This window comes from Micrococcus endophyticus (genome assembly GCF_014205115.1).
Classification (GTDB): Bacteria; Actinomycetota; Actinomycetes; order Actinomycetales; family Micrococcaceae; genus Micrococcus; species Micrococcus endophyticus.
Window position 1 is genome coordinate 2,657,629 of record NZ_JACHMW010000001.1, and the last position, 53,358, is coordinate 2,710,986.

A 53,358-nucleotide genomic window follows, 5' to 3' on the forward strand; every position below is an offset into this window, starting at 1 on the left:
CCGGCGATTGAGGCTCGCCTGCCCTTCGTGGCGGGCGGGCCCCGACCGGAGCATCCTGGTCCCCATGAACGAGTCCACCGCCCCCTCCGAGCCCACCGTCCGTGACGACGTCGCCGCCTCCTCCGGCCACGCCGGCCCCGAGCCGCACGCCGGCGGCGGGCTGCACGAGCGCCTGAACTGGCTGCGCGCCGGCGTGCTCGGCGCGAACGACGGCATCGTCTCCGTCGCCGCCACCGTGGTGGGCGTGGCGGGAGCGACGACGGCGGTCGCCCCGGTCGCGATCGCCGGCGTGGCCGCCGTCGTGGGCGGCGCCGTGTCCATGGCGCTGGGGGAGTACGTGTCCGTGTCCTCGTCCTCGGACTCGCAGAAGGCGCTGATCGCCAAGGAGCGCCGCGAGCTGGCCGAGGACCCGGAGGGCGAGCTCGAGGAGCTCGTCGGCCTGTACGAGGCTGAGGGCCTGAGCCGCGCCACCGCGGAGACCGTGGCCCGCGAGCTCACCGAGAAGGACGCGCTCAAGGCCCACCTGCGGGCCGAGCTGGGGATGGACGAGACCGGCGTCGTCAGCCCGTGGTCGGCGGCCGGCGCCTCGTTCGTGGCGTTCCTCCTCGGCGCGCTGCTGCCGTTCCTGACGATCATCCTCGCGCCCGTGGACATCCGGGTGGCGCTGACCTTCGTCACCACGCTGCTCGCGCTCGCGGTGACCGGCGGCATGGGCGCGTGGCTCGGCGGCGCCCGGGTCCTGCCGGCCATGGTGCGCGTGGTGATCGGCGGCGCGCTCGCCCTGGCCCTCACGTTCGCGGTGGGCGCCTGGCTCGGGACGACGGTGGCCTGAGCGGGCAGGATGGCCGCATGAGCGAGCCGGAGCGTACGAGACCCGAGACCACGCCCGACGGCCACCACATCGTCGTGGACGGCCGGAAGTGGCGCGCCCAGGACCCGCACATCCCGGCGGCGCTCGCGGGCGAGCTCGTGAAGGGGCTCATGGCCGCGCGTCGACTCGTCCGCACGGACCCGACGACGGCGCGCCCCCGCGTCCAGGACGCGAAGGTCGCGCTGGGGGAGCGCGGCGACCCGTGGTGGGAGCCCACCCCGGAGGGCACACGCGAGCGGCTGGCCGCCGCGATGCGGACGCTGCTGCGCCAGCGGGATGAGGGGAAGACCATCTGCCCCTCCGACGCCGCGCGCGTGGCCGGGGGAGAGGCGTGGCGCGACCTCATGGACGAGGCCCGCGCCGTGGCCGCGGAGCTGCACGCGGCCGGCGCCGTGGAGGTGCGGCAGAGGGGCGAGCGCGTGAACCCGGCCGCGGCGCGGGGCCCGATCCGGCTGGCGGAGGGGCCGCAGCTGGGCTGACGGCTGGAGTGGCGGTGCCTTCCCGCCCACCGCGAGGAGGGCGCAGGGTGGAGGCATGGCCACGCAGAAGAAGTCCGAGTCCGACACCCCGCAGATCAAGGACCCCGAGATGTACGAGGCGCTCCGCCGAGACGGCGCCTCGAAGGAGAAGGCCGCGCGCATCTCCAATGCGGCCGCCCGCGACGGGCGCGAGGAGGTCGCGGAGCGCGGCGGCGAGTCCGAGTCCTACGAGGAGTGGACCGTGGACGAGCTCGAGGACCGCGCCAAGGAGTTGGACCTCACCGGGTACTCGGACAAGCGCAAGGACGAACTCATCGCGATGCTGCGGGAGCACTGAGCGCTGAGCACCGAGCCTCCTGCCGCCGTCTGGAACCCGCCGCCTCCAGGGGCCTGACGACGTCCCCCGGACGGGAGAAGGATGGAGGCGCGTCCGCATCCCCGAGGGGCCCGGCCGATCCGGGCCGTGACGCGTCAGGAGGAGCATCCATGACCACCATGAAGGCCGTCCGTTTCACCGCCTACAAGACGTTCCCGGAGCTCAAGGAGATCGAGCGTCCCGCCCCCGGCCCCGGCGAGGTGCTGCTCAAGGTGGCCGGCGCCGGCGCCTGCCACTCGGACGTCGCCGTCTACGACGAGTTCGAGCCCGGCATGAACCCGCTCGTGGACCCGGAGTACACGCTGGGCCACGAGACGTCCGGCTGGGTGGAGGAGCTCGGCGAGGGCGTCACCGGCTTCGAGGTCGGCTCCGCGCAGCTCGTCTACGGCCCAGTGGGCTGCGGCCACTGCCCGGCCTGCTCGCGCGGCCAGGACACCTACTGCCAGAACGTGGCCGAGATGGACTACGCCGGCATCGGCCTGGGCCGCGACGGCGGCATGGCCGAGTACGTGACCGTGCCGGCCCGCAACCTCGTCCCCCTGGGCGACGCCGACCCCGTCCCCGCCTCGGCCCTCGCCGACGCCGGCCTCACCCCGTACCACGCGATCAAGCTGGCCCTGCCGCGCCTGAACCGCGCCGGCGCCTACGCGCTCGTGGTGGGCCTGGGCGGCCTGGGCCTGATGGCCGTGCAGATCCTCAAGGCCCTGACCGGCGCCACCGTGATCGCCACGGACATGAAGCCCGAGGCCATGGCGGAGGCGGAGAAGTACGGCGCGGTGACCGTGCCCTCCGGTGAGGACCAGGTGGCCCGCATCCGCGAGATCACCGGCGGCCGCGGCGTGGACGCCGCCTTCGACTTCGTGGGCATCGCCGCCACCGCCCGCGCCGCCCTGGACTCGGCCGCCGTGCAGTCCCGCGTGACCATCGTGGGCATCGGCAACGGCTCCACGATCGACTGGTCCTTCCTCTCCACGCCGTACGAGGCGGAGCTGGTGACCACCTACTGGGGCACCGTCGAGGAGCTGCACGAGCTCGCCGGCCTCTACCGGGACGGCAAGGTCGAGCCGCTCTACACCACCTACGCGATGGACGGCGCCCTGCAGGCCTACCGCGACCTGCAGGACGGCAAGATCTCCGGCCGCGCCGTCGTCGTGCCCCACGGCCAGGCCTGACCCGCCCCGGCCACGGCGTCCCGCCCCGCATCCCGGGGCGGGGCGCCGTCCCCGTGCCCGGTGGACGTTCCGGGCCGCGGCGGCCCCGGAGGATGCCCGCGTCGAGCTCACCGTGGACGTGGACGGCCGGGCAGACCGTGGCCGTCCTGGAGGCGATGAAGACGGAGACGCCCGTGACGGCCCCGGCGGCGGGCGTCCTGCGGCGGGAGGCACTGGCGCCCGGGGCGGGCGTGGCCCGCGGACAGCGGCTGGCCCGCATCGAGTCCTGACGCGGACCGGACCGGGGCCCGCAACACGCCGGGGTCCCGGTCCGGTCCCGTTGAGTCGCCGTCCCGGTGCTGACCTGGCACGATCACCCCATGACCTCCGCCGACCACCGACCCGAGCCCGACACCGCGCCGGAGCCCGAGGCCTTCCCCGCGCTGGAGGATCCGTACCGGCGCAGCCTGCTGACGAACGAGCAGCGCAACGCGTGGGCCGCCCTCTCGGCGGCGTGCCTCGGCCTCGTGTCCCAGATGGAGTCCGACCTGCACCGGGACGCGGGCCTGACCCCCTTCGAGTTCCACCTCCTCTACGTGCTGGGCGCGGAGGAGGCCAGCCGCGAAGCCGAGGGCACGATGCCCATGAGCCGCGCGGCGCAGCTCGTGGACTCTTCCCTCTCCCGCCTGTCCCACGTGGTGCGGCGCATCGAGGAGCGCGGCTGGGTGGAGCGGCGCCCCTCGGCCGAGGACGCGCGCGTCACCCTCGTCAGCCTGACCCCCGAGGGCCGGCGTCGCATGGAGGCCGCCGTCCCCGCCTACGACCGGATGGTCTGCCGCGTCTTCGTGGACCACATGGCGGAGGAGGACCTCGCCGAGGTCACGCGGCTGTCGATGCGGCTGCTGGCCGGGCTGCGCGAGGACCACTGGCTGTTCGACGCCATGGACCCGGACGGGTCCCGGCGGGCGGGCGCCGCCGGGGCCGACGCCGGGGCCGTGACCGGGGCCACGGGGGAGTCCGAGGCGGATTCCGAGGGCCGGCCGGCGAGTTGATCCCGCGCCCTCGCATCGCGTAGGGTAGGACGGCGCACGCCGCGTTGTTCTCGCTGTTCCCCGGTCAGGTGACCGGACGGACGGAGGGTCGGAAAAGCAACGCGCTCCCGCAGACCGGATCCCGGAACGCCGTCACAGCGGACCGGGGCTCACCGTCCACACCAGCGATCCCATAAGGCACTTCGGTTGGCTCTCACCCAGCCTGGTCCACCTTTTCGAGAAGTCGCAGTAAGAGTGCGGTGTCCACACCCGGGGCGGGGCTCACAACAGGCCCTGCGCGGACTCGTCCGCGCAGCGCCGCCATGCGGGTTCCGCCCGTCCTTTTACTACTACTTGCCACGAGGAGTGATCATGGCAGCTCACTGCCAGGTAACCGGGGCTGGGCCGGGATTCGGCCACAGCATCTCCCACTCGCACCGTCGCACCAAGCGCCGGTTCGACCCGAACATCCAGAAGAAGACCTACTGGGTCCCCTCCCTGCGCCGCAACGTCACCCTGACGCTGTCCGCCAAGGGCATCAAGACCATCGACGTGCGCGGGATCGACGCCGTCGTGGCGGACCTGATCGCGAAGGGAGTGAAGCTCTGACATGGCCAAGGACAAGGACGTTCGTCCGATCATCAAGCTGAAGTCCACCGCCGGCACCGGGTACACCTACGTGACCCGCAAGAACCGCCGCAACAACCCGGACCGCATCACCCTGAAGAAGTACGACCCGGTGGTCCGCAAGCACGTCGACTTCCGAGAGGAGCGCTGAGATGGCCAAGAAGTCCAAGATCGCCAAGAACGAGCAGCGCAAGGCCATCGTCGCCCGCTACGCCGAGAAGCGTCTCGAGCTGCGCAAGACCCTCGTGGACCCGAACGCCTCGGACGAGGCCCGCGAGGCCGCTCGCCTGGGCCTGCAGAAGCTGCCCCGCGACGCCTCCCCGGTGCGCGTGCGCAACCGCGACGCCATCGACGGCCGTCCGCGCGGCACCTTCCAGCGCTTCGGCATCTCCCGCGTGCGCTTCCGCGACATGGCGCACCGTGGCGAGCTGCCCGGCGTGACCAAGTCCTCCTGGTGACCCCCGCTCCCCGCTGACGCGCGTCGGCGGGGCAGGGTCCCACCCCGACGGCGGCCGCACCCTCCTCACGGAGGGTGCGGCCGCCGTCGTCGTGTCCGGGGCCCGGATCGTGCTCGCCGCCCGCCCGCTCCGGGGGCGCCGCGGGCGCTCCGGCGGGGAGAAAACCGGAGAAAAGGGCGGATTCACGCCGATCAGGGGGCGCTTCCGGGGCCTCGAGGTGGTACGTTCGCAACTGGCAACCCGGTCCGAACGGTCCGGGACCCGTGAAACCGACGTCCCATAGGGAGGACCCATGGCCATGAACCGCAAGGAACTCGTCGCCGCCGTCGCCGAGCGCTCCGGCAACACCCAGGCCGCCGTCAGCGATGTGCTGGACGCCCTCTTCGAGGTGTTCACCGCCCAGGTGAAGAAGGGCGAGAAGGTCTCGATCCCCGGCTGGATGGCCGTGGAGCGCACCGAGCGCAAGGAGCGCACCGGTCGCAACCCGCGCACCGGTGAGGAGATCACCATCCCCGCGGGCTACTCCGTGAAGGTGACCGCCGGCTCCAAGCTCAAGGCCGCCGCCTCCGAGTGATCCCGGCCGCGGAGCGGGCCTTGCGGCCCGTCCCGCGTCGCCGCACCACGGGCGTCCCACCGCAGGGTGGGGCGCCCGTCGTCGTCTCCGGGGCGGTCCCGGACCCGGCGTAGGATGGCAGGGTCCCCAGCCGGTCGTCGCCGACCGGGCCCGTGCGAGAGGAGCCGAGGCATGCGCAGCGCCGTCGACGCCGCCCCGCACGCCTCCGGGCGCCCCCATCCGGCTCCGGGCCGCGTGGTCCGCGGCCCCGCCCGCCTCGCCCGGGGCGTGGCCGGCGCCCTGGCCATGACCGTGCTGGCCGCCCTCTTCCACGCCGCCGCCGTGCCCGGCGTCGGCCTGCCGGACGTCCGCGTCGCCGCGTTCGCCGCCGTGCTCGCCGCCCCGGTGTGCACCGCGCTCGCCGGCCGCGCGCTCTCGCTGTGGCGCACCGCCGCCGCGGTCGGCGTCGCCCAGGGACTGTTCCACGTGCTCTACGGGATCGCCGCCGGTGGCCACGCCGTGACCCCCGCCGCCGGTGTCGACCCGGCCCACCTCCACCACGCGGCCGCCGCGGCGGGACCCCTCGTCTCCGTGAGCGCCGGGCCGGCCGCCGGACACGTCCACGCCGCCGACCCGCTGATGCTCGCCGCCCACGCGGCCGCGGCGGTGCTCACCGTGCTGGTGCTGCGCCGCGGCGAGGCCCTCGTGCTCGCCGTCGCCGAGCGCGTGCTCCAGGCCGTGCTCCCGCGCGCCGCCTCCGCCGGTCCGCTCCCGCTTCCGTCCCCCGCGCGCGTCCCGGCGCTGCCGGCGCCGCGGCCGACGGAGTCCCTCGTCCTGCTGGGCACCCCCGGGCGGCGCGGACCGCCCTTCGCCCTCGCGGCCTGACGACGCCGGCCCCCGGCGTCCTCGAGGCCCGACCGCGCCCGACGACCCTTCGGCACGGTCCGCCCGCGGCGTCCGCCGCGGACCCGAGCGGACCGGTGAGGACACCATGCATCACCCCCACGAGACCGCACGCCCGCGCCGGGGAGCCGGCCGCGCCGCCCGCACGGCGGCCGGCCTGGCCCTGATCCCGGCGCTCGCCCTGGCCGGGGCCGCCCCCGCCGCCGCCCACGACGAGCTCGTCCGCACATCCCCGGGCGTCGACGAGACCGTCGGCACCGCGCCCGAGCGGGTCGCCCTGACCTTCAGCGGCGACCTGATCGACGGCGAAGGCATCCAGAACCTGCTCCAGGTGAGGGACGCGGCCGGCAACCAGTGGCAGGCCGAGCCCGGGACCGTGGACGGTCCCGGCTTCTCCGCGCCGCTGTGCGAGGGGCTGCCCAACGGCGACTACCGCGTCGCCTACCGGGTGGTCTATTCGGACGGGCACTCCGAGGAGCGCGCTTTCGGGTTCGCCGTGGACGACCCCGCCGCCCCCGCCGAGGGCACCGCCCCGGACGGCTGCGGCGTGGCCGCGGCCCCCGCCGCCTCCGACGTCTCGACCCCGGCCCCCGCCGGGTCCGGCGCCGGGACCGGGGAGGCGTCCGAGGCCCCCGCCGAGCAGGGCTCCGCCGAGGCGGGCGAGTCCGCCGAGGCGGGCGCGCTGCCCGCGTGGGTGTGGGCCGTCGGCGTCGCCGGGCTGCTCGTGCTCGTGGCGGCGCTGATCCTCATGGGCCGTCGGGCCCGCGCGCTCGGCCACCTCGACGACGGTCGCTGACCAGACCCCTCCGGCCGGCCCCACGAGGCCAGGCCCTCCCTCGCGCGCCCGCAGGCTCCGCCCCGGAGCCCGGCCACGCCCCGCACTCCTGAAGGAAGCGAACAGCCATGACCACCCCCCGTTCCGCCCGCCGCCTGTCCGCCGCCGCCGTGGTGGCCGCCGCCGCCCTCGGCCTGACCGCCTGCGCCGGCGGCGCGGACGACGCCGCGTCGTCGTCCTCGAGCGCCCCGGCCGCCGCGACGACCACCCCGGCCGCCGCGTCATCGTCCGCCCCCGCCGAGGGGAAGGGCGCGCCCCTGACCGTCTCCGACCCGTGGACCAAGGCCACCGAGGACGGCATGACCGGCTCCTTCGGCCTCCTGGAGAACTCCTCCGACGAGGACCTGCACGTGGTCGGCGTGAGCGCCGAGGTGGGCGCGAAGGCCGAGCTGCACGTGATGGTCGCCGACGAGGACGGCCAGATGGTGATGCAGCAGTCCCCGGACGGCTTCACGGTGCCCGCCGGCGCGTCCTTCGAGCTGGCCCCCGGCGGCGCCCACGTGATGCTGATGGGCCTGACCGAGCCGATCGAGCCCGGCGAGGAGGTCGCCTACGAGCTCGAGCTGGAGGACGGCTCCACCATGGAGGTCGTCTCCGTGGCCCGCCCGTTCGCCGGCGCCAACGAGTCCTACCACGGCGGCGGGGCGGAGGAGTCGGACGAGCATGCCGACCACTGACCCCGCCGAGCACCCGGACGACCCCCGCGGGGAGGACGCCCGCCCGGCGTCCCCCCGCGCGGAGGACGCCCGCCCGGCCGGGCCCTCCCGCCGCGGCCTGCTCTTCGGGGCGGGCGCGGTGGGCGGCGGCCTGCTGGGCACCGCGCTCGGCTACGGCGCCGGTCACGCCTCGGCCGCCCCGGACGCGCCCGCCGCGTCGGGGGCGGCCGGGGCGGGGGCCTCGCCCTCCGAGGTCATGGGCGACACCGGCATCGAGGGCGAGGTCGGCCGGGCCGGCTGGGCCGAGCCCGGCGGCCAGTCCGCCCGGGTGGCCGTCAGCTCGCCCGTGGGCACGGACACCGTGCCGTTCCACGGGCCCCGCCAGGCCGGCGTCGACACCCCGGCCCAGGCCCACGCGGTGTTCCTCGCCTTCGACCTGCTCCCGGACACGGACCGGCTGGGGATCGAGCGGATGCTGCGCCTGCTCACCGACGACGCCGCACGCCTCACCCAGGGCCGGGCCACGATCGCGGACACCGAGCCCGAGCTCGCGGCGGCCCCCGCCCGGCTCACGGTGACGTTCGGCTTCGGCCCCGAGCTCCTGGCGCGCGTCGCCCCGGACCGGGCCCCGGCCTGGCTGCGGCCCCTGCCCGCCTTCCCGCAGGTCGACCGCCTGGACCCCGCGTTCGGCGACGGGGACCTGCTCCTGCAGATCTGCGGCGACGACCGCATGTCCGTGGCGCACGCGCGGCGCATGCTCATCAAGGCGGCGCGCCCGTTCACCGCGGAGCGCTGGGCGCAGGAGGGCTTCCGGGCCTCCCGAGGCGCCCACCCCACCGGCACCACCATGCGCAACCTCTTCGGGCAGGTGGACGGCACCGCGAACCCGGCCGCGCAGACCCCGCACCTGGACCGCGTGGTGTGGGGCGTCGGGGCCGAGCAGGTGGGGATCACCCCGTGGATCCAGGACGGCACGTCCCTGGTGGTCCGGCGCATCGAGATGCTCCTGGACACGTGGGACGAGCTGGACCGCCCCGGCAAGGAGCGGGTGATCGGCCGGACCCTGGGCACCGGGGCGCCGCTCACCGGCGAGCAGGAGCACGACGAGCCGGACTTCGCGGCGCTCGGCCCCGCCGGGTTCCCCGTGATCCCGGACATCTCCCACCTGCGGCGCGCCCGGATGGACGTGCCGGAGTACGGGATGCTGCGCCGCGGGTACAACTACGACGACCCGCGCGGGGCCATCGAGTCCGGCGCGGGGCTGATCTTCGCCGCCTACCAGGCGGACGTGGACCGGCAGTTCGTCCCGGTGCAGGAGCGGCTCGCCGAGTCCGACCACCTGAACCTGTGGACCGTGCCCGTGGGCTCGGCGGTCTTCGCGATCCCGCCGGGCTGCGCCGAGGGCGGCTTCGTGGGCGACGTCCTGTTCGCCTGAGCCGCCCCCGGCACGCCCCGGCCGCGCACCCGGCCGCAGACCCGGCCGCAGACCCGGACGCACGACGACGGCGGGACCCGCCCCGCCGTCGTCGGGCGTCCGCCCCCTTTGAGAGGATGGACCCCATGCCCTCCGTCACCGCCCCCGCCCGGGGCAGCCGCCCCGCCTCACCCGACGACGCCGCCCGCCCGGGCGCGTCCGGCCGGCCCGGGGTGCCCCGATGGATCTGGGTGCTCGTGGCCGCCGCGGGTGCCGGCGCCCTCGCCGTCGCCGCCTGGCTGACGGGCATCACGGCCGTGCGGGAGCTCTCCGACCCCGGCTGGATCACCCGCTGGGGCGTGCCCGCGGGGGAGCTGGTCTCCAACCTGGCCATGACCATGGCCATCGCGGCGATCATCTTCGCCGCCGGCATCCTGCCCCCGCACGCGGCGGGCACGGAGCGCTGGCATCGCTCCGCCGCGCAGCGCCGCGCGGACGCGCAGGAGGGCCCGCTGCCCGAGCACCCCGCCTTCACCCGGACGCTGCGGGTGGCCGCGGTGAGCGCCGGCGTGTGGACGGTGGCCGCCCTGGCCGTGGGGATCCTGTCCTACTCGGACCTGGCCGGCATCCCCGTCACCGCGGCGGAGGGCTTCACGGCCGGGCTCGTGGCGTACGTGGCCGGGATCTCGGTCGGCCAGGCATGGTTCTGGGTGACCGTGATCGCCGCCGTGGTGACCACGCTCGTGATCGCCGTGCGCTCCCACAACGGGCTGTTCTGGACCGGCATCCTCGCGATGATCGGCCTCGTGCCGCTGGCCCTGATCGGCCACGCCGCGGGCGGCGACGACCACTACGGCGCCGTGAACTCGATCGGGCTGCACCTGCTCGGCGTCGTCGTGTGGGTGGGCGGGCTGCTCGTGCTCGTGGCCATCTCGGACACCCTCGTGGGCCCGGACGGCGCGCAGGGCCGGGCCCGCGCCCCGCGCGAGCAGGGCTCGACGCCCCTGCTGCACACCGCGCTGTCCCGGTACTCGGTCCTGGCCGGGCTCGGCCTCGTGACCGTGGCGCTGTCCGGCGTGGTCAACGCGTCCATCCGCATGGACGACCCCGCCCAGCTCACCAGCCCCTACGGCATCCTCGTGGTGATCAAGTTCCTGGCCACTCTCGGCCTGGGCCTCGTGGGCCTGATGCACCGCCGCTGGGTGATCCCGCGGCTCGACGCCGGCCCGGACCGTCCCAGCCCCGCCCCCGCGCGTCGCCTGCTGTGGCAGCTGATCGCGGTCGAGGCCGTGGTGATGGCCGCCGTCATGGGCCTGTCCGCCGTGCTGTCCCGCACCGCCCCGCCCGTGCCGGAGGAGCTGGCCCCGGACGCCACCCCCGCCCGCATCCTCACCGGCTACGAGCTGCCCCCCGAGCTGACCGGCGCGCGCTGGATCACCGAGTGGCGGCTGGACTGGCTGTGGGTCGCGATCATCGCGTTCCTGGCCCTGTGGTACCTGCGCTCCGTGTGGCGCCTGCACCGCCGCGGGGACCGCTGGCCCGTGCTGCGCACCCTGTCCTGGATGGTCGGCCTGGCCGTGCTGCTGTGGGCCACCTCCGGCTCCCCGGCGGTCTACGGCCGCGTCCTGTTCAGCTCCCACATGATGGGCCACATGACGCTGACCATGATCAGCCCGCTGTTCCTCGTGCTCGGCGCCCCCATCACCCTGGCGCTGCGCGCCCTGCCCTCCCGCACGGACGGCAGCCGGGGCCCGCGCGAGTGGATCCTGTGGATCGTGCACTCCCCGTGGGGGCGGTTCATCACGAACCCGATCGTGGCGGGCGTGAACTTCGCCGGCTCGATCCTGGTGTTCTACTACACCGACTTCTTCCGGTTCTCCCTCGAGACCCACGTGGGTCACGAGTTCATGAACGTGCACTTCCTGCTCACGGGCTTCCTCTTCGCCCTGGTCATGGTCGGCTCCGACCCGCTGCCCAGCCGGCCCGCGTACCCGCTGCGGCTCGTGCTGCTGCTGGCCACCATGGTCTTCCACGCGTTCATCGGCGTCGCCATGACCGGCTCCACCGGCCTGATCCAGGCGTCCTGGTTCGGCAACATGGGCCGGAACTGGGGCCCCAGCGCCCTCGAGGACCAGCACATCGGCGGCGCGGTCATGTGGGGGATCGGCGAGTTCCCCACCGTGGTCATGGCCGTCATGGTGGCCGTGCTCTGGTACCGCACCGACCGCCGCAACGCCGAGCGGCTGGACCGCCGGGCGGACCGCGACGGCGATGCCGAGCTGCGCCGCTGGAACGAGATGTACGCCCGCATGCACGGCACCCCCGCCGCCCCGGCCGAGCCCGCGCCCGCCGCGGCGTCTCCCGCCGATTCCGCCCCCGACCCCGCCGACCAGGAGACCCGAGATGGCCGCTGAGCACCGCGCACCCGCCCGAGGACTCCGCCGGGCCCGAGGACCGCGCCGCGCCCGCACGCTGGCCGCGGCCGCCGTCGTCGGGATGCTGGCGCTGACCGGCTGCGGGGCCGGGGACGAGCCCGCACCCGAGCAGCCCTCCGCCCCTGCGGACGCCCTCCACGGCGACGTCGGCGGCGCGGCCCCGGCCCCCGAGGAGGGCGCCGAGGGCCTCGGCCTGGGCGACCGGCAGGACGAGCGGATGGCCGCCGCCGCGGCCGAGCGCGCCGTGGGCTTCGGCTTCGTGCGCCAGCGCGCCGCCGCCCCCGAGGAGATCGACGCCGCCCGGGAGGACTCCCGCGCCCGCCGCTCCGACGCGGACCGCACCACCGTGCAGCCCGCCGCGTGCAAGGCGCCCCTGACGGCACTGGACTTCTCCCCGATCTCCCTGGACGAGGGAGATACGACCCGCGTGGACGTCGGCGCGGACACCTTCACGGGCACCGGCACCGTGGAGGTCGCCCGCCTCACCGGCTCGGGACGCCAGGAGGTCGAGCGCCACCTGCAGACCGTGAACGCCCTGCTCGCCGACTGCCGCGAGATGACCATGACGGTGCAGGACGGGGACGCGAGCGTGGACTACCGCCTCGCCGTCTCCGAGGCGCCGCTGTCCGAGGGCACCCCGGCCCAGTCCGCCCTGGTGTGGGAGCGCTCCCTGGCCTCCGCGGACGGCCCCCAGCTCACCGCGCAGGTGCTCACCGCCGTCACCGCCGACGCCGTGGTGATGGTCTCCTTCGTGGGCCAGCCCGAGGCCGGGCGCAAGGAGTTCACCCTGATCGCCGAGGAGATGCTGGCGGCCGCGCTCGCGGCCGGGTGAGCCGGACCGGCCGCGCCGCGACCCGGACGGCCCGGGCGGCCCGCGCGGCGCACCGGGCCGGACCGGCCGGCGTCGTCTTTCCCCCTGTGACGACGCCGGCGTCCGCTGAGCGCGGACGCGTCCGGGGCGTGCGCCATGATGGTGGGCATGACCGATCCGCAGACCCCGCCCGCCGTCTCGCCCGACGCCGCCCCGTCCGACGCCGCCCCCGCCGCCGTGCCGCGGGCCGCCTCGCGCGTGCGCGCCTCCGAGCTGGTGGGCCGCGGCTGGCTGAACACCGGCGGCGAGCAGGTCACCCTGGAGGACCTGCGCGGCAAGGTCGTGATCCTGGACTTCTGGACGTTCTGCTGCATCAACTGCCTCCACGTGCTGGACGAGCTGCGCCCCCTCGAGGGGGAGTTCGCGGACGTCCTCGTCACCGTGGGCGTGCACTCGCCCAAGTTCGAGCACGAGGCGGACCCGGACGCGCTCGCGGCCGCCGTCGAGCGCTACACCATCGAGCATCCCGTGCTGGACGACCCGGAGCTGACCACGTGGCAGGCCTACTCGGCGCGCGCCTGGCCGACGCTCGTGGTCGTGGACCCCGAGGGCTACATCGCCGCCCACCTCTCGGGCGAGGGGCACGTGGCCGGCCTGTACTCGCTCGTGCGCGAGCTCGTGGCCGAGCACGAGGCCAAGGGCACCCTGCACCGCGGCTCCGGCCCGTACGTGCCGCCGACGCCCGTGGCCCGGGACCTGAAGTTCCCCGGCAAGGCGATCTCGCTGGCCGGCCGCGGCACGGCGCCGGGCACGTTCCTCGTGGCGGACACCGGCCACCACCGCCTCCTCGAGGTGGCGGAGGACCTCACCACGGTGCTGCGCGCGGTCGGCGGCGGGGACCCGGCCGGGGCCGGCGAGGAGCAGGCCGGGCTCGCGTTCCCCACCCCGGCGGAGAAGGGCCACGCGGACGGCGGCCCGGAGCAGGCACTGTTCAACGAGCCCAACGGCCTGGCCCTGCTGCCCGAGGACGTGGCGGAGCGGGTCGGCTACGACGTGGTGGTCGCGGACACCGTGAATCACCGCCTGCGCGGGCTGCGCCTCGCGGACGGCGGCGTGAGCACCGTGGCCGGCAACGGCGTGCAGAAGCTCATCGACTCCGAGCGCGCCAAGGAGGCCTCCGCCGGGGACGCCGAGGGCGTCTCCGTGGACCTGTCCGACCTCCCGGGGGAGCCCACCGCGATCTCCCTGTCCTCCCCGTGGGACGTGGCGTGGGACCCGGCCGCGGGCCGCGTGGTGATCGCCATGGCGGGCACCCACCAGCTCTTCGACTTCGACCCCGTGGCCGGCGCCCTCGCGGTGCACGCGGGCACGGGCCTGGAGGGCCTCCTCGACGGCGACGCCGGCTCCGCCTGGTTCGCCCAGACCTCCGGCCTCTCCGTGGGCCCGGACGGCACCCTGTGGGCCGCCGACTCCGAGACCTCGGCCGTGCGCTGGCTGCGCACCGGCGAGGACGGGCGCCGCGAGGTGGGCACCGCCGTCGGCACCGGCCTGTTCGACTTCGGCTTCGTGGACGGCGAGGCCGCCCAGGCCCGGTTGCAGCACCCCCTCGGCGTGACCGCCCTGCCGGACGGCTCCGTGCTCATCGCGGACACCTACAACGGCGCCGTGCGCCGCTACGCCCCCGCCGGTGAGGACGCTGCCGGCCGCCCCGTGGCCGCCGCCGTCTCCACCGTGGCCCGCGGGCTGCAGGAGCCCTCGGACGTGCTCGTGGAGTACGACGCCGAGGGGGCGCCGGCGGCGATCGTCGTCGTCGAGACCAACGCCCACCGGCTGGTCCGGCTGGCCGTGCCGGAGGAGTACCTCACCGTGGACGAGGGCGCCCGGCAGACCCAGCGGCCCCGCACGCCCATGGTGGCCGGGGACGTGGACCTGGCCATCGGCTTCGCCGCGCCCTCCGGCCAGAAGCTGGACGACCGCTGGGGCGACCCCACCCAGCTGAAGGTCTCCTGCTCCCCGGAGGAGCTGCTGCTCGAGGGCGCCGGCACCTCGACCGGGCTGAGCCGGACCCTGCGGCTGAACCCCGCGGTGGCCGAGGGCGTCCTGCACATCACCGCGCGCGCCGCCGCCTGTGACGGGGAGAAGGGGCAGCCCATCCCGGACCACGCCGCATGCCACCTGTACCAGCAGGACTGGGGCATCCCGGTCACCGTGCACGCCCCGGAGGGGGCCCCGGAGGGCGCCGAGACCCGCCTGGACCTGGACCTGCGCGGGATACACTGAGTCCCGACGTCCGCCCCCGACCACGAAGGCTGCGCAGAACCATGACCACGCTCATCGTCACCTCGTCCGCCCACGGATCCACGCGTGAGATCGCCGAGCGCGTGGCCGAGGTGCTGCGTACCTCCCAGTCCGTCGAGACCGTCGTGGAGGACGTGGCCGGCGCGGCCGCCTGGCTGGCCACGGCCGACGCCGTGATCGTGGCGGCGCCCGTGTACGAGGGCTCGCTTGCGGCCGACGCGCGGCACTTCCTGGACTCGCGCCGGGCCGAGCTCGCGGACAAGCCCCTGCTGTTCCTGGCCTCCGGCGGCGGCTACGAGCTGGACCCGAAGGTGCGCGAGAAGCTCGAGTCGTACGGCCCGCGCGAGATCGCCTTCTTCCGCGGCGCCCTCGTGGAGGAGCGCCTCGGCTGGCTGGAGAAGCTCAAGCTCAAGGTCTCCCGCAACGAGAACTACGGCGACTACCGCGACTGGGACGCCATCGAGGCCTGGGCCAAGTCGCTCTCGGGCCACGGCGTGCGCTGACCCCCACCCCCGCCGCCGCGCACTTTCGTGCGGGAAACGGGAGCCTTCGCTGGGCCTTTCGTGCGGGAAACGGGAGTCTCGGGCACCGCGCCTCCACCGGACCCCACCACGACGTCGGGCCGCACCTTCGCCTCGAAGGTGCGGCCCGACGTCGTCCCGGCGGCAGGTCTGATCGCGTCGGGTGGGCCGGACGGGTGACTGGCGCCGCCGGTGCCGCCCCGCGCGTGGTCGGCGGCTGAGCCAGCCTCCCGTTTCCCACACGAAAACGGGATGGGGGCCTCCCGTTTCCCACACGAAAACGGGTGGGAGCCTCCCGTTTCCCGCACGAAAACGGGTGGGAGGCTCCCGTTCCCGCACGAAAGCGGGGGCGGGCCGGGCCGTCAGCGGCGGAACAGCCCGCCCAGCAGGCCGCCGCCGCGGCGGCCGCGCGTGCCGAGCACCGAGCGGACGACCTCGCGGCCCAGCTGGGTGCCCGCGGACTTCATGAAGTTGCCCATGGCGCGCTCGAAGTCGCTCGGCTTGTCCGCCTCCTTGCGGGCGCGGGCGGCCGCCTTCTCCTCTTCGCGGCGCAGCGCCTCGATGTCGCCCAGGTCCACCCCGGACACCACGGTGCCGCCGCCGTGCCCGTCCGCCACGCGGGCGTCCCCGGCGCCGGCGGCGCTGCCCCGGGCGCTGCCGCCCGTGCTGGGGGCCGCCGCCGCGGCCTGCGCGGAGAGCACCTCGGACGCGGACTCGCGATCCTGCGCGGTGCCGTAGACCGGCAGCAGGGCGGAGGCGCCGACGATCTGGCGCATCGCCTCCTCGGGGGCGGGCTCCATGGCCGACTGCGGGGACCACATGCGGGTCAGCGCCACGGGGGTGGGCGCGCCCTCCGGGTCCATCACGGTCACCACGGCCTCGCCGACCTTGGCGGAGGTGAGGGTCTCGGCGAGGTCGTACTCGGTGGTGGGGAAGGTCTGCACGGTCTGCTTGAGCGCCTTCGCGTCCTGCGGGGTGAAGGCGCGCAGGGCGTGCTGCACGCGGTTGGCGAGCTGGCCGAGCACCTCGGCGGGCAGGTCCTGCGGGGTCTGGGTGACGAAGAACAGGCCCACGCCCTTGGAGCGGATCAGGCGCACGGTGGTGGTGATGGCGTCCAGGAAGGCCTTCGAGGCGCCGTCGAAGAGCAGGTGCGCCTCGTCCAGGAAGAACACGAGCTTGGGCTGGTCCAGGTCCCCGGCCTCGGGCAGCTCGGCGAAGAGGTCCGCCAGGAGCCACACCATGAACGTGGAGAACAGCTGCGGCTTGGCGGCCAGGGTGGGCAGCTCGAGGCAGGTGATCACGCCGCGCCCGTCCGGGGCGACGCGCAGCAGCTCCGCGGTCTCGAACTCGGGCACGCCGAAGAACGCGGCCATGCCGGCGGCCTCGAGGCCGGTGACCTCGCGCAGGATCACGTTGGCGGTGGACGTGGCGACGCCGCCGAGCCCCTTGAGGTCCGCCTTGCCCTCGTCCGAGGTCAGGTGGGTGACGACGGCCTTGAGGTCCGCGAGGTCGTCCATGGCCAGGCCGCGCTGGTCCGCCCAGTGGAACATCAGCTGCAGCGAGGACTCCTGGGTCTCGTTGAGCTCCATGATCCGGGAGAGCAGCACGGGCCCGAACGCGTCCACGGTGGCGCGCACGGGCACGCCCACGCCGTCGCCGCCCAGGGCGAGGAACTCCACGGGGTAGGCCTGGGACTGCCAGGGCATCCCGGTGGCGGTGGTGCGCTCGGCGAGCTTCTCCGAGGCCTCGCCCGCGACGGCGAGCCCGGAGAGGTCCCCCTTGACGTCCGCGAGGAACACGGGGACCCCGGCGCTGGAGAGCTGCTCGGCCATCATCTGCAGGGTCTTGGTCTTGCCCGTGCCGGTGGCGCCGGCCACGAGCCCGTGGCGGTTCATCATGCGCAGCGGCAGCCGCACGGGGGTGTCCGCGTGCACCTCGTCCCCCACCACGGCGGCGCCGAGCGTGAGGGTGGCGTCCTCGAAGGAGTAGCCCTGACGGATGGACTCGAGCAGGCCCTCGCCTGCGGTGTTCTGTGCCATGGGCCACATCCTAGGGCCACCTCCCGGACGGGCTAGCCTGGCCGCATGTCCCGCCCCGCACCGCGCCCCCGGCCGGCCTCCCACGGAGGCCGCGCGTCCCGGCCCCGCCCGACGACGGCGCCGCCCGCCCTGCCCGACCGGCCCGGCTGGGTGCGCCTCGTCGCCGGCGGCGTGGTGCCCGCCCTGGTCGCGGCGGCCGCGGTGCTCGCGGCGCTGCAGGTCTTCGTGCTGAACCCGCTCGCGGCGGCCCCGGGGGACCGGGCGCTGGGGCAGGTGTACGCGGACCTCGGCATGGCGGGGGAGGGCGCCCTGCCCTTCCTGCTCCCGGTCCTGCTCTGCGCGGCGGGGCTCGGCGTGGCGGCGATCCTGTGGTTCCTCGTGTGGCGCCGCGAGGAGGTGGACCCGCTCGCGGTGCTCGCGCTCGGCCTCGCCTCGCTCGTCGCGGCCACCCCCGCCTACTTCTTCGCCTCCTTCGGCATGGGCATGGCCCTTGCGGACACGTACGGCATCGGCGGGGCCGACCACAGCCCGTGGGCCCGGCCGATCTACGTGCTGAGCGCGCTGGCGCTGGCGGCGCTGTTGGCCGTCGTCGTGCTCCTGCTGCGCGGCCCCGCCGGGGGCCGCGCGACCCCGCGCCCGACCCGCTAGGCCAGCAGCAGCGCGACGGCGATCATCGCCGGGATCGCCACGATCGTGGTGATGAGGATCGTGTCCTTGGAGACCCGCAGCCCCGCGTCGTAGCGCACCGCGGAGACGAACACGTTCTGCGCCGTCGGCAGGGAGGCCAGCACGACGGCGACGAACACCTCCCGCGCGTCCAGGCCGAGCACGAACTGCGCCAGCACCCAGGCGATCAGCGGGTGGACGAGCAGCTTCACGCCCGAGGCCAGCAGCACGTCCGCGCGCCGCCCGCCGGCCCGCTCCAGGGGCCGCGAGCCCACAAGGGACATGCCGAAGGCCAGCAGCATCGCCGGGATGGAGAGGCCGCCGATCAGCTCCACGGACTGCATGAGGGGCCCGGGCAGGGTCCAGTCGTTGAGGGAGAAGAGCAGGCCGGCCGCGGAGCCGAGGATCATGGGGTTCGTGCCCGTCTGGCGCAGCTGCGCCGCGAGGGCCTGGCCGCGGGAGCGGCGCACCGCGGGCCGCCCGCCCGCGGCCCGGGCCCGGGCCTCGCTCGTGGTGGCGGCGTCCATGGCGGCCACGTACAGGGGCGTGTAGATCGCCAGCTGGAAGATCAGCACGGGGGCGGCGAGGGCGGCGTCGCCCAGCACGTACGCGGCGATGGGGATGCCCAGGTTCGCCGAGTTCACCATCGAGGCGCTCAGCGCGGCCATGATGCGCTCGGAGGCCGGGCGCTCCTTGAACAGCGGGATCGAGACCGCCAGGAACAGGGCGGCCGCGGCGAGGGCGGACAGGGTGGCCACCCACAGCTGCGGACCGAGCACGGCGGCCACGTCCGCGCCGGAGAGCGTGACGAACAGCAGGGCCGGGCTGCCGATGTAGAACGCCGTGCGGGAGAGCACCGTGCGGGCGTCCTCGCCGAGCACGCCGGAGCGGCCCACCAGGAAGCCCACGGCGATGATCACCCAGACCACCACGAAGCCGGAGAGCACCTGCGTCACGGGCGCTCCCCGGGGCGGTCGGGCGCGGTCGGGCGCGGCGAGGCGAGGGGCATGCCGCGATCCTACGTCGGGGACGTCCGCTAGCCTGGATCACGACGGCGGCGCCCACCGCCGAGCGCGCCGCGCGGCCCGGTCCCGCGCGGCAGGGCCGCGCCGGCCCGGCGCGAAGGGGAGCGGATCCTCGGGCCCACCCGCCTGCGACGGACGTCGAACCGACCCCCGCGGCGCGTGCGAGGCCGGGCGGCGCGCGCCCGTGAGGATGCCCCGATGACCCGTCAGTCCGACCTGAAGACCCTGATCCGCGCCCGCATGGCCGTCACCGGCGAGCGGTACACGGCCGCGGCGGCCGCGCTCGCCGACGAGTGGGAGGCCGCCGAGCGCTTCCACGCCACCGTGCTGGCCCGCTTCTTCGACGGGGAGCGGCTGCGCTCGATCCCCGCCCGGCGCAAGCCGCGCGTGGCCGTGCTCCTGGAGCTGCTGCGCCGCTTCGCCCCGGATCGCGCCTACACCGAGCCGGAGGTCAACGACCTGCTGCGCCCGGCCCACGAGGACGTGGCCACGCTGCGGCGCGAGCTCGTGGACTACGGCTTCCTGGACCGCGCGGACGGGGTGTACCGGATGGCGGACGCCGGGCCCGACGTCGACCCGCGCTTCGCCGCGGATCTGCCCGTGGACCTGGAGCGGCGCCTGCGTCAGCTGCGCGCGGGGCGCTGAGGCGGGCCGCCGTCATCGTGGAAGCACTCAGGGCCCGGCGGTGGCCGGGCCCTGACGAGGTGATTCCTGGTGGAGCGGGCGACGGGAATCGAACCCGCGTATCTTGCTTGGGAAGCAAGCGCTCTACCATTGAGCTACGCCCGCGCAGCCGCTCGGCTTCTCACCTGCGGCGCGGGCACCACCATACACCAGCCCCGCCCGCCGGCCCGGACAGGCCGCCCCGCCGAGGGCGTCGCACGCCCGCTCCCACGGTGTCCCGTCGGGGCCCGCTGGTAGAGTCCAGACCGCGTCCGGCCGCGGTCGGGCGCGCCCCGCAGCCCCCGTCCCGGAAGGACGCACCATGCGCGAGACCACGGCCGACGCGGCCCCCGGCCAGACCCCCGCCCGCCCCGACGACACGGCGGTCTACCGCTACCTCGCCTTCGGCGAGACGCAGCGCCCCTTCCTGATCGGCGGGCCCGCCCCCGCCGCCGCCCCGACGGCCCCCGCCGCCGACCTCGAGTCCCTGCGCGCGGCCATCCGCGCCCACGGCGGTCCGCTGGCCTCCACGGCCGCCGTCCGCGGCTCCGACGCCGCGGCGCAGCCCGCCCCGACGACGCAGCCCCGGACCGCCCCGGTGCGCGTCCCGCGCTCGCTGCGCGAGGCGCGCGGGACGGTCCGCGACCTCGACGCCGCCCGCCGCGGGCTCGCCGCCCGCGTGGCCGACGCCCGCGAGCGCGCCGCCGTGCCGGTCGAGGCCCTGCTGCACGCGTCCTTCGTGGAGGCGCACGCGGGGGAGCGCCCGGCCGAGCGCGCCGCCGCCCGCGGCCGCGTCGAGGGGCTCGTGGACGCCGTGCTGCCGCCGGCCCGCCCCGCGGACGAGGACGCCGCCGCGGACGTGCTGCTCGCCCTGCGCGAGCCCGCCCGCGAGGTGTTCGCCTCCCCGTCCTTCGCGGCCCGCCCGTACGTGGACGCCCCCACGGTGCGCGCCCTGTTCGAGGACTTCCTGGCCCACCCCCGCCGTCACGACCCCGAGCGCTTCTGGCGCCTGCTCAACCTCGAGCTGTGGCTGCGCGACGCCGTCGACGGCGAGGCCGCCCCCGCCGCCCGGCCGGGCGCCGCCGAGGAGGCCGAGCCGGCCCCCGCCGCCGCGAAGCCGGACCACGAGGCCAACCCCGGCAAGGAGCTGGACCTCGTCTCCGAGGAGGACGGCCGCCGCTACCGCCGGTTCCCGCTGCAGACCCCTCTCGTGGACCGGGACACCGACCTCATGGCGTACCTGCGCCCCGAGATCGAGGACTTCTTCCGCGACCTGCCCGCGGACGCCATGCCCGAGGGAGCCCCGTGGCACTTCTCCGTGTCCGAGAAGATCGTGGCCATCACCCAGGGCCGCTCCTACTTCACGTGGGAGATCCGCCCGGGCGCCGCCGCGCATGTGCTCTCCCGCCTGGTCACCCGCACCCCCGCGGGCATCGGCCTGGGCGACCCCACCACCATGCAGCTGGCCATCCAGGAGGCGGGCCTGCCGCGCATCGTGCTCTCGGCCGCCGCGGGCGCCGTCGGCAAGGTCGCCGGGCGCCGCGGCGTGTTCTACAACGTGGTGGGCGGCAACGTGCGGGCCATCGACGGCCCCACCACCTACTCCGCGTTCCCCGCGAACGTCTCCGCGAAGCTGCCTCCGGCGGACCCGGACGGCGTGGCCCGCGAGGTCTCCGCGATGATCCGCGCCGCGGACATCCCCCAGTGGGCGCGGCGCTCGTTCGCCGGCACCGTGGTGATGGACGCCAACGACATCGGCCGCAACGCCCTCGGCCGGGACACGGAGGCCCCCGCCGCCGTCCTCGAGGCCGCCTTCGCGGACAACCCGCTGGGCCAGGGCCGCGAGCGCACCCCGCTGGCCGTCGTCGTGCGGATGGACTGAGCCCATGCTGCTCTCCGACCAGGACATCCGCGCCGAGCTGGCCTCCGGCCGCGTCGGCCTGGACCCGCTGGACGAGGCCATGGTGCAGCCCGCGTCCGTGGACGTGCGCCTGGACCGCTTCTTCCGGCTGTTCGACAACCACCGGTACGCGCACATCGACCCGCGCCAGGAGCAGGACGAGCTGACCCGCCTGGTGGAGGTGGACCCGGACGAGGCGTTCATCCTGCACCCGGGGGAGTTCGTGCTCGGCTCCACGTACGAGCAGGTCACCCTGCCGGACGACCTCGCCGCGCGCCTGGAGGGCAAGTCCTCGCTGGGCCGGCTGGGCCTGCTGACGCACTCGACCGCCGGGTTCATCGACCCCGGGTTCACCGGGCACGTCACCCTCGAGCTGTCCAACGTGGCCACCCTGCCGATCACGCTGTGGCCGGGCATGAAGATCGGCCAGCTCTGCTTCTTCCGGCTCTCCTCGCCGGCCGCGTCGCCGTACGGCACGGGCGCGAACCAGAACCGGTACCAGGGCCAGCGCGGCCCCACCGCCTCACGCGCGCACCTGGACTTCCACCTCACCCGCATCGACCGCTGAGCGACGCGCGGGGCCGTGTGACGGCGTTCACCCGGCGGCCCCGCGCGCCCCGTAGCATGCCCGGCATGGACCCCGCCGCCTCCGCCGTCCCCGACGCCGCCCTCCCGCGCCTCGCCACCGCCGCCCCGCGCCGCCAGGTGATGGCCTGGGCGCTGTGGGACTGGGGATCGGCCGCGTTCAACGCGGTCATGGTCACCTTCGTGTTCGGCACGTACCTCGCCTCGGACGCGTTCGGCCCGGACGAGCGGGGCACGGCCTGGCTGTCCACGGCGCTGGCGGTGGCCGGCGTCGTGATCGCCCTGACGGCGCCCGTGATGGGCCGGCGCGCGGACGGGGCGGGTCGGCGCCGCCTGTGGCTGGGGGTCATGACGGCGGCCGTGATCGCCTGCACCGCGGCGTGCTTCCTCGTCACCCCGCAGGAGTCCTCCCTGCTGCTGGGCGTCACGATGATCGCCCTCGGCACGGTGTTCTTCGAGTTCGCCGAGGTGCAGGTCAACGCGATCCTCGTGCAGATCTCGACGCCGGCCACGATCGGCCGGATCTCCGGCATCGGCTGGGGCGCCGGCTACCTGGGCGGCATCCTGCTGCTGCTCATCGTGTTCGTGGGCTTCGTCTCCGGGGACGCGCACTGGTTCGGGATCACGGGGGACGAGGCGCTGAACATCCGCGTGGTGGCCCTCGTGGCCGCGGCGTGGTTCCTGGTGTTCGCGATCCCGGTGCTCGTGGCGGTGCCGGATCCGGCGCCCGCGCCCACGCCCGGCGGCGGCCCGCGCCGCGAGTCCCTGGCCGCGTCCTACCGGGCGCTGGGGTCCACGCTGGCGCGGATGTGGCGCGAGGACCGCAACACCCTGTGGTTCCTCGTCTCCTCGGCGGTGTTCCGCGACGGCGTGGGGGCGGTCTTCGTGTACGGCGCCATCCTGGGCACCACGGTCTACGGGCTCGCGGCCTCGGACGTGATCCTGTTCGCGATCGTGGCGAACGTGGTGGCCGCCGCGGGCGCGTTCGCGGGCGGGCGCCTGGACGACGCGATCGGCCCGCGCCGCGTGATCCTGGGCTCGCTGGCCGCCATGGTCCTCGTGGCGGCGGGCCTGGCCTTGGCCTCGGGCACCCTGGCGTTCTGGATCGGCGGGCTGGCGCTGTGCCTGTTCGTCGGCCCGGTGCAGTCCGCCTCGCGCGCCTTCCTGGGCCGCCTCACCACGGAGCGGACGGCGGGGGAGGTGTTCGGCCTCTACGCGACGACGGGCCGCGCGGTCGGGTTCATCACCCCGATGCTCGTGACGCTCGCGCTCGCGGCGGTCCCGGACAACCGCGTGGTCATCCCCGTCATCGCGCTCGTGCTGATCGTCGGCGGCGTGCTGTTCGCGCGGGTGACGGACCCGGTCACGCGCAGCGCTGAACCGGCTCCCTGAGCCGCGGGCGGCGCGGCGCCGTCCTATAGGGTGGGACAAGCCCTCGCACGCGCCCAGACGAAGGGACTCCATGCTCCTCACCCTGTCCGCTCTCTTCGTCGTCGCGCTCGCCGCGCCGGCCGTGTTCCGCTGGACGGGGCGTCAGGGCTTCTACCTCCTCGCCGCGGTCCCCGCCGCCGGCTTCTTGTGGCTCCTGACCCAGCTGCCGCACGTGTTCGCCCTGCAGGAGGCGCTCGACGCGGGCCGGCCGATCCCGGCCTCCGCGGCCCACCTGGACCGCAGCGTGCCGTGGGTGCCGTACCTGGACATCGAGCTCGCCTTCCGCATGGACGTGCTGGCCGCGTTCATGTCCCTGATCGTGCTGGGCGTCGGCGCGCTGGTGCTGGCGTACTGCGCCCGCTACTTCCGCGAGCACGAGCCGCGCAACGCGGTGTTCGGCGGCCAGCTGCTGGCCTTCGCCGGCGCGATGTTCGGCCTGGTGACCACGGACGACCTCATGGTGCTCTACACCTTCTGGGAGATCACCTCGGTCCTGTCCTTCCTGCTGATCGGCTACTCGGGCCACCGCATCTTCGCCCGCCGCTCCGCCATCACCGCCCTGATCGTCACCACGTTCGGCGGCCTGGCCATGCTCGCCGGCCTCATCATGCTGGCCCACGTCTCCGGCTCCTGGCGGATCTCCGGCGTCCTCGAGGCGGCCCCGGCCCTCATGGCGGACCCCGGGATGCGCGGGCTGCTCGAGGTCGCCGTCGCGCTCGTGCTGATCGGCGCCCTGACCAAGTCGGCCCAGGCGCCGTTCCACTTCTGGCTCCCGGCCGCCATGGCCGCGCCCACCCCCGTGTCCGCGTACCTGCACGCGGCGGCCATGGTGAAGGCCGGCGTGTTCCTCGTGGCCCGCCTGGCCCCGGAGTTCCACGACCTCACGTCCTGGCAGGTCCTGGTGCTCGGCGTCGGCCTGTGGACCCTGGTGCTCGGCGGCTGGCGCGCCCTGCGGCAGACGGACGTCAAGCTCGTGCTCGCCTACGGCACGGTCTCCCAGCTCGGCTTCCTCATGGTGGCCAACGGCCTGGGCACCCGGGACGCGGCGATGGCCGGGCTCGCCATGCTCCTGGCCCACGCGGTGTTCAAGGCGCCGCTGTTCATGATCGTCGGCATCATCGACCATGAGGCCGGCACCCGCGACCTGCGCCAGCTCTCCGGCATCGGGCGCCGCCATCCGGTCCTGGCCGCCGTCGCCGTGGCGGCAGGACTGTCCATGGCCGGGCTGCCCCCGCTGTTCGGCTTCGTGGCCAAGGAGTCCGTGCTCGCGTCGCTGGCCGCCCACGGGGCCGCCCACGGCGGCGTGTGGGCCTGGACCCCGCTCGTGGTCATGGCCCTGGGCTCGGTGCTCACCTTCGCCTACACGTGGCGTTTCCTCTGGGGCTGCTTCGCCGTCAAGCGGGACGAGGCGGGCGAGACGGTGCCGGAGACGCAGTTCCACACCCGCGTCACCGCGCTCGAGCTGGCCCCGGCCGCGCTGCTCGCGCTCGCCGGACTCGTGCTCGCCTTCCTGCCCGGCCCGGTGGAGGGGATCATCACCGCCCACACGGGCTCCCTGCCGCCGCTGGACCCGGCGGAGAAGCCGGCCTACCTGGCCCTGTGGCACGGCTGGACGCCCATCCTCGCCCTCTCCGCGGGGATCTGGGTGCTCGGCGCGCTGCTCGCCCTCGCCCGCCGCCCGTTCGAGGCGCTTCAGGAGCGCACCGAGTCCCCCGTGGACGCCGCCCGCGGGTACCGCCGGCTCATCGGCTACGTGGACGAGACGGCCGTGTGGGTCACGGGCCGCACCCAGACCGGCTCGCTGCGCCGCTACCTGGGCATCATCCTGGCGGCGGCGTTCCTGCTGCCGGCCGCGTTCCTGCTCTTCCCGGTGGGCCGGGCCGAGCGCCCGCTGGCCACCTCGTTCCTGGCCGCTGACCTGATCTGGTTCGAGACCCCGGCGCAGCTGCTGATCGTGGCGATCATCGCCGTCGCCACCGTGTTCGCCGTCCGCGCCCGCCGCCGCTTCAAGGCGATCATGCTGGTGTCCGTGACCGGCTACGGCGCCGCCGCCCTGTTCGCCCTGCGCGGCGCCCCGGACCTCGCCATCACCCAGGTGCTCGTGGAGACCATCATCCTGGTCACCCTCATCCTGGGCCTGCGCGTGCTGCCGCCGGACTGGTACGACCGCCGCGCCGGCTCGCGGCGGCTGGGCCGCCTGGCCGTGGCCGTCGGGTTCGCGCTGACCATGATGTGGATCGCCGCCACCGCGCTGGCCGCCCGCACCGCCGAGCGCATCTCGCTGCCCATGCCGGAGCTCGCCTACACGGACGGCTACGGCACCAACGCCGTGAACGTCACCCTCGTGGACATCCGAGCGTGGGACACGTGGGGCGAGATCACCGTGCTGGCCGCCGCCGCCACCGGCGTGGCCTCGCTGATCTTCCTGCAGCACCGCGACGGGCGCACCCGTAGCATCGACGACGTCGCCCCCGGCTCCGTCGGCGCCTTCGGCGCCGACTCCGCGCTGGGCAGCCGCGAGCTGTCCGTGGTGCGCAGCTTCGCCGTGGACGACCGCGACGGCCAGTGGCTCGTGGCCGGCCACACGATGGCCCCCGAGCGGCGCTCGATCATCCTCGAGGTCGTCACCCGCTTCATGTTCCCGATCATGATGCTGCTCTCCGTCTACCTGCTGCTGGCCGGGCACAACACCCCCGGCGGCGGCTTCGCCGGCGGCCTGCTCGCCGGCCTGGCCCTCACGCTGCGCTTCCTCGCCGGCGGCCGGTACGAGCTGCAGGAGGCCTCCGTGATCCCGGCCGGGCCCATGATCGGCCTGGGCCTGGCGATCGCCACGCTCACCGGGATCGCCCCGCTCTTCTTCGGCGGGCAGATCCTGCAGTCCTACGTGGTGGAGTTCACCGACCTGCCGCTGTTCGGCGACGCCCTCAAGCTGGTCTCGGCCACGGCGTTCGACATCGGCGTGTACCTCGTGGTGGTCGGGCTCGTGATCGACGTGCTGCGCTCGCTCGGCGGCGAGGTGGACCGCCGGGGCGAGGAGGCCCGCCGCGCCCGCCTGCGCGCCGCGGCCCGCCGTCGTCATCCGCGCATGCCCACCCCGTCCACCCCCGACGCCCAGGAGGCCGCCCGATGATGACCGTCGACCTGGCCCTGCTCCTGGCGATGGGCGTGATGTTCGCCGGGGGGATCTACCTGGTGCTCGAGCGCACCCTGACCCGCATCCTGCTGGGGATCATGCTGATCAACAACGGCGCCATCATGCTGCTGTTCCTCGCCTCCGGCGGCGTCGGCCTGGCCCCGCTGTTCGTGCGCGGCCGGGACCCGCACGAGTACGCGGACACCCTGCCCCAGGCGCTGATCCTTACCGCGATCGTCATCGGCTTCGCCATCACAGCGTTCCTCACGGCCATGATCTACCGCTCCTGGCTGATCAGCCGCGAGGACGAGGTCGAGGTGGACGCGGAGGACGTCAAGATCGCCCGCCAGGGCGCCTGGGACGCCGAGGACGACTCCGAGCTGGTGGAGGAGCACTCCGAGTTCATGGACGACTCCACCGACCCCAACGCCCACTACGAGCACACGACGGAGGCCCGTCCGCAGGTGCAGCACGCCATCCCCGCCCCGCCGACCGCCGCCGGATCGCGGGAGGCCGCCCGCGGCCGCCGCCCCGAGGGGGGCGAGCGCGCATGAGCATCGGCTCCGTCCCCATGACCGACCTGGCCCCGCTGGCCGTCATGATGCCCGTGCTGGGCGCGGCCGTGACGTTCATGCTGGTGCGCCGCCCGCGCGCGCAGGTCGTGGTCACGGTCACCGCGCTCGTGCTCACCCTGCTGCTCAACTGCCTGCTGCTCGCGGCGGTCTGGGAGGGCGGCGTCGCCTCGGTGCACGTGGGCGGCTGGCCCGCGCCGCTGGGCATCACGCTCGTGGTGGACCGGCTCTCGGCCCTCATGCTGGTGGTCTCCGCGCTGATCACCCTCGCGGTGCTCCTCTACGCGTCCGCGCAGGGCATGGTGAACCGGGACGAGGGCGGGCCGGTCTCGATCTTCCACCCCACGTTCCTGATCCTCGTGGCGGGCGTGTCCAACGCGTTCCTGGCCGGCGACCTCTTCAACCTCTACGTGGGCTTCGAGATCCTGCTGACCGCCTCCTACGTGCTGCTCACCATGGGCGGCACGGCCCAGCGGATCCGCGCGGGCGTCACCTACGTGGTGGTCTCCGTGGTCTCCTCCGTGGTGTTCCTGATCGCCATCGCCATGGTCTACGCCGCCACGGGCACCGTGAACATGGCGGACCTGGCCGTGAAGCTCGGCGAGCTGCCCAGCGACGTGCAGATGGTGCTGCACGTGCTGCTGCTCGTGGGCTTCGGCATCAAGGCGGCGGTCTTCCCGCTCTCCTTCTGGCTGCCGGACTCCTACCCCACGGCCCCCGCGCCCGTCACCGCGGTGTTCGCGGGCCTGCTCACCAAGGTGGGCGTCTACGCCATGATCCGCACGGAGACCCTGCTGTTCCCCGGCGAGCACGTCAACGCCCTGCTCTTGGTGGTGGCGGCGCTGACCATGGTGGTGGGCGTCCTCGGCGCGCTGGCCCAGACGGACATCAAGCGCATCCTCTCCTTCATCCTGGTCTCGCACATCGGCTACATGATCTTCGGCCTGGGGCTGGCCACGCAGATGGGCCTGGCCGCCACCGTGTTCTACGTGGGCCACCACATCACCGTGCAGACGGCGCTCTTCCTGGTCACGGGCCTGATCGAGAACCGGGCGGGCACTGCCAACATCGACCGCCTGGGCTCGCTGGCCAAGGTCTCCCCGTTCGTCAGCGTCCTGTTCCTGATCCCCGCGCTCAACCTCGGCGGCATCCCGCCGTTGTCCGGCTTCCTGGGCAAGGTGGGCCTGCTGCGCGGCGGCGTGGAGCAGGGCACCGGCCTGTCCTACACGCTCGTGGGCGTGTCCCTGCTGGCCTCCCTGCTCACCCTGCTCGTGGTGGTGCGCGTGTGGACCCGTGCGTTCTGGCGCAAGGTGGAGGACGTGGAGCACCCGCCCGCCCAGCTGGTGGCCGCCTACGAGCGGACCATCGACCGCGGCCTGCGCCCGCGCCGCCTCGAGCCGGGCCTCGTGCTGCCCACGGCTGCCCTGGTGGTCATGACGCTGGCCTTCACGGTCCTGGCCGGCCCGCTGTTCGACCTCGCCGACGCGGCCGCCACGGACATGCTGGACCGCACGCCCTACATCGCGAGCGTGCTCGACCAGGCCGCCGCCGAGCGCGCCGCCGAGACCCTCAGCCACGACCCGACGGAGGTGCACGATGCCCGGCACTGACCCCGCCCGCGACGCCACCGGCGCCGAGCGTCCGGCGCGCCCGCACCGCGTCCGGGACATGGTGGGCCAGTGGCCCCTGATCGCGGTGCTCGTGCTGCTGTGGTGCGCCGTGTGGGAGGACTACTCCCTGCACGTGGCGCTCGCCGGCCTGGCCTTCTCGCTGCTCGTCATGGTGCTGTTCCCCATGCCGCGCATCCCCTTCAGCGGCCGCCTGAACCCGTGGTGGTTCCTCGTGTTCACCTCCCAGTTCCTCGGGGACGTGGTGCGCTCCTCGGTCGAGGTGTCCAAGGTGGTGCTGCTGCGCGGGCGGGCGGCGCGCAGCTCGATCGTGGGGGTGCGGCTGCGCAGCCACGACGACCTCGTCATCACCCTGGTCAGCCACGCCCTGGCCCTGGTCCCCGGCTCGATCGTCCTCGACGTCGATCGGGCCCGGTCCATCCTCTACCTCCACGTGCTGGACGCCACCACGGACGAGGACATCGAGGACTTCCGCGCCAAGGCGCTTCGCGTCGAGGCCGGCATCATCAAGGCGGTCGGCACCCGGGAGGACCTCGAGCTGGTCCACCGGTACCCGGACACGGCCCCGCCGGAGGAGGAGTCGGCCGAGCGTCGGCGCCCCGCCGCCCCGCGGCCGGGGGGCACCGCACCCATCGGAGACACCGCCGACCACGCGAAGGAGGGCGCATGACGGACCCGTTCCACCTGGCCGCCTGGATCGCCGGGACGCTGCTGTTCGTCGGCGCCCTCGGCGCGCTCTACCGGATCGTCCGCGGGCCGTCCCTGCTGGACCGTGCGATCGCCACGGACGTGCTGCTCGTGGTGCTCTCCTCCGGGCTCATCCTGGACATGGCCGTGCGCCGCCACACGGACAACGTGGTGCTCGTGGTGCTGGCGGCCACCGTCGGCTTCGTGGGCTCGGTGACCGTGGCCCGCTTCGTCGAGGACCGGCGGCCCGACCACTCCATGGAGGACCAGGCGCGCGTGCCCGGCACCTCCGACGTGCCCGGCGGGGAGGAGGGACGATGACCGAGACCGCGACGTTCCTGGACTGGCTCTCCGCCGCGCTGCTGGTGTCCGGCGCGTTCTTCACGCTCGTGGCCGGCGTGGGCCTGCTCCTGCTGCCGGACCTGCTGGCCCGCATGCACGCCTCGGCCAAGCCCCAGGTCCTGGGTCTGATGCTCATGCTCGCCGGCCTGGCGATCGCCTGGGAGTCCTGGCCGTGGCTGCCCGTGCTGTTCCTGGCATGGGTGACCCAGATGGTGACGGCCCCCGTGGCCTCGCACCTGGTGGGCCGCACCGCCTACCGCACCAAGCACGCCCGCCGCGAGCTGCTGCACCGGGACGAGCTGGCCGCCGTCGCCCGCCGGGTCGAGCCCGCGCCGGAGCTGGATCCGCGCTCCCCGGAGTCGCGGCGCCGCCGGCGCCGCTGAGCGCACCGGCCCGCACACCGCGGCAGAGAGCACGACGGCCGCCGTCCGGAGCAGTCCGGGCGGCGGCCGTCGTCGTGCGGGGGCCGGGTGCGGCTCAGACCTCGTTGTCCACGCGGTGCGCGGCGGACTCGGTGACCTTGCGGATCGCGGCGCCGGCACCGCGCTGGCCGGCCACCTTCAGGATGGCGGCGACGCCCGCGGAGATGAAGGCGAAGGACAGGGCCTCGACGATCGGCAGCGTCTCGTCGGCGGCGTCGTCCGGGGCGTCGTGGCCGGTGACGAGCTTCCAGCCGCCGGCCACCACGCGGGAGCCGATGATGCCGCCCACCAGCGTGATGCCGGTCGACAGGGCCTTCTGGGCGAGCGTGTTCATGGTGGGCCTTCCGTGTTCGTGGGGGTCGCGAGTCGGTCTGGGACCGCGGCCGGCGACGCCGGGCGGGCCCCGTCCAGCCTATCCCGCGGTCGGGGCGGGGTCGCCGGCCACGTGGGCGCCGGGGTCGCCGTCGGCGTCGAGGTGGGCCTGCAGCTCGAGGGTGAGCGCGTGGTCCACGGGGATCTCCACGCCGTCCACGGCGCGCACGGGCAGGACGCCGCGCACGGAGGAGACCAGCCAGACGCCGTCGGCGCCCTCCAGGTCCGCGGGGACGAGCGGGCCGTAGCCCAGCTCCCAGCCGGCCGCGCCGGCGGCGGCGAAGATGACCGCCTGCGAGGTGCCCGCGAGGATGCCCTTCTGGCGCAGTGGGGTGAGCAGCCGGCGGGTGCCGTCCACGCCCGTGCGCACGATCAGCACGGTGGAGGTGGGGCCCTCGAGCAGGTAGCCGTCCGCGCTGGTGAACACCACGTCGTCCGCGCCGTGGGCCCGCGCGTAGCGCAGCGCGGCCATGTTCACGGCGTAGGAGAGGGTCTTGGCGCCCGTGAGCAGCCACGGGGAGCGCTCCGGCGCCCGGGAGTCCAGGCCGCGGTCCAGCAGGAGCACGCGCAGCCCGGTGCGGCGCTCCTCGTCCTCGACGGCGGGGGCGGGGCTGAGCAGCGCCCAGGCGGAGGGCTGGGGCAGGGCGCCGGGCGCGGCCTCGGGCCCGCGGGTGACGGTCAGGCGCACGGAGAGGCGGTCCCCGGCGGCCACGTCGTTGGCCGCGGTGAAGGCCTGCAGGCCCCGCTCGACGGCGGCCTCCCACGCCGCGGCGCTCGGCGCCGGCAGCTGCAGGGCGGCGGCCGAGGAGGCCAGGCGCCCCAGGTGGGCGCCGAGCTTGCGCATCCGCAGCACCCCGGCCTCGTCCGCGACGGCGAGCGCGGTCTCGAACAGGCCGTCGCCGCGCGTGACGCCCTGGTCGCTCACGCGCAGGTGCGGGACGGCGGGGTCGGCCACGCGGGGCAGGCGGGCGCCGTCCGCGCCGGCCTCGAGCAGCACGAGGACGGGCTCGCCGGGGGAGGGGGAGAACGGGGTGGGGGACATGCGCCCAGGATAGTCCGCCGCCCCCGGCCGCAGTGGCCGGGGGCGGCGGTGTCCCGCGCGGTCGGGCGCGCTCAGGCCCGGTGCGCGCCGCCGTCGACGGCCGGGGTGCGGCCGGCCTCGGGAGCCGGGGCGGACGCGGCCTCGGCGGCGGGGGCGTGGCCGCGCTCGAGCTGGGCGCCCTCCACGTCCACGTCCGGCATGATCCGGTCGAGCCAGCGCGGCAGCCACCACGCCTTCTCGCCGAGCAGGTGCATCAGCGCCGGCATCAGGAGCAGGCGCACCACGAACGCGTCCAGCAGCACGCCGAAGGCCAGGCCGAAGCCGATCGGGCGGATCATCGCGTCGTGGGCGAAGATGAACCCGCCGAACACGGAGATCATGATGATCGCCGCGGCGATCACGACGGCGCGGCCCGAGCGCAGGCCGGTCAGCACGGCCTGGCGGGCGGGCAGGCCGTGGGCGTAGGCCTCGCGCATGCCGGAGGCGATGAACAGCTGGTAGTCCATGGCCAGGCCGAACAGCACGCCGATCATGATGGTCGGCAGGAAGCTGAGCACGGGGCCGGGGTTGTGGACCCCGAACACCGAGCCGAGCCAGCCCCACTGGTAGATGGCCACCACGCCGCCCATGGCGGCGAACACGGAGAGCACGAACCCGCCGGTGGCGATCAGCGGCACCAGGATCGAGCGGAACACCAGCACCATGATCAGCAGGGACAGGCCCACCACCACGCCCAGGTAGAGGGGCAGGGCGTCGGAGAGCTTCTCCGAGACGTCGATGAACCCGCTGGTCATGCCGGCCACACCCAGGTTGGAGGCCTCGCCGGCCGGCTCGGTGGCGCGCAGCTCGCGCACCAGCTCCTCGGTGGAGACGGCGTTCGGGCCCTCCTCGGGCAGCACCTGGAACATGGTGACGGTGCGGTCCTCGTTGAAGCCCGCGGGCACCACGGCGTGCGCGTGCTCGAGGTCGGCGAACTGCTCGCCCACCGCCAGGCGGGCGTCCTCGGCCGCGTCCTCGTCCAGGCCGGCGGGCAGGTCCACGGTCACCACGAGCGGGCCGTTGTAGCCCTCGCCGAACTTCTCGGCGGTGAGCTCGTACGCCACCTGCGAGTCGGAGCCCTCCGGCTCGGACCCGCCGTCCGGCAGGCCCAGGCGCATCGAGCCGAACGGCAGGGCCACGAGCACCAGCAGGGCGACGGCCGCCAGGGCCGAGGCGATCGCGGCCGGGGTGGACATGGTCGAACGGCGCCCGGCGCGACGCACGGCGGCGGAGCCCTCGGCGGCGGAGGCAGGGCCCTCGTCCGCGAGGCGGGCCCGCTCCTTCTTCGAGAGGATCCGCGTCCCGGCCAGCGAGAGCAGGGCCGGGGTCAGGGTGACGGCCACCAGCACGGCCACGGCGACGCAGACCGCGCCCACGGTGCCCATCAGCCCGAGGAAGCCGATGCCGGTGACGTTCAGGGCCACGAGGGCGATGATCACGGTGATGCCCGCGAACACCACGGCGTTGCCGGACGTGCCGTTGGCCAGGGCGATCGCCTCGTGCAGCGCGGTGCCGCGCTTGAGCTCCTGGCGGTGCCGGTTGACGATGAACAGCGCGTAGTCGATGCCCACGGCGAGGCCCAGCATCACGCCGAGCACGGGGGTCACCGAGATCATCTCGACCATGGAGGAGAACGCGAGCGCGCCGGCGGCGCCGACGCCCACGCCCACGAGCGCGTTGACCAGCGGCAGGCCCGCGCCGACGAGGGTGCCGAGCATGACCACGAGCACGATGGCCGCGACGATCAGGCCCACGACCTCGCCCGGGCCCAGGATGGAGGGCACGGTGGCGTTGAGCTCCTGGGAGGGGTGCACGGCCACGCCGTCGATGTCCGCGCCGGTGAGGGCGCCGGTGACGGCCTCCTTCTCCTCGGCGGTCACGTCCAGGGAGGGCTGGGAGAAGGACACGATCCCGACGGCGGTGCTGCCGTCCTCGGACACAGACCGGTAGCCCGCCACGAGGGCGAGGCTGCGCTCGCCGCGCTCGGCGGCGACGCGGCCGTCCTCCAGCTCGGTGCGCCCGGTGGCGAGGTCGGCCTCGGCCTGGTCCAGGCGCTCGGCGCCGGCGGCCAGCTCGGCCCGGCCGGCCTCGAGGTCCGCGACGCCCTGCTCGAGCTGGGCGCGCCCCTCGTCGATCCGCGCCTGCTGCGCGTCGAGCTCGGCGGCGGCGGCGTCGAGGGCCTGCTGCCGACCGGCGGCCAGCTGCTCGCGGCCGGACTCGAGCTCGGCCTCGGCGGCCTCCAGCTGCTCGCGGCCGGCGGCGAGCTGCTCGGCGCCGGCGTCGGCCTGCGCCTGGGCCTCGGCGAGCTGCTCGGCGCCGGCGTCGGCCTCGGCCTGGGCGGCCACGAGCTGCTCGCGGCCCGCGTCGGCCTGCTCCTGGGCCGCGTCCAGCTGCGCCTGGCGGGCCTCGAGCTGGGCCTGCTGCTCGGCGAACTGCGCGGTGACCTGCTCGGCCGGGATGCCGTCGGCCTGGGCCTGCTCCAGGGCGGCGGCGAGGGCCTGCTCCAGCTGGGCGCGGCCCGCCTCCAGCTCCTCGCGCTGGGCGTCCAGCTGCGCCTGGCCGGCGTCGAGCTCGCCCCAGCGGGCGTCCAGCTCGGCCTGGCCGGCCTCGAGCTGCTCGCGGTTCGCGTCGATCTCGGCCTGGCCCGCCTCGAGGCGGGCCGCCTGCTCCTCGATCTCGGCGCGGCCGGCGTCGAGCTCGGCCTGGCCGTCGGCGATCTGCTGCTCGGCCTCGCGCAGGGGCGCGAGGGCCTCGGCGGGGAGCGCGTCCAGGCCGCGGGCCTCGATGTCGGCGCGGGCGGCGTCGAGCTGGGCCTGGCCGTCCTCGAGCTGCGCGGCGGCGTCGGCGAGCTCCTGCTCGCCGGCGTCCGCCTGGGCGCGGCCCTCCTCGATCTCGGCGCGGCCGGCGTCCACCTGCTCGCGCCCGTCCACGAGGGCCTGCTCGCCGTCGGCGATCTCCTGCCGGCCGTCGGCCAGCGCGGTGCGGGCGTCGTCCTGCTGGGCCTGCACCTCGAACGGGTCCACCACCGCGTCCACGGCGTCCTGGCCGGCCACCTCGTCGAGGAGGGCGGCCACGGCGTCGCGCTGCGCGTCGGTGAAGGGCTGTCCGTCCTCGGTGGTGAAGACCACCTGGCCCATGCCGCGGGAGGCCTCGGGGAACTCGTCCTGGAGGCGGTCCGTGACCTGGGCGGTGGGGGTGCCGGGGATGGTGACGTTGGAGGAGAGGGTGCCGCCGAAGGCGAGGAATCCGCCCACGGCGAGGGCCAGGGCGAGCACCCAGGCGAGGATCACGGTCAGGGGGCGGCGTGCGGCGCCGAGGCCGAGCCGGTAGAGCAGCTTCGCCATGGGAAGGGGAGGTCTCCGTGCGATGGGGATGTGGGTGCGCGGCGACACGCCGCGCGCGCTCCCATCCTACACCTAATCGGAACGATCCGTTCCGGTCTTGGCGGCGTGAGGGCGCGGTAACGGCGTCTCACCAGGGCTGTTGTGCCCGGTACGATCTCGCAGATGGAAACGCGTCGCACCCCCCTCGATCCCGCCGGGCCGCCCGGCACGGAGGACGTCGCCCCGCGCCGGCGCGGCCGCCCTCGTAGCCAGGCGTCCCGCGAGGCCATCCTGCGGGCGGCCTCCGAGCTCATGGGTCCGGGCCGGCACGCCAAGCTCACCATGGAGGGCATCGCGGCCCGCGCCGGGGTGAGCAAGCAGACCGTCTACCGCTGGTGGAAGACCAAGGTGGACGTCCTCGTGGAGGCCGTCGGCGCCGGCTACCTCGTCATCCCCCTGCCCGTGATCCCGGACACCGGCGACCTGCGTGAGGACCTCGCCCACTGGCTGCGGGAGATGCAGGAGGAGATCGACGGCGGCGGGGCCACCCATCTCTCCCAGTCGCTCGTGGCCGCGATCGCCACCGCGGACAGCCAGAGCCGTCAGATCCACGGCATGCTCGTGGCCCCGGTGCGTGAGCAGCTGCACGCCCGCTTCCGCTCGGCGCGCCTGGGCGACGGCGTCGACCGCGAGATGCTCGCGGAGACCGTGGGCTCCCAGCTGGTGATGCGGGTGCTCTTCGCCGAGCCCACGGACGAGGAGTGGATCCGGCGGCTGCTGGACCTCGTCGCCCCCGAGGGCAGCTGACGCGCACGGCGGCGTCGCCGGCGCCGTGCGCACCGGCCTGTGCGTCGGCCGTCCGGCCGGCGCCGCTCAGGCGGAGGGGAGCCGCACCACCAGGTCGGCGGCCGCGCGGGGGTCGTGCCGGGCGAGGTAGGCCTCCTCGTGCGCGGCCCACCGCTCCCAGTGCGGGGCGTACGTCTCCCCGTCCCGGGCCAGCGCCCGGGAGCGCCGTGCCGGGGTCTCGAGCTCGAGCCACACCGCCAGGTCCAGCAGCGGGCGGGCGGCGGCGCTGAGGGCCCCGACGCCCTCGCACACCACCACGTCGGCCGGGCCGATCGCCGTCGGCTCCCCGGGGGCGCCGCGGTGCCAGTCCCACGCGCGCCAGGCGGCCGTGCCGTCCGCGTGGAGGGCCCGCAGCGCCGCGGGGTAGGGCCCGCCCTCGTCCACGGCGGCGGCCAGGCCGTCCCAGCCGGGGTACATGGACTCGATCCGCAGCACGGCCACTCGGGCGAACGGGGCGAGTCGCGCGGCGAGGGCGTCCGCGAGGACGGTCTTGCCCGCGCCGGAGCGGCCGTCCACCCCGATCAGGACCGGCCGGCCCGGGCCGGGCCCGCTCATCCGGGCACCGGTGCCGCGGGGGCGTCCGGCGGCGCCTGCAGGGCCGCGGTGGCCGCCTCGATCACCCGCAGGGCCGCGCGCAGCTCCTCGGCGGTGAACGGCGTCAGGGCGCCGCTGATGCGCAGGGACAGGGGCAGGAACGCGGCGGCGCCGTCGCGCCGGGCAGAGTCGGTGTGCTCCACGAGCACGCGGCGGCGGTCCACGTCGTCGCGGCGCCGGCGGGCGTGCCCGGAGGCCACCAGGCGGTCGACGACGGCGGTGGTGGCGGCGCGCGTCAGGTGCAGGTGGGCGCCGAGGTCGGTGGCGGTGACCGGCCGGTCCTCGTCCGCGCACCGCATGAGGTGGGCGAGCGCCTTGAGGTCGGTGCGGTGCAGCCCGATGCCGCGGCCGGCGTCGTCGACCGCGTGCTCCGCCCCCTCGCTGAACGCGCGCAGCGCGTGGACCACGGCGACGTGCTCCGCGGGGTCGGGGGCGGGCTGCGGGGTCATGGGCGGAGTCTAGCCAGGGGCAGGTTGTTCGACCGTCGAACGATCGCCTAGGCTCGGGCCCATGCGCACCCCACCGGACCTCTCCGCCCTCCGCTCCCCGGACGCCCGACGCGCGGCGGGGTCCGCCGACCCGGACTCCGCGGCCGGGCGCCCGGAGGGCCTCGGCGCCTCCGCCGCCGGCCGCGACGGCGAACGCACGGACGGGGGGACGGGCGATCGGACGGGGGAGCGGACGGCCCGGCGCCCCTCCGCGTGGCTGCGCTTCGGCCTCGCTGCCGCCCTGTTCGTGGTGTGGTTGGCGGTGATGGGCCTGGGCGGGCCGACCTTCGGCAAGATCGGCGACGTCTCCTCCAACGACCAGTCCACGTTCCTGCCCGCCTCCGCCGAGTCCACCCGCGCCGGCGAGGAGGCCGCGGCCTTCCGCGGCGGCGAGGCCGTGCCCGCCGTGATCGTGGCCGAGGCCGACCTGTCCGACCCCGCCCAGGCATTCCCGGCGCTGGGGGGCCTCGCCGAGACCCTGCGCGGCGTGGAGGGCGTCACGGACGTGGCCGGGCCGATCCCCGCCGAGGACGGCGAGGCCGTCCAGTTCCTGGCCTTCGTGGACTCCTCCGACGGGGCCGAGCGCGAGGTGGCCGACGTCGTCGAGGACCTCAAGGGGATCCTCGCCGACCCCGCCGCGGCGGACGCCGACCTGGCGGACACCGTGGCCGCGGACGCCGACTGGCACCTCGGCGGCCCGGCCGGCCTGGCCACCGAGCTGGTCGGGGCCTTCGCAGGCATCGACGGGCTACTGCTGCTCGTGGCGCTCGTGGTGGTGTTCGTGATCCTCGTGATCGTCTACCGGTCCGTCCTGCTGCCGATCCTCGTGCTGCTCACCGCCGTGGGCGCGCTGTGCGCCGCCATCCTGGCCGTCTACGGCATGGCGGTGGCCGGCTGGATCCAGCTCAACGGGCAGGCGCAGGGCATCCTCTCGATCCTCGTGATCGGCGCCGCCACGGACTACTGCCTGCTCCTGGTGGCCCGCCACCGCGAGGAGCTGCTCGTGCGCGAGGAGGTCACTGCCTCCCTGCTCGCGGCGGTGCGCGGCTCGTTCGGGGCGATCACCGCCTCGGCCTCCACCGTGGCCCTCGCCCTGCTGATCCTGCTGGTCTCCGACCTGAACTCCAACAGCTCGCTGGGGCCGATCGCCGCCACGGGCATCCTCTTCGCGTGGCTGGCCGCCCTGACCCTGCTGCCCGCGCTGCTGCAGCTGGCCGGCCGCGCCGCCTTCTGGCCCACCGTCCCGTCGCCGGAGAACGCCCGCCGCCGGGCCGCGCGCCGCGCCGAGCGCGGCCGCGCGTTCGTCCAGCCCGAGGACGCCGCTGGCCGTCCCATCGCCGGCCTCGAGGAGGACCACGGCGTGTGGACGAAGGTGGGCGCCGCCGTCGCCCGCCGCCCCCGCCCCGTGTGGCTGGCCACCCTGGCGGTGCTCCTCGTGATGTCCGCGGGGCTCCTGCAGCTGCAGGCCAGCGGCGTGGCCCAGGAGGACGTCCTGCTGGGCGAGTCCGACTCGCGCCAGGCCCAGGCGCTGCTCTCCGAGCACTTCGACGCCGGCTCCGGCGCGCCCGCGCAGATCGTGGCCCCGGCCGAGGACGCCGACGCGGTGCTCGCCGCCGTCGAGGCGGACCCGGGCGTGGCCGAGGCGTCCGTGACCACGGACGAGGCGCCCGCCCCGGCGGGCCCGCCGCCGGGCGTGCTCGAGGGCGGCGCCGAGGGCGCACCCGGCGCCCCGCAGGGTGCGGACGCCCCCGCCGGCCCGCCCCCGGGCGTCACCGGCGGCGGTGAGGGCGCCCCGGCCGAGGGCGGCGCCGGCCGGCCGGAGTCTGCGCCGCAGCCGGATCCCGAGCCGAAGGTGGTGGACGGGACGGTGCTGATCTCCGCCACCCTCGCCGACCCCGGCGAGTCCCTCGCCGCGCAGGCGACGGTGGAGCGGCTGCGGGCCGAGCTGGCCGACGTCGGCTCGGGCGGCGAGGTCCTCGTGGGCGGTCCGGCCGCCCAGGCGCTGGACACCAACACCACCTCGCAGCGGGACCTCGTGGTGGTCATCCCGCTGATCCTGGCGATGCTGCTGGTGATCCTCTCCGTGCTGCTGCGCTCGATCCTGGCCCCGGTGCTGCTCGTGGCGGCCACCGTGATCAGCTTCGGCGCCGCCATGGGCGTCTCCGCGCTCGTGTTCCGGCACGTGTTCGGCTTCGAGAACGCAGACCCGACCGTCCCGCTGTACGGGTTCGTGTTCCTCGTGGCCCTGGGCATCGACTACACGATCTTCCTCATGACGCGGGCGCGCGAGGAGACCCCGCGCCACGGCACCCGGGCCGGTGTGCTCCGGGCGCTCACCGTGACCGGCGGCGTGATCACCTCCGCGGGCGTGGTGCTGGCCGCGACGTTCGCCGCGCTCGCGGTGATCCCGCTGATGTTCATGCTCCAGCTCGCGTTCATCGTGGCGTTCGGCGTGCTGCTGGACACCCTCGTGGTGCGCACACTTCTCATCCCGGCGCTCGTGCGGGACATCGGCCCGAAGGTCTGGTGGCCGGCCCGGGAGGAGTGAGCCGCCGGGGCGGCGGGCGTGTCCGGCCGCGCCGCCCCGGACACGGACGAGGGGCCCGACCGCGCGTGCGGTCGGGCCCCTCGGGCTGTGCTCGGACTCGCCCGGGGTGCCGGGGCGTCTCAGCGGGGGAGCGTCACTTCTTCTTGGCCTTCTTCGCCGCACCCTTCTTCGCCGCACCCTTCGTCGGGGCGGGCGCCTTCTGGGCGCCGCTCACGCGGGCGGCCGCGACGGTCTCGCGGGTGGCGCCGGCATGGCTGAGATCCCCGTCCACCGTGGTGAGGAACGAGCGCATGAACCACTGGAACAGCTCCAGCTCGGCGACCTGGCCGATCAGCATGTCCTCGGACACGGGGTCGAGCTCGCCCACGGTCTCGATCGCGGCGCGGTGGTCGGTGACCACGCCGTCGTACACGAGGTCGAGGGCGGCCAGGTGCTCGAGGGTGCTGGCACGGCCCAGCGCGTAGTCGTCCCACGTGCGGGCGGCGACGAGGGCGCCGGGGGTGCCCTCGGGGGACACGCCCAGGGTGGCGATGCGCTCGGCGACGACGTCGACCATCGCGCGGACGGTCTCGATCTGCGGGTCGAGCATCTCGTGGACCCCGATGAAGCCGGGGCCGACCACGTTCCAGTGGGCGTGCTTGAGGGTGAGCTGGAGGTCGTTCAGGGCGTGGAGCCGACCCTGCAGGATCTCGGCCACGCGGTGGCCGTTCTTGAGGGCCAGTCCCGGGACGGTGAAGGCGGCGTCGTTCTTCTCGGCGGCCATGGGGTGTCTCCTTCTGTCTCGATCGAGTCCGGCGCCGGTGCGGCGTCGGTCCTGATGAGGCTGATCCAACACCCGGAGGCGCGGCCCGGGACAGGGTTGGCCGCCGTCCCGGTGCCGGGATCAGCGACCGGCGAACAGCCCGCTCGGCACGCCGCCGCACGCCCGCACGCGGGGGCGGGACGACGACGGCGGGCCCGGGAATGGATCCGCCGCGGCGGGCGTTGGACCGGGCAGACAGAAATGTGAGTGAAGTCGACTCAGGTTCATTTGACAGGCCACCGCCCCGGTGGCAACCTGAGTCGAGACGGCTCAAGCCCTCCGGCCCGGGTCTCCGGTCCCGCAGGGCGCAGGCCTCCCGCTTCACCGTCAGACAGGAAGGACCCCACCATGTCCCGTGCAGTCGGCATCGACCTCGGCACCACCAACTCCGTCGTATCCGCCCTCGAGGGTGGCGACCCGGTCGTCATCGCGAACGCCGAGGGCGCCCGCACCACCCCGTCCGTCGTCGCGTTCTCCAAGGGCGGGGACGTCCTGGTCGGCGAGGTCGCCAAGCGCCAGGCCGTCAACAACCCCGAGCGCACCTACGCGTCCGTCAAGCGCCACATGGGCACCGACTGGACCACCGAGGTGGACGGCAAGAAGTACACCCCGCAGGAGATCTCGGCCCGCACGCTGATGAAGCTCAAGCACGACGCCGAGGAGTACCTGGGCGAGAAGGTCACCGACGCGGTGATCACCGTGCCCGCCTACTTCAACGACGCCGAGCGCCAGGCCACCAAGGAGGCCGGCGAGATCGCGGGCCTGAACGTCACGCGCATCATCAACGAGCCCACTGCGGCCGCCCTGGCCTACGGCTTGGAGAAGGGCAAGGAGGACGAGCTCATCCTGGTCTTCGACCTGGGCGGCGGCACCTTCGACGTGTCCCTGCTCGAGGTCGCCAAGGACGAGGACGACTTCGCCACCATCCAGGTGCGCGCCACCGCCGGCGACAACCGCCTCGGCGGCGATGACTGGGACCAGCGGATCGTGGACTGGCTGCTCCAGCAGGCCAAGTCCAAGGGCGCGGACCTGTCCAAGGACAAGATCGCCCTGCAGCGTCTGAAGGAGGCCGCGGAGCAGGCCAAGAAGGAGCTCTCCTCGGCCACCTCCACCAGCATCTCGCTGCAGTACCTGTCCGTGACCCCCGAGGGCCCGGTGCACCTGGACGAGCACCTCTCCCGCGCCAAGTTCCAGGACCTCACCAAGGACCTGCTCGAGCGCACTCGCAAGCCGTTCGAGGACGTCATCAAGGAGGCCGGTGTTAAGGTCTCCGACATCGACCACGTGGTCCTCGTCGGGGGTTCCACCCGCATGCCCGCCGTCTCCGACCTGGTGAAGGAGCTGACCGGCGGCAAGGAGCCCAACAAGAGCGTGAACCCGGACGAGGTCGTCGCCATCGGCGCCGCGGTGCAGGCCGGCGTGCTCGCCGGCGAGCGCAAGGACGTGCTCCTGATCGACGTGACCCCGCTGTCGCTGGGCATCGAGACCAAGGGCGGCGTGATGGCCAAGCTCATCGAGCGCAACACGGCCATCCCGACCAAGCGCTCCGAGACGTTCACCACGGCCGAGGACAACCAGCCCTCCGTGTCCATCCAGGTCTTCCAGGGCGAGCGCGAGTTCACCCGGGACAACAAGGCGCTGGGCACCTTCGAGCTGACCGGCATCGCCCCGGCCCCGCGCGGCATGCCCCAGATCGAGGTCACCTTCGACATCGACGCGAACGGCATCGTGCACGTCTCCGCGAAGGACAAGGGCACCGGCACCGAGCAGTCGATGACCATCACGGGCGGCTCCTCGCTGTCCAAGGAGGACATCGACCGCATGGTCAAGGACGCCGAGGCCCACGCGGACGAGGACAAGAAGCGCCGTGAGGCCGCCGACCGCCGCAACCAGGCGGAGCAGTCCGCGTACTCCGTGGACAAGCTCCTGCAGGACAACGCGGACAAGCTGCCCGAGGACGTCAAGACCGAGGTGCAGGCCGACGTCGACGCCCTGAAGGCCGCCCTGGAGAAGCAGGACAACGACGACGAGGTCGCCGCCGCGTTCGAGAAGCTCCAGGCCTCCCAGGTCAAGATCGGCGAGGCCCTCTACGCCCAGCAGGGCGCGGAGTCGGCCGACGCCGGCGCCGAGTCCGCCGCCCCGCAGGGCGACGACGAGGACATCGTCGACGCCGAGGTGGTCGACGAGGACGACGAGAAGAAGGCCTGACACCCCCGGTGCCGGGGCGGGCGTCCACGCCCGCCCCGCCCGGAGGCCCACGACGCCGGCGGGCCGGCCCGGCAGCGCCCCTGCCGGGCCGGCCCGCCGGCCTTCCCGCACCACCCCCGCGCGGCGGACCCGCCGCGCCCACCCGCTTCGAAAGGACACACCATGAGCGCCGACCAGCAGCGTCCGCACGGCTCCTCCGACGCCGAGCGCGGCTCCGAGGAGGAGCCCATCGTGTTCAACGACCGTCGCCGCATCGACCCCGAGACCGGTGAGCCCCGGGTCTCCGCCGAGAGCGCGGCCGAGCAGGCCGAGGACGGCGACGCCCTCACCCAGGCCGAGCGCATCCTCGACGAGGCCGGCGCGCAGGCCGGGACCGAGGCGCCGCAGCCCGCGGCGTCGGACCGCGAGGCCGAGCTCGAGACCGACCTGCGCCGCCTCCAGGCGGAGTACGTGAACTACAAGCGCCGCGTGGACCGCGACCGCGCCCTCGCCCAGGACCTCGGCGTGCTCAAGGCCGTCACCGCGCTGCTGCCGGTGCTCGACGACCTCGACGCCGCCCGCGCCGCCGGCGATCTCACGGACGGCCCCTTCGCCGCCATCGCGACCAAGCTGGACACCGCCCTGGCCGGCCTCGGCCTCGAGCGGCACGACCAGGAGGCCCTGGCCGGCGTCGAGTTCGACCCGTCCGTGCACGAGGCCGTCATGCGCCAGCCTCACGCGGAGGTCCCCGCGGACCACGTGGTCCAGGTCTTCCGCAACGGCTACGTCCGGGACGGCCGCGTGCTGCGCGCCGCCCAGGTGATGGTCTCCGCCGGAGACGAGTGACCCGCTCGGCCGGCGCCCGCCCGGCGCCGGCCGATCCCCTGACCGACTGACCCGAGAGGAGGCACCATGGCCTCGCAGGACTGGATGGACAAGGACTTCTACGCGACCCTCGGGGTGTCCAAGGACGCCTCCGAAGCGGACGTCAAGAAGGCCTACCGCAAACTCGCTCGCACCCACCACCCGGACCAGAACCCCGGGGACGAGGCGGCCGAGAAGAAGTTCAAGGAGATCTCGGAGGCGTACGCCGTCCTGAGCGACCCCCAGGAGCGCCAGGAGTACGACGCGATCCGCGCGATGGGCGGCGGCGCCCGGTTCTCCGCCCCGGGCGGTGCCGGCGGCGGCGGCTTCGAGGACGTCTTCGGCGGCATGTTCGGAGGCGGGGGCGGCCCCCGCACCACGCAGTCCGGGCCCGACCTGTCGGACCTGTTCGGCGGGATGTTCGGCGGCGCCGCCGGCCAGACCGGCGGCTTCGGCCCCGGCGGCTTCGGCGATGCCGGCTACGCGCGGCCGCGCCCCACGAAGGGCGCGGACCGCACCGCCACCACCACGATCTCCTTCCGCGGCTCGATCCAGGGCACCACGGTGTCCCTGCGCGCTGCGGACGGCGAGACGATCGAGGTGAAGATCCCGAAGGGCATCCGCGACGGCCAGAAGGTCCGTGCCCGCGGCAAGGGCGCGCCCGGTGCGGCCGGCCGCGGCGACCTGCTGGTCACCGTGCACGTGCGCGAGCACGAGTTCTTCCACCGGGACGGGGACGACCTGCGCATCACCGTGCCCGTCACCTTCCCCGAGGCCGCCCTCGGGGCCACGATCGAGGTGCCCACGCTGGAGCGCCCCGTGAAGATGAAGGTGCCGGCGGGCTCCCAGTCCGGCCGCGTGCTGCGCCTGAAGGGCCGCGGTGTCGAGCGCGGGACGACGACGGGTGATCTGCTCGTGGAGCTGCACGTCACCGTGCCCACCGAGCTCAACGACGACGCCCGCGCCGCCGTCGAGGCCCTGCAGTCCGCCCTGGCCGGCGACGATCCGCGGCGGGAGCTGGCCCGGAAGGCCGCCTGGTGAGCGCCCGCGACGGCGCCGCCCGGGCGGACCGGGGCCGCGAGCGGGGTCTTGACCGGAACGCCCCCGTCTTCGTGGTCTCCGTGGCCGCCGAGATGGCGGGCATGCACCCGCAGACCCTGCGCCAGTACGACCGGCTCGGCCTCGTGGTCCCCGCGCGCCAGGGCGGACGGCACCGCCGCTACTCCCTGGCCGACGTCGAGCGGCTGCAGACCGTGCAGGCCCTGAGCCGCGAAGGCATCTCGCTGGAGGGCATCCGCCGCGTGATCGCGCTGCAGCGCGAGGTCGAGCAGCTGCAGGACACCGTGGTCGAGCTGGCGGCCCAGGTGGACCGCCTCCACCACGCCTCCCGCCTGGCCCGCGTCTTCACCGTGGGCTCCGGCGGCGACGTCTCGGCCCGCTATCCGAATCGCGCCGAGGCCCGCCAGGACGCCCGCCGCGAGGCCGCCGGGGAGGACGCCGGACGGGCGCACCCCGCGCCGCGCTCCGCCGTCGTGCGCGCGCTGCCCACCGGCACGGCCCGCCCCCGCCGGGTGCTCGTGTGGAACCCGCCGCAGGACTGAGCCCGGCCGCGTTCGGTGCCGCCGGGCGCGCCCGCGCGGTCGCCCGGCTCCGGGCGGACATGGCCCGGCGCCAGGAGCTCGGGGCCCGCGCGCGCAGCGCCCTGGACGGGATCGTCCACGCGCTCAAGCCCGCCGGCATGGACCCCGGGCTGCCGGCCCGGCACCTGCTGGGCTACGCGCTGGAGGGACCGGACGGCCCGTGGGCCGTGGTGGCCGCCGGGGATCCGGCCGAGGCCACGCACCTGACCTGGCTCGTCTCCGGCATGGGCATCCGCCCACACACCGCCATGTGGGGCACGGCCCGCGAGGCCGCCCAGCTGGCCGCCGCCCAGCGGGCCGCCGGCGCCCCCCGCCCCGCGGTGCTGGCCTGGCTCGGCTACGCAGCCCCCACCCCGTGGCGGGTCCTCCTGGACGGGCCCGGCCGTCGAGGCGGCGAGCGCCTCGCCGACGACGTCGCCGCCTGGTGGGACTTCGCCCGGGCCGGCGCCGGGGACCCCGACGACGACGGCCGCCCGCCCCTGCGCGCCCGTGGCACCGCGCTGCACGGGGCGATCGAGGCGCACTCCTACGGCTCCCTCGTGGCCGGGCACGCGCTGCGCCTGCTGGTCGAAGCGGGGCTGCAGCCGGACGACGTCGAGGAACCCGAGGACGCCGTCGCCGAGGCAGGTGCCCAGGACACCGCCCGCTACGCCGCCCGGCCGGCCGAGCGCCCGGTCGAGGCGCTTGTGGTCTCGGGGGCCGTGGGCCTGCCCGCCGCGCTCGCGGCCCGGGCGGGCCGGCTCGGCCTGCCCTCGGGCCGCGTGTTCCGCGCCCAGGCCCCGGGCGACGTGCTGGCCCGCGTGGGCCGTGCCCTGGGCCGACGCCGGGACTGGACGGACGCCGTCCTGCTGCCGGTGACCCCGCGGCCGGGGCTCGAGGGCGCGGCCGTGCACGGCCACCGCACCGCCCGCTGGTCGCCCGCGGCCGGGGCGGACGCCCCGCGCGGCTACCGCGACCCCGGTACGGTGACCCTCGCGGCCACGGCCCGCGTCACGGCCGGCCTGCCGCTGCCGCCGGAGGCCTCCTAGGGGGCGAACGCCCGCGGCCATCCGGGCAGGGCAGGGCCGACGACGGGCCCGGTGACGCTCGCGTCTATGACCACGCGCGCGGCCTCGAGGGTGTAGAGGTCGTCCTCCAGCTGCGTCCGCGTCACCATGGCCAACACGCTGTGGGTCGGGGAGAACCACGGCCAGTCCCGTTCCCGGGTGAAGCCCGGCTGCCCGGTGGACGGAGGGACCACCAGGCGCTCGCGTCCCGTACGGGGGTTGTAGGACAGATCGCACGCCGCTGATGTCGCCTCGAAGCGGCCGTCGCGGCCGCGGGCCCGGACCTCGTACAGCTCGGGCACTGACAGGTTCGGGGTCACGCGGCGCACCCGCGCCTCGATCGGGAACGTCATGCGGTGATCGCGGGTCGCGGCGACGACGGCGGCGAGCGCCAGTCCGGACTCCCCGTCGTGACGAGCCCGCTGCGTGGGCGTACCCATGGCCTACGGCCGCTCCACGGTCCGGGCCGCCGTGGAGGCGTCAGGCGACGGAGACGGCGGGGTGCCGTCGGACGTCGGAGCCGTGGGGACGTCGACGTCCGGGGCGTCCTCCGCCGGCGCCCCGTCGTCGTCGGGCGTCCAGCCGTCCGCCCACGTGCCGGTCTCGTAGTCGTAGTCGACGGGGTTGCCGTCCTCGTCCGTGCGCCGGTACCAGTCGGTGACCTCCTCGGCGGTGGAGTCGAAGTCCGCGCCGGCTCCGCGGCCGGAGGGGGCGCGGCGGACGGCGATCTCGAAGTCGTCGCCGTACTCCTCGATGCCGCGGCGGGCCGCGTTGGACAGGGCCGTGTCCGCGTAGTCCCCGCGGATGGCGGAGGGGTCCGTGGACAGGTCCTTGAGGAACGCGACGATCATCAGGATCAACACGATCGAGAACGGCAGCGCGATGAGGATGGTGAGGTTCTGCAGCGCCGCGAGGGTGTCCTCGCCGCCGGCCAGGAGCATCACCACGGCGATGCCCATCATCATCAGGCCCCAGAACGCGGTCACCGTCCGCCGTGGCGCGGGGTCACCGCGCGAGGAGAGCGTGCCCATCACCACGGAGGCCGAGTCCGCGGAGGTGACGAAGAAGATCGCGAGGATCGCCATCACCACGAACGGCGTGATCTCGGCGAGCGGCAGGCGGTCGAAGAGGGCGAACAGCTGCGCCTCGGGGCTCGCGGCGCCGTCGAAGGCGGCCTCGCCCTGGCGGCGCATCCAGATGGAGGCGCCGCCCAGCACGGTGAAGGCGAAGACCAGGATGGAGGTGGGCACGGCCAGCACGACGGCCACGAACTCGCGCAGGGTGCGGCCGCGGGAGATGCGGGCCAGGAAGACGCCCACGAACGGGGTCCACGCGATCCACCAGGCCCAGTAGAAGGCGGTCCACCAGGACTGGAACTCCACCGTGGCCGCGCCCCAGGACAGCGATCGGCCGGACATCTCCAGGAAGCGGTCCGCGTACTCCACCACGCCCGAAGGGATGAGGTTGAGCAGGAACAGGGTGGGGCCGGCGATGAACACGAACAGCACCATGCCCAGGGTGAGCACGATGTTCGTGGTGGACAGGTAACGGATGCCGCGGGACACCCCGGAGACGGCGGACACCACGAACGCCACCGTGAGCACCGCGATGATGACGATCAGCAGCGTGTTGGAGACCCCGTCCAGCCCGGCCACGATCTGCACGCCCTGGCCGATCTGGACGGCGGCCAGCCCGAGCGTGGCGGCGGTGCCGAACAGGGTGGCCACGATCGCGAACATGTCCACGATCCGGCCGGCGGTGCCCTCGGCCTGCCGCGCGCCGAACAGGCTGCGGAACACGGAGGAGATGAGCGTGACGCGCCCGCGCCGGTAGGAGCTGTAGGCGATCGCCCCGCCCACCAGCGCGTACATGGCCCACGCGCTCACGCCCCAGTGGAAGTGGGACTGCGCCATGGCCATGTGCAGGGCCTGCGGGGTCTCGGCCGCCGCGGTGTGCGGCGGCGGGGACAGGTAGTGGGCCAGCGGCTCAGAAGGACCGTAGAAGAAGATGCCCACGCCGATGCCGGCGCCGAACATCATGGACACCCAGGCGAAGCGGGAGAACTCGGGGCGTTCGTCGTCGCGGCCCAGCCGGATCCGGCCGAAGCGGGAGAAGCCGATGTACAGCATCGCGATCACGGCGAGCCCGACGGCGGCGTTGAGCAGCCAGCCCGCGTTGGTCATCGCCCAGCCGAACGCGGCGGAGGAGGCGGCGCCCACGCTCGCGGGGGCGAGCAGGCCCCACGCGACGAACGCGACGACGAGCACGGCGGTGATGCCGAAGACCACAGGGTCCAGCCCGAAGCGATGGCGGTTCTCGTCCACCGCGATGCCGGGGACCAGACCCGGATGGGTGTCGTGGGGATAGTGTGCGGGGTCCATGGGAGGTCCTTCGATCGATGGCGGTGGAGAGTCGTGGCGGAGCGTCGCGGCGGGGCGTGCCTCAGCGCCGGGCGTACGACAGGTCAAACACGAGGCGGCCGGCGCGGCGGGACTTGGCCTCGAAGCTGGTGACGGGCCGACCCTCGAACCGGGGCGCCCAGCCGCCCTCGTGGTCCACGGGGTCTTCGGCGACGGCGGCCTCGAGCGCCTCGCCCAGGCCCGCGCGCAGGGGCCGCTCGTCCTCGGCGGCGCTCTCCCAGCCGGCCGGCAGCGGCTGCGCCCCGACCTCGGCCTCGCGGCCCTCCCGGCGCACCCGCGTCAGGGGGGACTCCTCGCCGGCGGCCCGGCCGGGGTGCAGGTTCTTGAACTCGGGGTGGGCCTCCATGACCTCGCGCATCCGGACCGCGTAGCCGGACCAGTCCGTGGCCAGGCGAAGCACGCCCCCGGGGGCCAGCACGCGGGCCACGCGGTCCGCGAAGGCGGGGGAGACGAGACGGCGCTTGTGGTGGCGCTTCTTGTGCCACGGGTCCGGGAAGAACACCCACACCTCGGACACCGAGCCCGGCGCGAGCAGGTGGTCCATCAGCTCCGGCGCGTTGGCCTCCACGGCGCGCACGTTCTCCAGGCCGCCCTGCTCCACGCGGGTCATCAGCGCGGCCAGGCCCGGCACGTACACCTCCACGGCGAGCACGTTCCAGTCCGGCCGGTCCGCGGCCGCCTGGGCGGTGGACTCGCCCAGGCCCGAGCCGATGTCCACCAGCAGGGGCGCCCGCCGGCCGAAGGCCGCGTCCCAGTCCAGGCGCGCGTCCCGGGCCACGGACGTGGCGCCCCGCTCGCGCGGCACGTCCACGAGCACCCGCTGCGCCTGACGGTCCCACACGGCCTGGCGGCCGGAGTTCAGGCGGGCGCCGCGGCGCACGAAGGAGACCGGCTCCCGGCGCATGAGCGCGGGGTCCTTGTCCCGGTTGTGGTCGTGCTCGTGGGCGCGCTCGTGGGGCGCGAGGACGCCGTCACGGCCGTCGTCGGCGGGGGTGTCACGGGAGGGGGCGTCGGGGGCGGGAGGCTGCTCAGTCATCGCCTCGATCCTCCCACGGGCCCGGACACGGCTCCGGCGCCCCCGTCCGAGGCGGTCGGACGGGGGCGCCGGAGGGCGTCGGGTCAGGTCAGGGCGCGGGGGAGGAGCTGGGCGCCGGCGGGCCGGGCACGCCCCGGTCCGAGGGCGGCCCGGGCACCCCGGGGTCGGACGGCCGGCCCGGCGCGCCCGGGGTCCCGGGGCCGGAGGCGCTCGTGGCGCTCGGCTGCGGCGTCGTCGGCTCCGGCTCGGGCTCCGGCTCCGGGTCGGTCGGCGGGGCCGTGGTCCCCGTCTCGGTCGGGGTCGGGGTGGGCGTCGTGGGCGTCGGCGTGGGATTCGACGGCGTCGGCGTGGGCGTCGGGCTGGTCGGCGTCGGCGTGGGCGTCGGGCTGGTCGGCGTCGGCGTGGGAGTCGACGGGGTCGGCGTCGGCGTGGGTGTCGGGCTGGTCGGCGCCGGGCGCGGGGGCGCCGTCGTCGTCGAGGGGTCGGGCTCCGGGGCGGTCGGCGCGGAGGTGGTGGGGTCCGAGGTGGTGGGGTCCGGGGTGGTGGGGTCCGGCAATGGGGCCGGCGCCGTTGTCCCCGGGCGGGAGGAGGGCGGGGCCGAGGAGGTGGACGGGTCGCGGTCCCCGCCCGGGTCGACGGACGGGGCCGTCGTCGTGGGGTCCGGCACCGGCACGCGCGGCGGGACCGGGGCGCCGGTCGCCTCCGGGGTCCACGAGGACTCGGCCGGTTCGGGGGCCGACGTCGACGGCGACGGCGTGGAGCGGTCCGGCAGGCGCAGGTCCGCGGGCGTCCGCGCGGCGTCCGTGGCGGCGTCGCCGAGGTCCGAGAGCCACGGGGCGGCCGTGTCCCGCGGAATGCGCACGGTGAGGACACCGGCGGCGGCCGGGGCCATGGACGCCTGGTCCGCCTCCAGCATCACGCTGCCGTCCGGCAGCAGCACCACGGCGTCCCAGATGCGGCGGTTCTCCACCAGCTCCGGGGAGTCCACGGCCGAGGCGAGGCGCTCGCGGACCACGTCCGGGTCGTTCTTCATGCGCTGGCGGACCTCGGTGCGGAACGCGTCCCAGCCCTCGTCCGTGAAGAGGTCCCGGGTCTCGAGCACCCGGTCCTCGCGGGCCGAGTACCAGACCACGTGCGAGCTGGAGACGGAGTCCGTGCCCCGGGTCTCCGTGGAGAGCAGGCGGGCCGCGGCGATGTCCTCGCCCACCACGGCGAGCCGGGGCTGCACCTCCAGGCGGGGGTCCGCGCCGCGGTCCGTGTCCCGGCGGTAGTCGTCGATCTGGCCGCGCACGGAGCCGGCCATGGCCTCCGTCCAGGCGGGCGCCTCGGGCACCTGCAGCCACGCGCCGCGGTGGTCCGGGTCCGTGCCCTCGAGGACGGCGATGCTCGCGCCCGGCACCTGGTCCAGGTCCAGGGAGGGCACGTCCACGGTGAAGGGCGCCATGTCCATGGGCGGCAGCGCGGTGGCCGACGCCGTGGACGGGGCGGGCTCCGGCGCGGGCTCGGTGCGCGCGCACGCGCTCAGCGCCACCAGCGCGACGGCGGCCAGGCCCAGGGCGGCGCGGGCGCGGCGGGCGGAGGGGGAGGCGGGGGTGCTCATGGGCTTCACTTCCGGTGGTCGGAGCTCTCCAGGATGGCGTCGACGCGGGCGGCCATCTCGTCCGCGGTGGGCTGGTGCCAGTCCGGGTCCTTGGCGCGGCGGGCGTTGCGGCGCAGGCGCAGCACGACCCACACCACGAGGAACGCCAGGATCAGGACGACCACGACGTTGGAGAAGACGTCGGCGTAGTCGGAGACGAGGTGGAACCGCTCGCCGAGGGCGTAGCCGCCGTACACGAAGATCGCGTTCCAGATCAGGGAGCCGAGCGTGGTGAAGAGGGTGAACATGCCCAGGTGCATGCGCTCGATGCCGGCCGGGATGGAGATCAGAGACCGGAACACGGGGACCATGCGGCCCAGGAACACCGTCCAGTAGCCGTAGCGGGCGAACCAGCGCTCGGTCTTGGCCACGTCCTCCACATCCACCAGGGGCATGCGGTCCGCGATCCGGTACATGCGTCGGCGGCCCAGCAGCGCCCCGATCCCGTACAGCGCCAGGGCGCCGGTGACCGAGCCGACGGTGGCCCAGAGGAACGCGGCGAGGGGGCTGAACGCCCCGCCGGCGGCGGTGAACCCGGCCAGGGGCAGGATCAGCTCGGAGGGGATGGGCGGGAAGATGTTCTCCGCGAACACCGCCAGGCCCACGCCCACGGGGCCGACGGCCTCCATGATGTCTACGACGACGTTGCCGAGCCAGCCGTAGTCGGCGTCGGCGGTCGCGGTGGAGGCGGCCAGGGTCAACGGGGTCACGGGGGCGAGCATGCCCTCCATTGTCCACCATCGCACCGGGCACGGCGCCGGGCGGGCGACGGCGACGGGCCGTCGTCGTCCGCTCTGCGCGCACACGCCCGCCCGGGCGGGCGGGAAACGGCGCCCCGTTGGTAGGCTCGCACTGCTGACCGCTCACCGATCCGTTCGCGCCACACCCGTTCAAGGTGCCTGCCGCGGGCCCTACTGGAAGGAAGACTCCATGAGCATCGTCCAGATTCCGCTGCGCCTGGCCTCCGGCGCGTTCATCCTGAACTCCGGCCTCAACAAGCGCAACATCTCCGAGGAGCAGGCCGCAGGCATGCGGGACATGGGTGCGCAGGGCGTGCCCTACCTGGCCAAGCTGACCCCGGCCCAGTTCAAGAACTTCATCGTGGCCACCGAGGTCGGCACCGGCGCCGCCCTGCTGGCGCCGTTCGTGCCCGGCTGGCTCGCCGGCTCGGCCCTGACCGCCTTCTCCGGCGGCCTGATGTCCATGTACCTGAACACCCCGGCCATGACCGAGAAGGACGGCGTGCGCCCCTCGCAGGAGGGCACCGGCGTCGCCAAGGACGTGTTCCTGCTCGGCTCCGGCCTGGCCATCGCCGCCGACTCCGTGGCCAACCGCTCCGGCAAGCGCCGCAAGGCCGCCAAGAAGCGCGCCGCCCGCATCGGCAACGCCCGTGACGCCAAGGTGCAGGCCATCCGCGACGCCCAGGACGAGAAGGTCGCCGCGATCCACGCCGCCCGCGACGAGCAGGTCGCCGCGCTGCGCGAGGCCCGCGAGGAGCTGAAGAAGCTGCGCACGAAGGCCTGATCCTTCCCCGCACGCCAGAGGGGCCCCGCCCGGACCGCACGGTCCGGACGGGGCCCCTCTGCCGTGGGGCTGACGCCCTCAGAGGTCGATCTCTGTGGGGTGCAGCACGCGGCGCAGGAAGTCCTGGGTGCGCGGCTGCTGTGGGTCGGCGATAAGCGCGGCCGCGGGGCCGGTCTCCACCACCACGCCGGCGTCCATGAACACCACGCGGTCGGCCACCTCGCGGGCGAAGCCCATCTCGTGCGTCACCACGAGCATGGTCATGCCGTCGCGGGCGAGCTGGCGCATGATCGCGAGCACCTCGCCCACCGTCTCGGGGTCCAGGGCCGAGGTGGGCTCGTCGAAGAGCATCAGCTGCGGGTCCATGGCCAGCGCGCGGGCGATGGCCACGCGCTGCTGCTGGCCGCCCGAGAGCTGGTCCGGGAAGCGGTCCTCG

Annotated in this window: 51 protein-coding genes and 1 tRNA gene; 37 read left to right on the forward strand and 15 right to left on the reverse strand. The window is 75.0% G+C overall.

The features are described 5' to 3' along the window. The first annotated feature begins 64 nt into the window (after positions 1–64). The 18 genes from HDA33_RS12285 to HDA33_RS12370 all read left to right on the forward strand — a co-directional run bounded on the left by HDA33_RS12285 (position 65) and on the right by HDA33_RS12370 (position 15,401). Positions 65–832 carry a VIT1/CCC1 transporter family protein gene (locus HDA33_RS12285; RefSeq protein ID WP_184173594.1) on the forward strand — a complete coding sequence of 256 codons (768 nt, stop codon included), beginning with the start codon at positions 65–67 and terminating at the stop codon, positions 830–832. A gap of 17 nt (positions 833–849) precedes the next feature. Beyond that, the gene (locus HDA33_RS12290; protein WP_184173596.1) at positions 850–1,350 is read left to right on the forward strand and encodes a DUF3253 domain-containing protein; all 501 of its coding nucleotides are present in this window, start codon (positions 850–852) and stop codon (positions 1,348–1,350) included. A gap of 55 nt (positions 1,351–1,405) precedes the next feature. Continuing rightward, a complete protein-coding gene (locus HDA33_RS12295) occupies positions 1,406–1,687 on the forward strand; it encodes a DUF7218 family protein (RefSeq protein ID WP_158494094.1) in 282 nt (93 codons plus the stop codon). 158 nt (positions 1,688–1,845) lie between these two features. Beyond that, positions 1,846–2,898, forward strand: a complete 1,053-nt coding sequence (locus HDA33_RS12300) for an NAD(P)-dependent alcohol dehydrogenase (protein ID WP_184173978.1) — start codon at positions 1,846–1,848, stop codon at positions 2,896–2,898. Positions 2,899–2,990: 92 nt separating this feature from the next. Continuing rightward, on the forward strand, positions 2,991–3,167 hold the full coding sequence (locus HDA33_RS12305; protein ID WP_184173598.1) for an acyl-CoA carboxylase biotin carboxyl carrier protein subunit: 177 nt from the start codon (positions 2,991–2,993) through the stop codon (positions 3,165–3,167). A gap of 90 nt (positions 3,168–3,257) precedes the next feature. Next, entirely contained in the window at positions 3,258–3,929 is a 672-nt protein-coding gene (locus HDA33_RS12310) for a MarR family winged helix-turn-helix transcriptional regulator (RefSeq protein ID WP_184173600.1), read from the forward strand. 351 nt (positions 3,930–4,280) lie between these two features. Continuing rightward, the gene (rpmB, locus tag HDA33_RS12315; RefSeq protein WP_002858335.1) at positions 4,281–4,517 is read left to right on the forward strand and encodes a 50S ribosomal protein L28; all 237 of its coding nucleotides are present in this window, start codon (positions 4,281–4,283) and stop codon (positions 4,515–4,517) included. 1 nt (position 4,518) lies between these two features. Continuing rightward, positions 4,519–4,686, forward strand: coding sequence for a 50S ribosomal protein L33 (gene rpmG / locus HDA33_RS12320; RefSeq protein WP_017488899.1), 168 nt, complete (start codon positions 4,519–4,521; stop codon positions 4,684–4,686). A 1-nt stretch (position 4,687) separates the two neighbouring features. Beyond that, positions 4,688–4,993, forward strand: a complete 306-nt coding sequence (gene rpsN / locus HDA33_RS12325; protein ID WP_002858338.1) for a 30S ribosomal protein S14 — start codon at positions 4,688–4,690, stop codon at positions 4,991–4,993. A gap of 292 nt (positions 4,994–5,285) precedes the next feature. Continuing rightward, complete coding sequence (locus tag HDA33_RS12330) at positions 5,286–5,567, forward strand: HU family DNA-binding protein (protein WP_017488898.1); 282 nt, start codon at positions 5,286–5,288, stop codon at positions 5,565–5,567. 171 nt (positions 5,568–5,738) lie between these two features. Then, positions 5,739–6,431 carry a hypothetical protein gene (locus HDA33_RS12335; protein ID WP_184173602.1) on the forward strand — a complete coding sequence of 231 codons (693 nt, stop codon included), beginning with the start codon at positions 5,739–5,741 and terminating at the stop codon, positions 6,429–6,431. A 106-nt stretch (positions 6,432–6,537) separates the two neighbouring features. Next, positions 6,538–7,245 (forward strand): copper resistance CopC family protein, encoded by a 708-nt coding sequence (locus HDA33_RS12340; protein WP_184173604.1) that lies wholly within the window; start codon positions 6,538–6,540, stop codon positions 7,243–7,245. A gap of 107 nt (positions 7,246–7,352) precedes the next feature. Further along, on the forward strand, positions 7,353–7,961 hold the full coding sequence (locus tag HDA33_RS12345; RefSeq protein WP_184173606.1) for a copper chaperone PCu(A)C: 609 nt from the start codon (positions 7,353–7,355) through the stop codon (positions 7,959–7,961). Continuing rightward, positions 7,948–9,375 (forward strand): Dyp-type peroxidase, encoded by a 1,428-nt coding sequence (locus HDA33_RS12350; RefSeq protein ID WP_184173608.1) that lies wholly within the window; start codon positions 7,948–7,950, stop codon positions 9,373–9,375. The genes HDA33_RS12345 and HDA33_RS12350 overlap by 14 nt, the downstream gene beginning before the upstream one ends. A gap of 125 nt (positions 9,376–9,500) precedes the next feature. Beyond that, positions 9,501–11,768, forward strand: coding sequence for a bifunctional copper resistance protein CopD/cytochrome c oxidase assembly protein (locus HDA33_RS12355; RefSeq protein ID WP_184173610.1), 2,268 nt, complete (start codon positions 9,501–9,503; stop codon positions 11,766–11,768). After that, complete coding sequence (locus tag HDA33_RS12360) at positions 11,758–12,621, forward strand: hypothetical protein (protein ID WP_184173612.1); 864 nt, start codon at positions 11,758–11,760, stop codon at positions 12,619–12,621. Before HDA33_RS12355 ends, HDA33_RS12360 begins: the two co-directional genes overlap by 11 nt. 147 nt (positions 12,622–12,768) lie before the next feature. Continuing rightward, the gene (locus HDA33_RS12365) at positions 12,769–14,880 is read left to right on the forward strand and encodes an NHL domain-containing thioredoxin family protein (protein ID WP_184173614.1); all 2,112 of its coding nucleotides are present in this window, start codon (positions 12,769–12,771) and stop codon (positions 14,878–14,880) included. Between the two features lie 41 nt (positions 14,881–14,921). Beyond that, positions 14,922–15,401, forward strand: a complete 480-nt coding sequence (locus HDA33_RS12370; RefSeq protein WP_184173616.1) for a flavodoxin domain-containing protein — start codon at positions 14,922–14,924, stop codon at positions 15,399–15,401. Positions 15,402–15,781: 380 nt separating this feature from the next. Here the strand turns inward: HDA33_RS12370 and HDA33_RS12375 are convergent, their stop codons facing one another. Continuing rightward, entirely contained in the window at positions 15,782–17,458 is a 1,677-nt protein-coding gene (locus tag HDA33_RS12375) for a helicase HerA-like domain-containing protein (RefSeq protein WP_184173618.1), read from the reverse strand. Between the two features lie 45 nt (positions 17,459–17,503). On the opposite strand from HDA33_RS12375, the gene HDA33_RS12380 reads away from it, so the two are divergent. After that, positions 17,504–18,106 (forward strand): hypothetical protein, encoded by a 603-nt coding sequence (locus HDA33_RS12380; RefSeq protein WP_184173620.1) that lies wholly within the window; start codon positions 17,504–17,506, stop codon positions 18,104–18,106. Here the strand turns inward: HDA33_RS12380 and HDA33_RS12385 are convergent. Then, positions 18,103–19,080 carry an AEC family transporter gene (locus HDA33_RS12385; RefSeq protein WP_184173622.1) on the reverse strand — a complete coding sequence of 326 codons (978 nt, stop codon included), beginning with the start codon at positions 19,078–19,080 and terminating at the stop codon, positions 18,103–18,105. The genes HDA33_RS12380 and HDA33_RS12385 overlap by 4 nt on opposite strands. A gap of 267 nt (positions 19,081–19,347) precedes the next feature. Here HDA33_RS12385 and HDA33_RS12390 point away from each other — a divergent pair, with 267 nt between their 5' ends. Further along, positions 19,348–19,794, forward strand: coding sequence for a DUF2087 domain-containing protein (locus tag HDA33_RS12390; RefSeq protein ID WP_184173624.1), 447 nt, complete (start codon positions 19,348–19,350; stop codon positions 19,792–19,794). A gap of 70 nt (positions 19,795–19,864) precedes the next feature. On the opposite strand, the gene HDA33_RS12395 is transcribed toward HDA33_RS12390, so the two are convergent. Beyond that, positions 19,865–19,938 (reverse strand) — tRNA-Gly (locus HDA33_RS12395). Positions 19,939–20,134: 196 nt separating this feature from the next. Between HDA33_RS12395 and HDA33_RS12400 the strand changes: the two genes are divergently transcribed. From HDA33_RS12400 to mnhG, 9 genes are all read left to right on the forward strand, one after another. Further along, positions 20,135–21,694 carry a hypothetical protein gene (locus tag HDA33_RS12400; RefSeq protein WP_184173626.1) on the forward strand — a complete coding sequence of 520 codons (1,560 nt, stop codon included), beginning with the start codon at positions 20,135–20,137 and terminating at the stop codon, positions 21,692–21,694. Positions 21,695–21,698: 4 nt separating this feature from the next. Next, the gene (gene dcd, locus HDA33_RS12405) at positions 21,699–22,280 is read left to right on the forward strand and encodes a dCTP deaminase (RefSeq protein ID WP_017488072.1); all 582 of its coding nucleotides are present in this window, start codon (positions 21,699–21,701) and stop codon (positions 22,278–22,280) included. Positions 22,281–22,345: 65 nt separating this feature from the next. Beyond that, positions 22,346–23,689 (forward strand): MFS transporter, encoded by a 1,344-nt coding sequence (locus HDA33_RS12410; RefSeq protein ID WP_184173628.1) that lies wholly within the window; start codon positions 22,346–22,348, stop codon positions 23,687–23,689. A 70-nt stretch (positions 23,690–23,759) separates the two neighbouring features. Then, a complete protein-coding gene (locus tag HDA33_RS12415; protein ID WP_184173630.1) occupies positions 23,760–26,858 on the forward strand; it encodes a Na+/H+ antiporter subunit A in 3,099 nt (1,032 codons plus the stop codon). Beyond that, a complete protein-coding gene (locus HDA33_RS12420; RefSeq protein ID WP_017488069.1) occupies positions 26,855–27,415 on the forward strand; it encodes an NADH-quinone oxidoreductase subunit K in 561 nt (186 codons plus the stop codon). Before HDA33_RS12415 ends, HDA33_RS12420 begins: the two co-directional genes overlap by 4 nt. Next, the gene (locus tag HDA33_RS12425) at positions 27,412–29,043 is read left to right on the forward strand and encodes a Na+/H+ antiporter subunit D (RefSeq protein WP_184173632.1); all 1,632 of its coding nucleotides are present in this window, start codon (positions 27,412–27,414) and stop codon (positions 29,041–29,043) included. The genes HDA33_RS12420 and HDA33_RS12425 overlap by 4 nt, the downstream gene beginning before the upstream one ends. After that, entirely contained in the window at positions 29,030–29,731 is a 702-nt protein-coding gene (locus HDA33_RS12430; protein WP_184173634.1) for a Na+/H+ antiporter subunit E, read from the forward strand. Before HDA33_RS12425 ends, HDA33_RS12430 begins: the two co-directional genes overlap by 14 nt. Beyond that, on the forward strand, positions 29,728–30,069 hold the full coding sequence (locus HDA33_RS12435; RefSeq protein ID WP_158491673.1) for an MrpF/PhaF family protein: 342 nt from the start codon (positions 29,728–29,730) through the stop codon (positions 30,067–30,069). Before HDA33_RS12430 ends, HDA33_RS12435 begins: the two co-directional genes overlap by 4 nt. Continuing rightward, positions 30,066–30,473 carry a monovalent cation/H(+) antiporter subunit G gene (gene mnhG, locus HDA33_RS12440; protein ID WP_017488065.1) on the forward strand — a complete coding sequence of 136 codons (408 nt, stop codon included), beginning with the start codon at positions 30,066–30,068 and terminating at the stop codon, positions 30,471–30,473. The genes HDA33_RS12435 and mnhG overlap by 4 nt, the downstream gene beginning before the upstream one ends. A 94-nt stretch (positions 30,474–30,567) precedes the next feature. Here mnhG and HDA33_RS12445 read toward each other — a convergent pair whose 3' ends face one another. The 3 genes from HDA33_RS12445 to HDA33_RS12455 form a co-directional block, all read right to left on the reverse strand. Next, positions 30,568–30,846 (reverse strand): DUF4235 domain-containing protein, encoded by a 279-nt coding sequence (locus HDA33_RS12445; RefSeq protein ID WP_184173636.1) that lies wholly within the window; start codon positions 30,844–30,846, stop codon positions 30,568–30,570. 78 nt (positions 30,847–30,924) lie between these two features. Further along, on the reverse strand, positions 30,925–31,926 hold the full coding sequence (locus tag HDA33_RS12450; protein WP_184173637.1) for an aminotransferase class IV: 1,002 nt from the start codon (positions 31,924–31,926) through the stop codon (positions 30,925–30,927). Positions 31,927–31,997: 71 nt separating this feature from the next. After that, entirely contained in the window at positions 31,998–35,309 is a 3,312-nt protein-coding gene (locus HDA33_RS12455; RefSeq protein ID WP_184173639.1) for an MMPL family transporter, read from the reverse strand. 162 nt (positions 35,310–35,471) lie between these two features. Here HDA33_RS12455 and HDA33_RS12460 point away from each other — a divergent pair, with 162 nt between their 5' ends. Then, positions 35,472–36,095 carry a TetR/AcrR family transcriptional regulator gene (locus HDA33_RS12460; protein WP_184173641.1) on the forward strand — a complete coding sequence of 208 codons (624 nt, stop codon included), beginning with the start codon at positions 35,472–35,474 and terminating at the stop codon, positions 36,093–36,095. Between the two features lie 66 nt (positions 36,096–36,161). Here HDA33_RS12460 and HDA33_RS12465 read toward each other — a convergent pair whose 3' ends face one another. Both HDA33_RS12465 and HDA33_RS12470 read right to left on the reverse strand, forming a co-directional pair. Further along, the gene (locus HDA33_RS12465) at positions 36,162–36,689 is read right to left on the reverse strand and encodes a nucleoside/nucleotide kinase family protein (RefSeq protein WP_184173643.1); all 528 of its coding nucleotides are present in this window, start codon (positions 36,687–36,689) and stop codon (positions 36,162–36,164) included. Continuing rightward, positions 36,686–37,177, reverse strand: coding sequence for a MarR family winged helix-turn-helix transcriptional regulator (locus HDA33_RS12470; RefSeq protein ID WP_184173645.1), 492 nt, complete (start codon positions 37,175–37,177; stop codon positions 36,686–36,688). The genes HDA33_RS12465 and HDA33_RS12470 overlap by 4 nt, the downstream gene beginning before the upstream one ends. A gap of 61 nt (positions 37,178–37,238) precedes the next feature. Between HDA33_RS12470 and HDA33_RS12475 the strand changes: the two genes are divergently transcribed. Then, positions 37,239–39,764 carry an MMPL family transporter gene (locus tag HDA33_RS12475; protein WP_184173647.1) on the forward strand — a complete coding sequence of 842 codons (2,526 nt, stop codon included), beginning with the start codon at positions 37,239–37,241 and terminating at the stop codon, positions 39,762–39,764. A gap of 133 nt (positions 39,765–39,897) precedes the next feature. On the opposite strand, the gene HDA33_RS12480 is transcribed toward HDA33_RS12475, so the two are convergent. Then, the gene (locus tag HDA33_RS12480) at positions 39,898–40,527 is read right to left on the reverse strand and encodes a Dps family protein (protein WP_017488495.1); all 630 of its coding nucleotides are present in this window, start codon (positions 40,525–40,527) and stop codon (positions 39,898–39,900) included. A 387-nt stretch (positions 40,528–40,914) separates the two neighbouring features. On the opposite strand from HDA33_RS12480, the gene dnaK reads away from it, so the two are divergent. From dnaK to HDA33_RS12505, 5 genes are all read left to right on the forward strand, one after another. Next, a complete protein-coding gene (gene dnaK, locus HDA33_RS12485; protein ID WP_184173649.1) occupies positions 40,915–42,774 on the forward strand; it encodes a molecular chaperone DnaK in 1,860 nt (619 codons plus the stop codon). Positions 42,775–42,936: 162 nt separating this feature from the next. Beyond that, positions 42,937–43,599, forward strand: a complete 663-nt coding sequence (locus tag HDA33_RS12490) for a nucleotide exchange factor GrpE (RefSeq protein ID WP_158494113.1) — start codon at positions 42,937–42,939, stop codon at positions 43,597–43,599. Positions 43,600–43,665: 66 nt separating this feature from the next. Beyond that, entirely contained in the window at positions 43,666–44,658 is a 993-nt protein-coding gene (locus HDA33_RS12495) for a DnaJ C-terminal domain-containing protein (RefSeq protein ID WP_158491662.1), read from the forward strand. Next, complete coding sequence (locus HDA33_RS12500) at positions 44,655–45,218, forward strand: heat shock protein transcriptional repressor HspR (protein WP_184173651.1); 564 nt, start codon at positions 44,655–44,657, stop codon at positions 45,216–45,218. Before HDA33_RS12495 ends, HDA33_RS12500 begins: the two co-directional genes overlap by 4 nt. A 59-nt stretch (positions 45,219–45,277) precedes the next feature. After that, the gene (locus HDA33_RS12505) at positions 45,278–46,285 is read left to right on the forward strand and encodes an alpha/beta hydrolase (RefSeq protein WP_184173653.1); all 1,008 of its coding nucleotides are present in this window, start codon (positions 45,278–45,280) and stop codon (positions 46,283–46,285) included. On the opposite strand, the gene HDA33_RS12510 is transcribed toward HDA33_RS12505, so the two are convergent. The 5 genes from HDA33_RS12510 to HDA33_RS12530 all read right to left on the reverse strand — a co-directional run bounded on the left by HDA33_RS12510 (position 46,282) and on the right by HDA33_RS12530 (position 52,120). Next, the gene (locus HDA33_RS12510) at positions 46,282–46,743 is read right to left on the reverse strand and encodes a hypothetical protein (RefSeq protein ID WP_184173655.1); all 462 of its coding nucleotides are present in this window, start codon (positions 46,741–46,743) and stop codon (positions 46,282–46,284) included. The genes HDA33_RS12505 and HDA33_RS12510 overlap by 4 nt on opposite strands. Positions 46,744–46,746: 3 nt before the next feature. Further along, positions 46,747–48,684: a BCCT family transporter gene (locus HDA33_RS12515; RefSeq protein ID WP_184173657.1), complete on the reverse strand. Its 1,938-nt coding sequence runs from the start codon at positions 48,682–48,684 to the stop codon at positions 46,747–46,749. 61 nt (positions 48,685–48,745) lie between these two features. Then, entirely contained in the window at positions 48,746–49,759 is a 1,014-nt protein-coding gene (trmB, locus tag HDA33_RS12520; protein ID WP_184173659.1) for a tRNA (guanosine(46)-N7)-methyltransferase TrmB, read from the reverse strand. Between the two features lie 88 nt (positions 49,760–49,847). Further along, entirely contained in the window at positions 49,848–51,359 is a 1,512-nt protein-coding gene (locus tag HDA33_RS12525) for a hypothetical protein (protein ID WP_221433005.1), read from the reverse strand. A gap of 5 nt (positions 51,360–51,364) precedes the next feature. Then, complete coding sequence (locus HDA33_RS12530) at positions 51,365–52,120, reverse strand: DedA family protein (protein ID WP_184173661.1); 756 nt, start codon at positions 52,118–52,120, stop codon at positions 51,365–51,367. Positions 52,121–52,328: 208 nt separating this feature from the next. Here HDA33_RS12530 and HDA33_RS12535 point away from each other — a divergent pair, with 208 nt between their 5' ends. Further along, a complete protein-coding gene (locus tag HDA33_RS12535) occupies positions 52,329–52,922 on the forward strand; it encodes a hypothetical protein (protein WP_184173663.1) in 594 nt (197 codons plus the stop codon). 78 nt (positions 52,923–53,000) lie between these two features. Here HDA33_RS12535 and HDA33_RS12540 read toward each other — a convergent pair. Continuing rightward, a partial coding sequence (locus HDA33_RS12540) for an amino acid ABC transporter ATP-binding protein (RefSeq protein WP_184173665.1) occupies positions 53,001–53,358 on the reverse strand: 358 nt, incomplete at its 5' end.

Bases quoted from the DNA above. Each gene is read 5' to 3' on its own strand.
- HDA33_RS12510 (WP_184173655.1), bottom strand. From the start codon at position 46,743: ATGGGTACGCCCACGCAGCGGGCTCGTCACGACGGGGAGTCCGGACTG.
- HDA33_RS12375 (WP_184173618.1), bottom strand. From the start codon at position 17,458: ATGGCACAGAACACCGCAGGCGAGGGCCTGCTCGAGTCCATCCGTCAG.
- dcd (WP_017488072.1), top strand. From the start codon at position 21,699: ATGCTGCTCTCCGACCAGGACATCCGCGCCGAGCTGGCCTCCGGCCGC.
- HDA33_RS12415 (WP_184173630.1), top strand. From the start codon at position 23,760: ATGCTCCTCACCCTGTCCGCTCTCTTCGTCGTCGCGCTCGCCGCGCCG.
- HDA33_RS12470 (WP_184173645.1), bottom strand. From the start codon at position 37,177: ATGACCCCGCAGCCCGCCCCCGACCCCGCGGAGCACGTCGCCGTGGTC.
- HDA33_RS12455 (WP_184173639.1), bottom strand. From the start codon at position 35,309: ATGGCGAAGCTGCTCTACCGGCTCGGCCTCGGCGCCGCACGCCGCCCC.
- HDA33_RS12285 (WP_184173594.1), top strand. From the start codon at position 65: ATGAACGAGTCCACCGCCCCCTCCGAGCCCACCGTCCGTGACGACGTC.
- HDA33_RS12340 (WP_184173604.1), top strand. From the start codon at position 6,538: ATGCATCACCCCCACGAGACCGCACGCCCGCGCCGGGGAGCCGGCCGC.
- rpmG (WP_017488899.1), top strand. From the start codon at position 4,519: ATGGCCAAGGACAAGGACGTTCGTCCGATCATCAAGCTGAAGTCCACC.
- trmB (WP_184173659.1), bottom strand. From the start codon at position 49,759: ATGACTGAGCAGCCTCCCGCCCCCGACGCCCCCTCCCGTGACACCCCC.
- HDA33_RS12305 (WP_184173598.1), top strand. From the start codon at position 2,991: ATGCCCGCGTCGAGCTCACCGTGGACGTGGACGGCCGGGCAGACCGTG.
- rpmB (WP_002858335.1), top strand. From the start codon at position 4,281: ATGGCAGCTCACTGCCAGGTAACCGGGGCTGGGCCGGGATTCGGCCAC.
- HDA33_RS12425 (WP_184173632.1), top strand. From the start codon at position 27,412: ATGAGCATCGGCTCCGTCCCCATGACCGACCTGGCCCCGCTGGCCGTC.
- HDA33_RS12475 (WP_184173647.1), top strand. From the start codon at position 37,239: ATGCGCACCCCACCGGACCTCTCCGCCCTCCGCTCCCCGGACGCCCGA.
- HDA33_RS12295 (WP_158494094.1), top strand. From the start codon at position 1,406: ATGGCCACGCAGAAGAAGTCCGAGTCCGACACCCCGCAGATCAAGGAC.
- HDA33_RS12465 (WP_184173643.1), bottom strand. From the start codon at position 36,689: ATGAGCGGGCCCGGCCCGGGCCGGCCGGTCCTGATCGGGGTGGACGGC.
- HDA33_RS12410 (WP_184173628.1), top strand. From the start codon at position 22,346: ATGGACCCCGCCGCCTCCGCCGTCCCCGACGCCGCCCTCCCGCGCCTC.
- mnhG (WP_017488065.1), top strand. From the start codon at position 30,066: ATGACCGAGACCGCGACGTTCCTGGACTGGCTCTCCGCCGCGCTGCTG.
- HDA33_RS12435 (WP_158491673.1), top strand. From the start codon at position 29,728: ATGACGGACCCGTTCCACCTGGCCGCCTGGATCGCCGGGACGCTGCTG.
- HDA33_RS12390 (WP_184173624.1), top strand. From the start codon at position 19,348: ATGACCCGTCAGTCCGACCTGAAGACCCTGATCCGCGCCCGCATGGCC.
- HDA33_RS12450 (WP_184173637.1), bottom strand. From the start codon at position 31,926: ATGTCCCCCACCCCGTTCTCCCCCTCCCCCGGCGAGCCCGTCCTCGTG.
- HDA33_RS12345 (WP_184173606.1), top strand. From the start codon at position 7,353: ATGACCACCCCCCGTTCCGCCCGCCGCCTGTCCGCCGCCGCCGTGGTG.
- HDA33_RS12505 (WP_184173653.1), top strand. From the start codon at position 45,278: ATGGCCCGGCGCCAGGAGCTCGGGGCCCGCGCGCGCAGCGCCCTGGAC.
- HDA33_RS12525 (WP_221433005.1), bottom strand. From the start codon at position 51,359: ATGAGCACCCCCGCCTCCCCCTCCGCCCGCCGCGCCCGCGCCGCCCTG.
- HDA33_RS12490 (WP_158494113.1), top strand. From the start codon at position 42,937: ATGAGCGCCGACCAGCAGCGTCCGCACGGCTCCTCCGACGCCGAGCGC.
- HDA33_RS12350 (WP_184173608.1), top strand. From the start codon at position 7,948: ATGCCGACCACTGACCCCGCCGAGCACCCGGACGACCCCCGCGGGGAG.
- HDA33_RS12430 (WP_184173634.1), top strand. From the start codon at position 29,030: ATGCCCGGCACTGACCCCGCCCGCGACGCCACCGGCGCCGAGCGTCCG.
- HDA33_RS12370 (WP_184173616.1), top strand. From the start codon at position 14,922: ATGACCACGCTCATCGTCACCTCGTCCGCCCACGGATCCACGCGTGAG.
- HDA33_RS12365 (WP_184173614.1), top strand. From the start codon at position 12,769: ATGACCGATCCGCAGACCCCGCCCGCCGTCTCGCCCGACGCCGCCCCG.
- HDA33_RS12480 (WP_017488495.1), bottom strand. From the start codon at position 40,527: ATGGCCGCCGAGAAGAACGACGCCGCCTTCACCGTCCCGGGACTGGCC.
- HDA33_RS12360 (WP_184173612.1), top strand. From the start codon at position 11,758: ATGGCCGCTGAGCACCGCGCACCCGCCCGAGGACTCCGCCGGGCCCGA.
- HDA33_RS12445 (WP_184173636.1), bottom strand. From the start codon at position 30,846: ATGAACACGCTCGCCCAGAAGGCCCTGTCGACCGGCATCACGCTGGTG.
- HDA33_RS12335 (WP_184173602.1), top strand. From the start codon at position 5,739: ATGCGCAGCGCCGTCGACGCCGCCCCGCACGCCTCCGGGCGCCCCCAT.
- HDA33_RS12460 (WP_184173641.1), top strand. From the start codon at position 35,472: ATGGAAACGCGTCGCACCCCCCTCGATCCCGCCGGGCCGCCCGGCACG.
- HDA33_RS12515 (WP_184173657.1), bottom strand. From the start codon at position 48,684: ATGGACCCCGCACACTATCCCCACGACACCCATCCGGGTCTGGTCCCC.
- rpsN (WP_002858338.1), top strand. From the start codon at position 4,688: ATGGCCAAGAAGTCCAAGATCGCCAAGAACGAGCAGCGCAAGGCCATC.
- HDA33_RS12330 (WP_017488898.1), top strand. From the start codon at position 5,286: ATGGCCATGAACCGCAAGGAACTCGTCGCCGCCGTCGCCGAGCGCTCC.
- HDA33_RS12310 (WP_184173600.1), top strand. From the start codon at position 3,258: ATGACCTCCGCCGACCACCGACCCGAGCCCGACACCGCGCCGGAGCCC.
- HDA33_RS12495 (WP_158491662.1), top strand. From the start codon at position 43,666: ATGGCCTCGCAGGACTGGATGGACAAGGACTTCTACGCGACCCTCGGG.
- HDA33_RS12530 (WP_184173661.1), bottom strand. From the start codon at position 52,120: ATGCTCGCCCCCGTGACCCCGTTGACCCTGGCCGCCTCCACCGCGACC.
- HDA33_RS12300 (WP_184173978.1), top strand. From the start codon at position 1,846: ATGAAGGCCGTCCGTTTCACCGCCTACAAGACGTTCCCGGAGCTCAAG.
- HDA33_RS12380 (WP_184173620.1), top strand. From the start codon at position 17,504: ATGTCCCGCCCCGCACCGCGCCCCCGGCCGGCCTCCCACGGAGGCCGC.
- HDA33_RS12420 (WP_017488069.1), top strand. From the start codon at position 26,855: ATGATGACCGTCGACCTGGCCCTGCTCCTGGCGATGGGCGTGATGTTC.
- HDA33_RS12400 (WP_184173626.1), top strand. From the start codon at position 20,135: ATGCGCGAGACCACGGCCGACGCGGCCCCCGGCCAGACCCCCGCCCGC.
- dnaK (WP_184173649.1), top strand. From the start codon at position 40,915: ATGTCCCGTGCAGTCGGCATCGACCTCGGCACCACCAACTCCGTCGTA.
- HDA33_RS12355 (WP_184173610.1), top strand. From the start codon at position 9,501: ATGCCCTCCGTCACCGCCCCCGCCCGGGGCAGCCGCCCCGCCTCACCC.
- HDA33_RS12535 (WP_184173663.1), top strand. From the start codon at position 52,329: ATGAGCATCGTCCAGATTCCGCTGCGCCTGGCCTCCGGCGCGTTCATC.
- HDA33_RS12290 (WP_184173596.1), top strand. From the start codon at position 850: ATGAGCGAGCCGGAGCGTACGAGACCCGAGACCACGCCCGACGGCCAC.